The organism is Mesorhizobium sp. M0217 (assembly GCF_040321955.1).
In the GTDB taxonomy this organism is placed as follows: Bacteria; Pseudomonadota; Alphaproteobacteria; order Rhizobiales; family Rhizobiaceae; genus Mesorhizobium.
Genome location: NZ_JAMYSN010000002.1, coordinates 110,800 through 168,039 on the forward strand (window position 1 = coordinate 110,800; position 57,240 = coordinate 168,039).

Below are 57,240 nucleotides of genomic sequence, written 5' to 3' on the forward strand. Positions count from 1 at the left end.
CGCGCCAGATCGATGCGCCATTGGTCGATGCCTATCTGGCTCGCCGCGCACTCGATTATCTCGTCGGCTTCACGCTGTCGCCGGTGCTGTGGCGCAAATTGCCGGGCGCCCGTTCCGCCGGCCGCGTCCAGTCGGTGGCGCTGCGCCTGGTCTGCGACCGCGAATCCGAAATCGAACGTTTCGTCCGCGAGGAATACTGGCAGATCGCTGCCCTCCTCGGCACGCCACGTAACGACAGCTTCGAGGCGCGGCTGACCGCGTTCGAGCGCAAGAAGCTGCAGAAGCTCGACATCGCCAGCAAGGCGCAGGCCGACGATATCAAGGGCATGCTCGAAGGCGCGACCTTCAAGGCTCTGTCGGTGGAAGCCAAGCCGACGCGGCGCAATCCTGGCCCGCCCTTCACCACTTCGACGCTGCAGCAGGCGGCATCGTCGGGCCTCGGCTTTTCGGCGACGCGCACCATGCAAGTGGCGCAGCGCCTCTATGAAGGCATGGAGATCGGCGGCGAGACCACCGGCCTGATCACCTATATGCGAACCGACGGCGTGCAGATGGCGCCGGAGGCGATCGACGCCGCCCGCGACACCATCGCCAAGGAATTCGGCCCAAGATACCTCCCGGAAAAGCCGCGCCAGTACACAGCCAAGGCCAAGAATGCCCAGGAAGCGCACGAGGCGGTCCGCCCGACCGATTTCATGCGCACGCCGGCTTCGGTCAGGCAGTATCTCGATTCCGACCAGCTGCGGCTTTACGAATTGATCTGGAAGCGCGCCATCGCCAGCCAGATGCAGTCGGCCGAGATCGAGCGTACCACGGTCGAAATCGAGGCGGTCAATGGCGCTCGCACCGCGGAGCTTCGCGCCGTCGGTTCCGTCGTTCGCTTCGACGGCTTCATCGCCGCCTACACCGACCAGAAGGACGACGACGCCGAAGACGAGGAAAACCGTCGTCTGCCCGAGATCCGTGCCGGCGAGCAGCTGGCCCGTCAGGCGATCAATGCCACCCAGCACACCACCGAGCCGCCGCCGCGCTACTCCGAGGCGTCGCTGATCAAGAAGCTGGAAGAGCTCGGCATCGGCCGTCCGTCGACCTACACCGCGATCCTGAAGACGTTGGAAGACCGTGACTACGTCACCATCGACAAGCGCCGGCTGGTGCCGCAGGCCAAGGGCCGGCTGCTGTCGGCTTTCCTCGAAAGCTTCTTCGAGCGCTATGTCGAATATGACTTCACGGCCTCACTGGAGGAAAAACTTGACGAGATTTCCGACGGCAAGCTCGCCTGGAAGGACGTGCTGCGCGACTTCTGGAAAGATTTTTCCGGCGCCGTCGCCGACATCAAGGAACTGCGCGTCACCGACGTGCTCGATGCGCTGAACGAGGAACTGGCGCCGCTGGTGTTCCCCGCGCGGGAGGATGGCTCGAATCCCCGCATTTGCCCAAAATGCGGCTCCGGCAATCTGTCGCTGAAACTCGGCAAGTTCGGCGCCTTCGTCGGCTGCTCCAATTATCCGGAATGTTCCTTTACCCGCCAGCTCGGCGATGCCGCCAACCCGAATGGCGAGAATGGCGGCGGCGAGGACGGCACCAAGGTGCTCGGCAACGATCCCTACACGGCAGAGGAAATCACGCTGCGCTCAGGCCGCTTCGGTCCTTATATCCAGCGCGGCGACGGCAAGGAAGCCAAGCGGTCCAGCCTGCCCAAGGGCTGGACGCCCGACTCGATCGACCATGAAAAGGCCTTGGCGCTGCTGTCGCTGCCGCGCGATATCGGCAAGCATCCTGAATCCGGCAAGATGATCTCCGCCGGGCTTGGCCGCTATGGTCCATTCGTTTTGCATGATGGCACCTATGCCAATGTCGACAGCATAGAGGATGTGTTCTCGATCGGCCTCAACCGCGCTGTCACCGTGATCGCCGAGAAGCAGCTGAAGGGCAAGGGCGGCCGCAATGGCGGCACTGCGGCGGCGCTGAAGGAACTCGGCGACCATCCCGATGGCGGCGGCAAGATCGTCGTGCGCGATGGCAAATACGGGCCCTATGTCAACTACGGCAAGGTCAACGCGACACTGCCCAAGGGCAAGGATCCGCAGTCGGTGACCGTCGAGGACGCGGTGGCGCTGATTGCCGAGAAGGAAGCCAAAGGCGGCGGCAAGAAGCCGTTCCGCAAGGCGGCAGCCGCCAGGGCCCCCACAGCCAAGAAAACCACTGCCAAAACAACCACTGGCAAGAAAACCACAGCCAAGAAGTCGGCGACCAAGAAGCCGGCGGCGAAGAAAAAGGGATAGCAGCGTGGCGCGCAGGATCACCGGTAGAAGCCACGGCGATCCGCGCACCGCCGACACGAGGGCCAAAGTCAAGGACGACTACAGGCCCTCGCGTGACGAAATCCTGCGCTACATCGCCGAGAACCCCGACCGCGCGGGAAAACGCGACATCGCAAAGGCGTTTGCCTTGCGCGGCGACGACCGCATCTGGCTGAAGGACATTCTGCGCGACCTGCAGGACGAAGGCATCCTGACCAAGGAGCGCAAGCGGCTGGCCCGTGTCGGCGCCCTGCCCCATGTCGCCGTGCTCGACATTTTCGGTCGCGACGGCGACGGTATTCTGCTGGCGCATCCGGCGGAGGCCGTCGGCACCGGCGAACCGCCGGTGATCTCGATCCGCGTCTCCCGCGGCGGCAATGGCCCGCAGCCTGGCATTGGCGACCGTGTGCTGGCCAAGACCTTCCCGACCGACGAGGCGACCGGGCCTGCCTATACGGGCCGCGTAATGAAGATTTTCGAGAAGCGGACAGATGCCGTGCTGGGCGTCTTCCGGATCCTGAGGGACGGCACCTTCCGCATCGAGCCGGTCGAACGTCGCCAGCCCGAACTGATCGTCGACAAGGAATTCCAGAACGGCGCCAGGAACGGCGACCTTGTCGAGGTCGAGCCCGCGCGGGCCTCCCGGTATGGTTTGCCGCGCGCAAAAGTGCTGGCGGTGCTGGGCTCGCTGACCAGCGAAAAGGCGGTCTCGATGATCGCCATCCACGCGCACGACATTCCGCATATCTTCCCGGCCGACGTCATCGCCGAATCGGAGGCTGTAAAGCCGGCGACGCTTGCTCACCGCGAGGACTGGCGCGACCTGCCGCTGGTGACCATCGACCCGGCCGACGCCAAGGACCATGACGACGCCGTCTTCGCCACGCCCGACCTCGATGAGAAGAACCCCGGCGGCGTGATCGCCACAGTGGCGATCGCCGATGTTGCGGCCTATGTCCGCTATGGCACCGCACTCGATCGCGAGGCGCTGAAACGCGGCAATTCTGTCTATTTCCCCGACCGCGTCGTGCCGATGCTGCCAGAGCGCATCTCCAACGACCTGTGCTCGCTGCGCGAAGGCCAGGACCGTCCCGCGCTTGCCGTGCGCATGATTTTTGCCGCCGATGGCCGCAAGCTGCGTCACACCTTCCACCGCGTCATGATGAAATCGGCGGCAAAGCTCGCCTATCCGCAGGCCCAGGCCGCGATAGACGGCCTTCCTGACGACAAGACCGGCCCGATCCTCGATACGGTGCTGAAGCCGCTGTGGGACGCCTACGCCATCCTCAAGCGCGGCCGCGATGGCCGCCAGCCGCTCGAGCTTGATCTGCCGGAGCGCAAGATCCTGCTCAAGCCGGACGGCACCGTCGACCGCGTCATCGTCCCGGAGCGGCTCGACGCCCACAAGCTGATCGAAGAATTCATGATCCAGGCCAATGTCGCCGCCGCCGAAACGCTGGAAGCGAAGAAGCAGGCGCTGGTCTACCGCGTCCACGATGCGCCGTCGCTGGCCAAGCAGGAATCGCTGCGCGAGTTCCTGCAGACGCTCGGCCTGTCGCTGGCGCGTGGCGCGCAGATGCGGCCCGCCCAGTTCAACGGCATTCTCGAGCGCGTGCGTGGCGCCGACAATGAGGGGCTAGTCAACGAAGTGGTGCTGCGCTCGCAGAGTCAGGCCGAATATTCGCCCAAGAACATCGGCCATTTCGGCCTCAACCTGAAGCGCTACGCGCATTTCACCTCCCCGATCCGTCGCTATGCCGATCTGATCGTGCATCGCGGGCTGATTGCCGCACTTGAGCTCGGCCCCGGCGGGCTGACGCAGGACGAAGAGACGCGGCTGGAAGACGTCGCGGTGCTGATCTCGGGCACCGAGCGCCGCGCCATGGCGGCCGAGCGCGACACCGTCGACCGGCTGATCGCCGCCTACCTCGCCGAGCGCATCGACGACCGCTTCGACGCCCGCATTTCGGGCGTCACCAAATCGGGATTATTTGTCCAATTGCCGCAGTTTGGCGCAGATGGCTTCATCCCGGTGTCAAGTCTGGATGGCGATTACTATATATATGACGAAACCGCGCGATCGCTGTTCGGAGAACGCACCGGCAAGGGCTATCAGCTTGCCGACCGCGTCGAGGTTCGCCTGATCGAGGTGGCGCCTATGGCCGGCGCGATGCGTTTCGAGATGCTGACCGACCCGAAGCCCCTGCCCGGCTCCAAACGGTCGTTTCACAAGGCAAAAGGCCGCGCCCGCGCGTCGCAATCGCGCCCGGGGTCGCGCGGCAGGAGACGATAATGGCAAGCGAAATGGGAATCCAGAAGCAGGTTTTCGGCGGCGAACATCATTCGGGCCGAGTCGCCCGCCCGCTGTGGACGGCGATGAAGCGCGGCGCCCTTGGCCGCTGCCCGCATTGCGGAGAAGGCAGGTTGTTCGCCGGCTTCACCAAAAGCGTCGACAAATGCGCCGCGTGCGGTGAGGAGTTCCACCACCACCGCGCCGACGACCTGCCCGCTTATCTCGTCATCGTCATCGTCGGCCACATCGTTCTCGGCGCCTTCATGGGCGTCGAGGCGACGTCGACGCTCTCCATGTGGCAGCACATCGCCATTTGGGTGCCGTTGACCATCGTGCTGTCGGTCGCTCTGCTGCAACCGGTGAAGGGCGCCGTCATCGGACTGCAATGGGCGCTCTATATGCACGGCTTCGGCGGCGAAAAAGACGGCACCGAGCCGCATCCCGGAACCTAGTTTGCGTCAGGGCAATGTCGCCTGGCGCAACATGCCGACCGTGAAAGGCCACTTTCGTTTGCCAGAAGTTTCCGCTAGGTCCTGCGCATGGAAGGTATGACCAAGGCGGAAGTCAGCAGGATGGACCGTGGCGCAGCCGCCCACAGCGGCCTGCCCATACGCCCGCGCGATGCCGCCACCCTGATCCTGCTCGACCGCGAGGGCGACGAGATTCTGGTGCTGATGGGCCGGCGCCATGCAGGCCACGCCTTCATGCCCGGCAAGTTCGTCTTTCCCGGCGGCCGCACCGATTCGGCCGACAGCCGCATTGCCGTTGCCACCCCATTGCTTCCGGAGGAAGAAGCCAGGCTGACCGCCGGCGTCGGCCGCATCAGCCCGTCGCGGGCCCGTGCCATCGCGCTCTCGGCCATCCGCGAGACTTATGAGGAAGCCGGCCTGCTCATCGGCCGCAAAGGCTCGTTCGCAACCGACAAACGCGACTGGCAGGGCTTTGTCGAGCACGGCGTCCAGCCTTCGCTGGCGCCGCTGCGCTTCATTGCCCGCGCCATCACCCCGCCCAATCGCGTGCGTCGTTTCGACACCCGCTTCTTCAGCGCCTGGCGCAGCGATGTCGCCGTGGAACTGCCGGGTGGCGGCCCGACCAATGAGCTGGAAGAACTGGTCTGGCTGCCGCTCGCCAAGGCCAGAGAGGCCGATATCCCCGACATCACCCGAACGATCTTGCAGGAGCTGGAGACGCGGCTTGCCGGCGATCCGCGCCTGCGACCCGGTGGGTCCGTGCCGTTCTACCGGCTTGTCCGCAACCGCTTCGTTCGCGAAATTCTTTAGAGCAATTCCAGGAAACGTGTGACGCGGTTTTCCGTCCGGAATTACGCAATATCAAACAGACAGAGTATTCAGGCATCACATGACGGTCGATACCCAGCAAGAGGGCGACGAGCGCGTACATTGGCTACCGATGATCGCCGCGATCTCGTCGATCAGCGTCGTCGGCATCGCCATAGGCCTCGGCATGCCGCTGCTCAGCGTTATTCTCGAGAGCCGCGGCCACTCGGCATCGATGATCGGCCTCAACACCGCGGTCGCCGGCCTCGCCTCGATCGCCGGCGCCCCGCTGGCCACGCCGCTGGCGATGCGCTTCGGCGTCGCCTGGACGATGATCGCCATGATCGCCGCCGGCGCGCTCGCCTTTGTCGGCTTCCACTTCGCGCCGGACTTCTGGATGTGGTTCCCACTACGCATCGTGCTGCACATCGCGCTGACGGTGCTGTTCATCCTGTCGGAATTCTGGATCAGCACCTCGGCGCCGCCGCGTCGGCGCGGCCTGGTGCTCGGCATCTACGCCACCGTGCTGTCGCTCGGCTTCGCCGCCGGGCCATGGATCTTCGCCCATATCGGCAGCACCGGCTTCTTGCCGTTTGGCGTCATCATCGTCCTGGTCGCGCTGGCCGCAATCCCGGTGCTGGCCGCACGGAATGAAAGTCCCACAATCGTGGTTGACGGCGAAACCAGCAACTTCCTGCGCTACATCTGGCTGGTGCCGACAGCGACCGCCGCCGTGCTGGTGTTCGGCGCTGTCGAGACCGGCGGCTTTGCGCTGTTCCCCGTCTATGGCAACCGCATCGGCTATTCCGAGGCGGATGCAGCCCTCCTGCTCACCATGATCGGCCTCGGCAACGTGCTGTTGCAGATCCCTATCGGCATGATCAGCGACCGCGTCTCAGACCGCCGCTATCTGCTTTTGGCCTGCGCCACGGTCGGACTTGCCGGCACCATCTTCATGCCGTTCTTCGCCGGCAATTGGCACCTGATGGCGACGCTTCTGTTCGTCTGGGGCGGCGTGGTGGCCGCCATGTACACGATCGGCCTTGCCCATCTGGGCTCGCAGCTCTCCGGCCATGAACTGGCCTCGGCCAACGCCGCCTTCGTGCTCTGCTACGGCGTCGGCATGGTGCTTGGCCCGCAGGCGATCGGCATCGGCATGGATGCCTTCGGGCCCTCCGGCTTCGGCTGGTCGCTCGGCCTGTTCTTTGCCGCCTATATCGCCTTGGTCAGCGCCAGGCTGGTCCGCAAGATCTGGTAGCCTGTCCGTCGCCAGCCTGCGCAATCCTGACGGGATGTCGCCGCTGCTGACAGAACCGTGTCAGGAGACCTCAGCTAAAAGGGTGTCCCAAAAAACCCGAGTTTGAGGATACGGCGATGATCGACAGCGGCTTTGAAACCACATCTCTGCGCATGACGCTTCTGCTGCTTGTCAGCTTCCAGGCACCGGCAGCCGATGTCGACCGCATCATGGACGCCGTGGTCGCGATCGCGCCGCTGGCAATGGGCAAATACGACCGCAACGCCTATCAAACGGCGCACGGCATCGAACGCTACCGACCGCTGGAAGGTGCAGCCGCCGGCGTCGAAACCGAACTGCGCCGCCGCCCCGGCACCGTCGAGGTCTCGTTCGAGTTGCCCGATGACCAGGTGCTCGCCGCCCGCGTCGTCGAGGCGATTTTCCAGGCGCATTCCTACCAGGAGCCGGTGATCCGCATCCAGCCGATCCTCGCCAGCCGCTCCAAGGGCCTGGACGACCGCGCCAATCCGAATCGCTGGTGGAACACCACCGGGGACTGGAAGAAAGCGCTTCCAGTTAAGGAAGAAGCCTAGAAATCCGGCCCCGCTGAGGGGAAGCACCGGCCTTACCTTCTCCGTTGTGAGGTGAGAAGCGGTCCGTAGCGGACGAAAAGCCAATTGCGTGGTTTTTCGAGATTCGAATGCCCTGAGCCTGCGAAGAGTTGGGCGCGGGTGACCAATCCACCCTGCCGAACCAGCGCCGCTTCGCAGCGTCGCGGCATTCGCCGGCCTATAGCCATGCTGTCCGTCTCATCCTCAGCCTCCATCGGGCCGATGATAAAACCGGACAACTCATGTGCTACCTAATCCGGACAACTCATGTGCTTACGACACAGGCAAGGCGTCGGGCTTGACTTTCCGGGCACGTTCTTTATGTGTCGCGCCAAGTTTCCCGCGTCCGGGTGTTTTCCCCCGCTCCAGCGGCCAAAACCCCACGAACATAACGGACTGATACAATGGCCAAAGCCGCAAACATCAAGATCAAGCTTCTGTCGACCGCCGACACCGGTTTCTTCTACGTGACCAGCAAGAACAGCCGTACCAAGACCGACAAGCTGTCGTTCCGCAAATACGACCCGGTCGCCAAGAAGCATGTCGAGTTCAAGGAAACCAAGATCAAGTAATCTGGTTTTCATACGCTCTGTCAAAAGCGCCGCCCCTTCGGGCGGCGTTTTTGATTCAAGGCCCCGAAAGCCAGAACCCTCCGCTGTTTGGCGCGAAGTGCTCATCTCATTTTTTGGCAAAAAAGGGGGCCGGTCGGCGTATGGCAGCGGTACGAGGAGGCCACTATGTGCCAGCGCCGGCCGGCCGACCCCACGGACCCAGGAGATGCGGCGGACCTGAGCATCATGGGGTATTCGGCGAAGCGATGCGGCTGTCTACCCTCGTGCCCGCATCGCCCTTGTTCTTGCACCGCACATTTGCGCAACAATGTTTGAAAATCAATAGTTTCTTAACCAAGCCTGCCGAATCGCTTGGATTAAGGTAAATTCCTAACCCTGTCCGATTGACTGCATAATCGGTGTTCTAGCCTACGCTGCCTTGGCGACGACCCGGTTGCGGCCGCCACTTTTGGCTTCGTAGAGCGCCACGTCGGCACGTTTCATCAAAGCCGCGACCGTGTCCGCGCCCTTCAGAACCGATGACACGCCGACGCTGACCGTGACTTCGATCGCCTTGCCTTCAGGGCCGATGGCAAAGGGCAGCTGGGCGATTTCGGCGCGAATGCGCTCGGCAACCTTCTCCGCCACCGCGCCGTCCGTGTCCGGCATCACAACGACGAATTCCTCGCCGCCGAAGCGGCAGGCAAGGTCGATGCCCCTGACGTTCTTGCGCAGCCGCCTTGCGAACTCGCGCAGCACATCGTCGCCGCCGTCATGGCCATGCGAGTCATTGACGGTCTTGAAGCGGTCGAGATCGGTGATCATCACAGACAGAGGCCGCCGCCGCGCCACGGCGCGGTCGAACAGCGTCTGCAAATGGCTGTCGAGGTAGCGGCGGTTGTGCAGCCCGGTCAATGCGTCGGTCACCGCCATCTCTATGGTCTGGGCGACGCTGGCGCGCAGCTGGTCATTGTAGCGCTTGCGGCGCACCTGCGTGCGCAGCCGCGCCGTCAGCTCCTGCTGGTCGATCGGCCGCATCAGATAGTCGTTGATGCCGAGTTCGAGGCCTCTGATGATGCGGCCCTCCTCGCCTTCGTCGGCAATCAGGATGATCGGCAGGAAGCGGGTGCGGTCGAGCGAACGCAATTGCGAACACAACCGCAGCGGATCGAAATCGGTAAAACCGGTCGAGATCAGCACGCACTCATAGGGCGCCTCGGCGGCCTGGAAGAAGCCGGCATGCGGATCGGTGGCAATGTCGAGCTCGGCGCTGCCGCGCAGCATGTTCTGGATGCGCTCAACCGACGATTTGCGCTCGTCGATCAACAGCACCTTCGGCGTGGCGTCCTCCGACGCGAAGCTGCGGCTCAACAGCGCCTCGATGCCGATGTTGCGGGTGGTCGATGCGCGCAGCCGCAGCTCGTCGGTCAGCGACTTCAGCCTGACCAGGCTCTTCACCCGCGTCATCAGTTGCAGATCGTTGACCGGCTTGGTGAGAAAGTCGTCGGCGCCTGCCTCGAGGCCGCGCACCCGGTCGGCAACATGGCCCAGCGCGGTCACCATGACCACCGGTATATGCGCGGTCGCCGGATCGCTTTTCAGCCGCTTGCAGACCTCGAACCCGTCCATGCCGGGCATCATCACGTCGAGCAGCACGACATCGACCTTGCCGTTTTCGCAGGTCTCGATCGCGTCCGGCCCGTTGGAGGCCGTCAACACCTCGAAATATTCGGCCAGCAGCCGAACCTCGAGAAGTTTGACATTGGCAGGGATGTCGTCGACGACGAGGATCCGCGCGGTCATGTCACAAGGCTCCGGCTGAAGGCATCAGGCATCACCGAGATAGGATTTGATGGTCTCGATGAAACGCGGCACCGAGATCGGCTTGGAGATGTAGGCCTCGCAACCGCCCTGGCGAATGCGTTCCTCGTCGCCCTTCATGGCGAAGGCGGTGACGGCGATGACCGGAATGGAATGGAGGTCGTCGTCCTCCTTCAGCCATTTCGTCACTTCCAGCCCCGACACTTCTGGCAGCTGGATGTCCATCAGGATCAGGTCGGGCCTGTGCTGGCGCGCCAGATCGAGCGCCTCGAGCCCGTTGCGCGTGCGCACCGTTTCATAACCGCTGGCTTCGATGAGGTCGCGAAAGAGCTTCATATTGAGCTCGTTGTCCTCGACGATCATGACCTTCTTAGGCATCGATTTCCCGTCCCGGCCAGGCTTCTGCCCGAAGCCCTGCCGCTATGCGCCCTTGTCGAAGCACACCAAACTCTCGCTCACTCTTAAGGCAATATGATTGACGAAATGGAAACCCGAAGCGGCAAAAGCCATTCGGATTCCACCTCGAAAACCACATTGGATCGGGGCTGTGGCTTGCCGCAGGCGACGCTTGCGATTACTGCGGAAAAGAGACTCATTTCCGCAACGAGAAAGTAGTGATGGCAAACGCAGCGTCAATGCGCGAGGAAGCGGAAACCATTGCCGTGAAGGCACTGGGCTTCGTCGCCGCCGACCCCGAACTCCTGCCGCGCTTCCTGGCCATCACCGGCATCGAGGCGTCCGCCATCCGCCGCGCCGCGGCCGAACCGGGATTCCTTGCCGGCGTGCTGCAGTTCATCCTCGCCCACGAGCCGACCTTGCTGCGCTTTGCCGAGGAAACCGGCACCCCGCCTGCCTCAGTCGGCAAGGCTTTGCGCGCGCTGCCTCTTGGCGGCGACGACCATGAGCATTCGTAATGAGCGACGATCCCGAGACGGCACGCCAGATCGCCGAACTTGCAGCCGACGACCGGCCTCTGCTGATCCTCGACGTCGACGATGTCGTGCTCGAATTCATCCGGCCGTTTCCGCATTTCCTGAAATCGCGCGGCTTCGGCCTGACGCTGGCCTCGTTCCGTCTCACCGGCAACATTGCCGAAACGGCGAGCGGCCGGCTGATCGAACAGCCGGAGGTGACGGCACTTCTCGGAGATTTCTTCGATACGCAGGCCGACTGGCAGAGCGTCACCGATGGTGCCGAACAAGCGCTTGCCAGCCTTGGCGACCGCGCCGAGATCGTCCTTTTGACCGCCATGCCGCACCGGCATCGCGCTGCGCGCCGCGCCCATCTCGATGCGCTCGGGCTGCCCTATCCGCTGTTGACCACCGAGATGGCCAAGGGACCCGCGGTGGCCAAATTGCGTGGTAGCAGAGGCCGGCCGGTAGCCTTTGTCGACGACCAGCCCGCCAACCTCATCTCGGCACGCAACTCGGTTGCCGACGCCCATCTCTTCCACCTGATGGCCGACAATTCGCTGCGCGCCTTCTTGCCGCCGGTGCCGGACGACATCATCTCCGTCGAGGACTGGCACGAGGCCGCGCCGAAGATCGCGAGCGCGCTCGGGCTTTAAGCCCAAGCGCCTCCAAGCTTGGCGATCAAGGCTGCAGCTTCGCCCCTGCTCCGCCATTGTTGCCCTCGCCAGGGATCGCATCCTGATCGGTGTTGTCTTCCACGACCGGATCCGGCCCCTTCAGCATGGCGCCGTTGACCGTCACCGACCCATCGTGCCTGGCGTTGATCACCCATTCGATACGGCCGTCCGGCAGCGTCTTGGCAAATCCCTTGATGGCCAAGGCGCCGGTAAAAGCCTGTGAGGCCTGCGGGTCGGTCTTCGCCGCCTCCTGCAGGCTTGCCACGATCTTGTCGTAGCCGGTCACGTCGATTGTCACGTTGGCATCGGGCTTCTCGCCATCGGGAAACGTCATATCGCCCTCCAGCCCGATTTCGGCACCGCCGCCCTTGACCGTGCTGTGGCCGATGAGGATCTTGGGGCCGTTCGCCAGAAAATCTTTCTTCAGGCCGTCGCCGAAATCCGCCGAAAGCGGCGGGTTGTTGTTGAGATCGAAGGCCTCGATAGCCTTCTTGGCCATTGTGTCGAGATCGATGTTGGCCCCACCGAAATTGAGGTCGATGTCGGTGGGCAACAGCGCGACGCTCCAGGCTGGAACAAGATTTTGCGGTATCGAGAGCCCAGACGCTTTGATCCCGTAGCTGATCGTTCCGTTGCGCGAGACACCGTCCATGCCGAAGGCGATGCCGAGTGTTGCTGCGCCGAAACTGCCGATCGGGCTGCCGACGCTGAAATCCTTGAGACTGTAAGCCCCATCAATCCGCTCCCATATCGGCAGCGCGGTCAGAAGATGCGACTTGAGCTCCGCCTGATTGGCTTTCAGTTTCGCCTCGTCCTCATTGGCCACGGCGAAAGCCAACAGGTCCAGAATAGGCTTCGTGCGCAGCCCCTTGCCTTTCGCGTCGACCGAAAATTCGGGCGACTTGACCGTCAGCGGGATTTTCTGCCCGCTGTTGGGGTTGTCGATCGTGATGACCTCTGCAAAATCGGCAATCGTCTGAACCATGCTAAAATCGACACCGCCATTTGCGCCCTTGGTAGCGCTCATTGTGGCGGTTCCAGCACCAGAACTCATCTCCGTGCGCTGCCTGGCGTCCTGCGACGTCATATTCATGCCTTCAAGTGACGACGTGGCGCTGCTGAAAGCCGCCAACTCGGGATGGTAGACACCAACGAACTTCCCGCCCTTGATAGACATCTTCATGCTTTGCGGCCCCTGAGGGCCGTTGAACTCCATCGACCCTTCCGGCGCCAGATTGCCTGAGACATCCCACGCGCCATCGCTGCGTGGTTTGGTCAACAGCGTATAAGGGGTGAGATCGAGCTTCAGGCCATCCTGTTTTGCCAAGAGTTCCACGACGGGCTTGAAATCGAATGCGAGCTTGTAGGCGTCGCCTTCGACCGAGACCTTCAGAAATCCGATCTCGAACGGCTTCTTGCTGAAATAGCGCGCCAGATTGTCGGTAAGCTGCTTGGCGCCCTCGCTGTCGACCGTCTGCCCAAGCGCCGGCGCACTGCAGGCTAGAAGCAAAGCGAATGGCAAAACGCGCTTCATATCGATCCTCCACTTTATTGCAGTCGTCAAAACCGCTTCTACCACTGGTAGGAAAATACCATCACAGCCGCAAGACAAGACCTATGGATTGCTGCCGCCTACAACAACAGCCGCATCAGCGGCCGTCCGGCCTTGCGTTCGACAAGCCGCTCGAAGCCGGCCTTTTCGAACACACGCGACGAGCCGACGAACAGCCCGATCGAACGCGAATCGCGCGACACGTCGATCGGACACGCCTCGACCAGCCGCGCCTTGTTCTGGCGGGCAAAAGCGATGCCGCCCTCGACCAGGCGGTGGCTGACGCCCCGGCCGCGCGCGCTGGCGCGGATGAAGAAGCAGGAGATGGCCCAGACGCCGGGATCTACGGCGTCGGTTGGATCGACCGGCGCCGAGCCCCGGCCCCGATTGTTCCATTCGGGCACGTCGGCGCGTGGACCGATCTGCATCCAGCCGACCGCCTGGCCGTCCTCGAAGGCCAAAAGCCCCGGCGGCGGCCCGGCCTCGATACGCACCTTGATATGATCCTTGTTGCGCTGCTTGTCGCTGGCCCGCCGGACCGCCGGCGCCATCCGGAAATGCGTGCACCAGCAGCCGTAACAGGCGCCCTGCTTGCCGAAAAGATCCTCGAAATCCGCCCATAGGTCAGGCGCCAGCGGCGCTATGGTGGTGCTCATGAGTTCTCTCCCGGCTAACCGCTTGTGGCGGCTTCCGTCCTGACGTACCATTGCATCTGTTCTCTTTATGTTCGCAGCGATGGCGGCCCCTGTCAACAATCCCGAGCACGGTTTTTGCCGCGACTGCCTGACCTTTCAGCGCAGCGATACCAGGCGCTGTGAGCGTTGCGGCAGCCCTCGACTCACCCGCCATCCCGAGCTCTACCAGCTGCATCTGGCGCATATCGATTGCGACGCCTTCTATGCGGCGATCGAAAAGCGCGACAATCCGGCGCTGAAGGACAAGCCTCTGATCATCGGCGGCGGCAAGCGCGGCGTCGTCTCCACCGCCTGCTACATCGCCCGCATCAAGGGGGTGCGCTCGGCAATGCCGATGTTCAAGGCGCTCGAAGCCTGTCCGGAAGCGGTCGTCATCCCGCCCAATATGGAGAAATACGTCCGCGTCGGCCGCGATGTCCGCGCGCTGATGCAGGCGCTCACGCCGCTGGTCGAACCGCTCTCCATCGATGAGGCGTTTCTCGACCTCGCCGGCACCGAGCGCCTGCACGGCATGCCGCCGGCGGTGGTGCTGGCGCGCTTTGCGCAGACCGTCGAAAAGGAAATCGGCATCACCGTTTCGGCCGGCCTTTCCTACTGCAAGTTCCTGGCCAAGGTTGCCTCCGATTTCCGCAAGCCGCGCGGCTTTTCGGTGATCGGCGAAGCCGAGGCGCTGGGTTTCCTGGCCGAACAGCCAGTGACGCTGATCTGGGGCGTAGGCAAGGCTTTTGCCGCAACGCTCGAACGCGACGGCATCCGCAGCATCGCCCAGTTGCAGCGCATGGAGCGCGCCGATCTTATGCGCCGCTATGGCGTGATGGGCACCCGGCTCTACCATCTCTCGCGCGGCCAGGACGACCGCCGTGTTGATCCCGACCAGGATGCGAAAAGTGTGTCGGCCGAAACCACTTTCGACACCGACATAGCTGAAATGGGCGAACTGGTTCCAGTGCTGAGGGGATTGTCGGAAAAGGTCTCGGCGCGGCTGAAGAAGTCAGGCATTGCCGGGCGCACCGTGGTGCTGAAGCTGAAGACGCAGGATTTCAAGCTGCGCACCCGCAACCGCCAGCTCGGCGACCCGACAAGGCTGGCCGACCGTATTTTCCAGACCGGGCTCGACCTTTTGCGCAAGGAGGCGGACGGGACAAAGTACCGGCTGCTCGGCATCGGTCTCAGCGATCTCTCGGATGACGAGAAGGCCGATCCGCCCGATCTCGTCGACGTCGGCTCGCGCAAGCGCGCCATGGCCGAAAGCGCCATCGATACGCTGCGCGACAAGTTCGGCAAGAAGGCGGTGGAAACCGGCTACACCTTCGGTAAAGGCCGCAACGCCAACCCGCCGGAGCCGATCGAGGAGTGAGACGGCTTAGATACGCTTGAGATCGATGCGGCTCGTCACCACGTTCTTGCCGGTTTTCGGATCGACGTCGGTAACGGTCAACCGCATTCCGTCGCCGCTGGTTTTCTCGACCGTCAACCACGCCTTGCGATCGCCATTGACCTCCGCCGCCCAGCGAATGCAGAGACTGATCGCGTTCCCGGAACGGCTGCCGGCGAGCTGTGCCGGCCCGGTGCGCGACCCGACATAGACGCCAGTATACTTCGCCCCGCGGGCCTTCAGATTGGCGCTGATGGCGCGCGTCACCACGACAAGACCACGGCAATTGCCGTCAAGCGACAATGAACTCGAGGTCGCGTCGGAATTGAAGGTGCAGGACACATTCACCCTCGGTGCGTCGGTGGTGACCTTGACTGTCCCCTTGCCGGAGAAATTCCCTTGCAAGGAGCTGAGAAAATTCGCCTCGTCGGCATCGGCCGTGGCGCTTGCAGTTAGCAGGCAGCCGGCTAGCAGAAACCGCGCGAATGATTTCATCGGAATCTCTCCCCCGTTGATGTTGAAGAAACGATGCGTCCAGCAATTGGCCAATACCGGGAACCAACGCCTGCCGTTGCGTCAGGTTCCACTTCCAGCATGGCTGTTTTGCAACGGGTCTGGCCCAGTCGAATGCGTCGCCTAACGGTTGCGATAGAAGTCCCGGCTTGCGACATAGCGCCTATGGCACCTTCCCCATCGATCCCCAAAGCCGCGTTCTGGATGGCGCTGTCCATCGCCTCGTTTCTGGCGATGTCAGTCGCCGGCCGCGCAACCACCGCCGAGCTCAACGTCTTCCAGGTGCTGGAACTGCGCTCGGTGATCGGCTTCTTCATCCTGTTGCCGCTGGTGATGATGAGCGGCGGATTCGCTGCAATGCGCACGCAGCGCCCGTTGGCCCATATCGCTCGCAATGTCATCCACTATACGGGCCAGGCCGCATGGCTCTATGCGCTGACGCTGATCCCGCTTGCGGTGCTCATATCGGTCGAATTCACCACGCCGATCTGGACCGCGATCCTGGCGGTGGCGTTTCTTGGCGAAAGGCTCTCCCGCCCGAAAATTGCGGCGGTCGTGCTTGGCCTGATCGGCGTGGTGGTCATCGTTCGCCCCGGCGTCGGCTCCATGGATCCGGGTCACCTCGTCGTTCTCGGCGCGGCCGTGTGCTTTGGCGTATCGGTGGTGTTGGTCAAGTCGCTGACCCGCACGGACAGTGTCGTGCGCATCATCTTCTGGATGCTGATCATCCAGTCGGTGGTCGGCCTGATCCCGGCGCTTTATGAATGGCGCAACCCACCGCTCGAACTCTGGCCATGGATCCTGCTGATTGCCTTCACCGGCATGTCGTCGCATTTCTGCATGGCGCGTGCCCTCACCTATGCCGACGCTACGGTGATTTCACCGATGGATTTCCTGCGCGTGCCACTGTCGGCGCTGATCGGCTGGCTGCTCTACAGCGAACAGATCGACATCTTTACAGCCGGCGGCGCCCTGCTGATCCTGATGGGCAACCTGCTCAACCTGCAGCGCAAGGCGCCAAAGCCGGCCGAGGTCGCGGCCTCGTAGCGGTCGGTCAATTCCCCTCATCCGGTATGTTGAGAAGATGCCCGCAGGCCTTGCAGTGCACGGCGTCCGGCTCATGCCGTTGCAGTCCGCACTGCGGACAGGGAAAGAACACCTTGGCGGGTCGAAAAATCGCCGTCGCCAGTCTGACGAACAGCGAGATGCCGATGATCATGGTGGCGATCGCGGTCAGCTTGCCGGCGATCCCCGGCAGCACGATGTCGCCGAAACCGGTCGTCGTCACCGTGGCGACGGTAAAATACAGCGCATCGATATAGTTCTCGAGGCCGGCGCCGGTGCGAAAGAAGAAGGTGTAGACGAAGCCGGTGATGACGAACAGGAACGTCAACAGGTTGATGACCGCGTGGCTCGCCTCGCGCCAGGGCCTTAAGCCACGCATTTCGAAATGCTGCCACAGCGAACCGCTGCGCGACAGCGACCACAGCCGCAGGATGCGCAGGAACGCCAGATTTGCCAGCGCCGTCGGCATCAGCAGCGTCAGAAGGATGAAGACATCGACCCAGGATGTCGGCTGTTTCATCAGCCGCAGCATGTCGTTGGAGGCTAACAGCCGGGCAATCAGGTCGGCGGCGACCAATGCGGCGACGGTATAGTCGAGCCACAGGAATGACGGCTTGTCCTGGAGCACCGGCGTGGCAACGAAGAAGGCGATGATGGCGAGGTCGATGATGACCGCCACCAGTTGAAACCGGAACGCCGCCGGCGTGCGTCCGTGATAGAGCTTGCGCAGCCTGTCACGCAGCCGCGCGATGGCAGAGCTTTGCTGCGATCCGTCCTTCTCGGCTGCTTTCATCACCAAGTGCGTAACGGTCCCAGGCGGGGCCGTCTAGAGCATGATCCCAAAAAGTGGGTGCCGGTTTTTGGAAAAGATCACGTTCCAACAAAGGGTTAGATCATGATGAGATTTCAACCGAATCTCATCATGATCTAATGGCCCCGGTGATCCTCAGCCCTCCACCACCTTGCCGTCCGGCCCGACGAGGCGCCAGGCCGAGGCGGTGTCGTAGACGAACCGCTCCTCCGCAATCCGGTCACCACGCCAGCGCTGCAGGGCCACCTCTTCCAGCCGGCGCACGGTGCCGGCCTTGTCGACACGGTCGAAGGTCCAGCGGATGGCGACATTGTCGCCATCGACCAGGAATGTCTGGACAGGATGGGTGTGCATCTTCTCGATCCGGTCGAGTGCTGCCTGCTCATGCGCCATCAGTGTTTCCTTGCCGCGCCGCGGGACGCCGAGATTTTCCTGCATGGTGGCATCGTCATGGTAGAAGTCGGCGATCGCTTTGACGTGGCTGCCTTCGACCACCTCCTTGAGGAAGGCTTCGACGCGTTCGCGGCTGGGCATGATTGTGCGTTCCTTTGAAGTTTCTGCTCAACGCATGTGGTTCAAAGGAAGGTCAGGTCAACCACGCCCCGCACGCTGGCCCTATCGGCTGCAATGTCAGGCCCAGAGCATCTTTATGCCGTCATGCACTGGCCGACGTCGATGCGATTGCCGTGTATATCAGCGCAGCCTAGACGAGCTCGACTTCGACCACACCCGGCACCGCGCGCATGGCCGACGCGATCTGCGGCGAGATGCGGTAGCGGTTGGGCAATTCGATCTCGATCTCGCCCTGCGCCTCTTCTTTGATGACGATAATGCTTACCTGACTTTCCCCACGCTGGGTAAGCTGCGATTGAATCGCCGACGCAGGCCCGTCATTTCGAACGAAGATGCGCAGCGCCTTCTGGATACGGCTGGCCTCATCCTCCAGCGACTGCACCGTCTGGATGCGCAGATTGACCCCTTCGGGCCTATCCTCGGCCGAAACGGTGATCACCACCGAACGTCCGGGCTCGAGCAGGTCGCGATACTGCGCCAACCCTTCCGAAAACAGCACGGCTTCATATTGGCCAGATGTGTCGGAAAAGGCGATGACGCCCATCTTGTTGCCGGTTCGGGTCTTGCGCTCCTGCTTGGTGGTGACGGTGCCGGCGAGCCGGCCCGCGGCGGCACCGCGTTTGACCGCAGCCGAGAACTCGCCCCAGTTTTGCACCCGCATCTTCTGCAGGGCCGCCTTGTACTCGTCGAGCGGATGCGCCGAAAGATAGAAGCCGACGACCTGGAATTCACGGTGCAGCCGGTCGGCGGCAAGCCACGGATCGGTCTGCGGCAAATTGAGCGCCTGCTGCTGCGCGCCGAGCGACGCGCCGAAAATGTCGTGCTGGCCCGAAATGGCATTCTGCTGCGCCAGCGAAGCCAGCCCCATCATCCGTTCGACGCCGGCCATCATCTGGGCGCGGTCGTGGCCGAAGCAGTCGAGCGCGCCGGCCATGATCAGGCTTTCGAAGACGCGCTTGCCGACGATCTTGGGATCGACCCTTTCACAGAAATCGGCGAGATTCTTGAACGGCTTTTCGCCGCGCATGGCGACGATGTGCTCGACCGCAGCGTCACCGACGCCCTTGAGGGCCGCCAGCGAATAGTAAATGCGGTTCTCGCCGACCTCGAAATTGCGGAAGCTGGTCATCACTGACGGCGCCACCACCTCGATGCCGAGACGCAGCGCATCCTGGCGGAAATCGGCGAGTTTGTCGGTATTGCCCATGTCGAGCGTCATCGACGCCGCCAGGAACTCGACGGGATAATGCGCCTTGAGATAGGCGGTCTGGTAGGACACGACGGCGTAGGCGGCCGCGTGCGATTTGTTGAAGCCGTAGTCGGCGAACTTGGCCAGAAGGTCGAAGATGAAGTCGGCCTGCGGCTTGCCGACGCCGCGTTCGACCGCACCTGTGACGAAGCGCTCGCGCTGCTTGTCCATTTCGGCGCGGATCTTCTTGCCCATGGCGCGGCGCAGCAGGTCGGCTTCGCCGAGCGAATAGCCCGACAGCTCCTGCGCGATCTGCATCACCTGTTCCTGGTAGACGATGACGCCTTGCGTCTCCTTCACCAGATGGTCGATCTTGGGATGGATCGATGCCATCTCCTCTTCGCCATGCTTTCTGGCGTTGTAGGTCGGGATGTTCTCCATCGGGCCGGGACGGTAGAGCGCCACCAGCGCGATGATGTCCTCGATGCAGTCGGGCCGCATGCCGATCAGCGCCTTGCGCATGCCGGCACTTTCCACCTGGAACACACCGACCACTTCGCCGCGCGACAGCATGGCGTAGGTTTCAGGATCGTCGAGCGGGATCGTCGCCAGGTCGATCTCGATGCCGCGCCGGCGGATCAGCTTCACCGCCGTCTCCAGCACCGTCAGCGTCTTCAGGCCGAGGAAGTCGAATTTTACCAGCCCGGCCTGCTCGACATATTTCATGTTGAACTGGGTGACCGGCATGTCGGAGCGCGGATCGCGGTACATCGGCACCAGTTCCGACAAGGGCCGGTCGCCGATCACGATGCCGGCGGCGTGCGTCGAAGCGTGGCGGTAGAGCCCTTCCAGCTTTTGCGCCATATCGAGCAGCGTCTGCACGATCGGCTCCTTCTCGGCCTCCTCGGCAAAGCGCGGCTCGTTGGCGATGGCATCCGCCAGCTTGACCGGATTGGCCGGGTTCTGCGGCACCATCTTGGAGAGCTTGTCGACTTGGCCGTAAGGCATTTGCAGCACGCGGCCGACGTCGCGCAGCACCGCGCGCGCCTGCAGCGTACCGAAGGTGATGATTTGTCCCACCTGGTCGCGGCCATATTTCTGCTGGACGTAGCGGATGACCTCTTCGCGCCGATCCTGGCAGAAGTCGATGTCGAAGTCGGGCATCGACACGCGGTCCGGATTGAGGAAGCGCTCGAACAGCAGCGAGAAGCGCAGCGGATCGATATCGGTGATGGTGGTGGAATAAGCGACCAGCGATCCGGCGCCCGAACCACGGCCCGGCCCGACCGGAATGCCTTGCGCCTTCGCCCATTTGATGAAGTCGGCCACGATCAGGAAGTAACCGGGAAATTTCATCTTCTCGATGATGGAGAGCTCGAAATCGAGCCGCTCGCGGTATTGTTCGACCGTGTAGCCGGCGGTGGGTCCATGCGCCGCCAGCCGGGTCTCCAGCCCCTCATGCGCCTGCCGGCGTAGCTCATCGGCCTCCGCTTTCAGCGCCACCTCATTGTCGGCGACATCGCCGCCGGTAAAGCGTGGCAGGATCGGATTGCGGGTCTTGGGATAATAGGAACAGCGCAGCGCGATCTCGACGGTGTTGTCGATCGCTTCCGGCAGGTCGGCGAACAGCCGCGCCATATCCGCCTGGCTGCGCAGGAAATTGTCCGAAGTCAGCCGGCGACGGTTGTCGGCGGCAACCACCGAACCCTCGGCAATGGCGATCAGAGCATCATGCGCGTCATAGTCGTCGCGGGCGGCGAAGAACGCCTCATTCGTGGCGACCAGCGGCAGATCATGGATATAGGCAAGGTCGACCGATGATTTCTCGATAGCGCGGTCATAACCGGAAACACGGTCCAGCTCGACATAGAGCCGGTCGCCGAACAGCGCCTTGAGTGCCAGCAGCCGCGTCTCGGCAAGATCTCGGCGATCCTCCTTCAGCGCCCGGCCGATCGGGCCGCGCGGCCCGCCGCTGAGGCAGATCAGGCCATCGCTATGGCCTTCCAGCATTGCTGACGTCAGATGCACGGGCTCGCCCGGCGGCGTCTCCAGATAGACCTGGCTGACCAGCCTGACGAGGTTGCTGTAGCCGGCCTCGGTGGCGGCGAGCAGCACCACGGCGTGCATCTCCGGACCATGGCGGCGGCGGTCGCGCTGCGCGTCGCTGGTCTCGCCGGAAAAGGCGAGATCGATCTGGCAACCGATAATCGGCTGGATGCCTTCCTTCACCGCCTTCTGGGCAAATTCCAGCGCGCCGAACAGATTGTTTGTGTCGGTGACTGCGATTGCCGGGCACTCGTCCTTGACTGCATGACCGACAACGGCGGCGACCTGCAAGGCGCCCTCGAGCAGCGAATACGCCGAATGCACGCGCAGATGGATGAACGGCCGCGCCGGCGCCTCCGGGCGCGCAGCAGCGAGCGCTGCTTCGCGCCTCAGGGGATCGCGTGGAAGTTTGTCATCCGCCATGATGTTTCAAATTGCTCGAAGGGCTTTGAGTCGATGGAGATGTATTGTCCCGGACCGGGCGATGCCAGTCCAGCACAAATGACCACCGACCACAGGCTTCTGTACCCAGCCGCACGGCTCAGAGATTGTTCGAAATTCGCTCTGGCGAGTCATAATGATGGTGGTTTCGAGAACCGGAGCGCAGCGGCCATTGCTCCGTGAGCACGGGAAGCGCAGAAACCACCTTCAGATGGCCGCCGGAGTAGAATTTCCAAACAATCTCTAGGCGAACTCCATGATCACCGCATCGACAGCCAGGCTGTCACCCGGCTTGGCGTTGAGCTTCGACACGACAAGATCGCGGTCGGCGCGCAGCACGTTTTCCATCTTCATCGCCTCGACCACGGCCAGCGTCTCGCCGGCCTTGACCTCCTGCCCCTCGGCAACCGCGATCGACACGACCAGGCCCGGCATCGGGCAAAGCAGCATCTTGGACGTGTCCGGCGCCACCTTCTCCGGCATCAGCCTTTCCAGCTCCGCCGTGCGCGGCAGCATGGCGCGCGCCGTCACCGACATGCCTTTCCAGGCAATGCGCAGGCCGTTCGGCGCCGGCCTGATCTGCGCCGTGACCTTGCGGGCACCGACAGTGCCGCGCCAGATGAGGTCGCCCGGCCGCCAGTCGGACGCCACGGTCAGCGCTTTGCCGCCATCGACCGACAGATCGATTTCCATCGGAATGGAGATCATGCCCTCGATGATCGAAGCCTGGAGATAGTCGTCGCCGAGCTTCACCACCCAATCGCGCTTGAGTGCGCCCGAATGCGGCGCCAGCCGCCCGCCCAGCCGGTCAAGCCGATCGCGGCGCAGAAGCTCGACCGCGGTGGCGATCGCCGCCAGCACTGCCTTTTCATCGCCATTGGGCACGATCGGCGCGAAGCCGTCAGGATATTCCTCGGCGATGAAGCCCGTCGATATCCGCCCCTCGCGCCAGCGCGGATGCTGCATCAGCGCCGCCAGGAACGGGATGTTGTGCTCGATGCCGTCGACGACGAAACTGTCCAGCGCTTCCGACATGGCATCGATGGCCTCGATACGCGTGGGCGCCCAGGTGCAGAGTTTTGCCACCATCGGATCATAGAACATCGAAATCTCGGAGCCTTCGGTGACGCCGGTGTCGTTGCGGATGAAGACATCGCCGAACTTGCCCTCCTCCGGCGGCCGGTAGCGCGTCAACCGGCCGATCGAGGGCAGGAAATTGCGATAGGGATCCTCGGCATAGAGCCGGCTTTCCACCGCCCAGCCGTTCAGCTTGACGTCGCTCTGCTGGATCGCCAGCTTCTCGCCGGCGGCGACACGGATCATCTGCTCGACCAGGTCGATGCCGGTAACAAGCTCCGTCACCGGATGCTCGACCTGCAATCGTGTATTCATTTCAAGGAAATAGAAGTTCTTTTCAGCATCGACGATGAACTCGACGGTGCCGGCGCTCTGGTAGTCGACCGCCTTGGCCAGCGCCACGGCCTGCTCGCCCATGGCCTTGCGCGTCCTGGCATCGAGGAATTGCGACGGCGCCTCTTCCGCAACCTTCTGGTTCCGGCGCTGGATCGAGCATTCGCGCTCGCCGAGATAGAGGGCGGTGCCATGCGCGTCGGCCAGCACCTGGATTTCGATATGACGCGGATCGACGACGAACTTTTCGATGAAGACTCGGTCGTCGCCGAACGAGCTTTTCGCCTCCGAGCGCGCCCGGTCGAAGCCGTCGCGCACTTCCGACTGGCTCCAGGCAATGCGCATGCCTTTACCGCCGCCGCCGGCCGAGGCCTTGATCATCACGGGATAACCGATCTCGCCGGCGATCTTTTCGGCATGGTCGGCATTTTCGATGACCCCAAGCCAGCCGGGAACCGTCGACACCTCAGCGGCCTTGGCGAACTTCTTCGATTCGATCTTGTCGCCCATCGCCTTGATAGCCTTGGGTTTCGGACCGATGAAGACAATGCCCTCAGCCTCAAGCGCTTCGCAGAAGGCGGCCCGCTCCGACAGAAAACCGTAGCCGGGATGCACGGCCTGCGCGCCCGTCTCCTTGCAGGCAGCGATGATCTTTTCAGGCAGAAGATAGCTTTGCGCGGCAGGCGATGGCCCGATATGCACGGCTTCGTCGGCCATTTCGACGTGCACGGCGTCGCGATCGGCGTCGGAATAGACCGCTACGGTGGCAATCCCCATCCTGCGCGCCGTCTTGATGACGCGGCAAGCAATCTCGCCGCGATTGGCGATCAGGATTTTCGTGAACATCGAAGGCGTTTCCTCGGTCTTTCGTCCTTCTTATGGGCTTCGGCAGCCGGGCTCAAGCACCGCCGGCAGCGCACCCATCAAGACACTCCCTGCCCGCCAGGCCCGTGCCGAGGGGCGAAGGTTGGGCTCGCCGACGACTGGGCCAAGATTTGCGCCATATTTGGTCGCCAAATCGGGTTGAAACAGTATAAAAACCCTGAAAGCCTGAAGACCAATCGCCTTGGGAGGAATTGCCTAATGAAAACCCGCGCCGCTGTCGCTGTCGCCGCCGGAAAGCCGTTGGAAATCATGGAGGTCGACCTCTACGGACCGCGCGAAGGCGAGGTGCTGGTCGAGATCAAGGCGACCGGCATCTGCCACACCGACGAGTTCACCCTGTCGGGCGCCGATCCCGAAGGCCTGTTTCCGGCAATCCTCGGCCATGAAGGCGCTGGCGTTGTCGTCGATGTCGGCAAGGGCGTCACCTCGGTCAAGAAGGGCGACCACGTCATCCCGCTCTACACGCCGGAATGCCGGCAGTGCCCATCCTGCCTGTCGCGCAAGACCAATTTGTGCACCGCCATCCGCGCCACGCAGGGCCAAGGCTTGATGCCCGATGGCTACTCGCGCTTCTCGATCGGCAAGGACAAGATCTTCCACTATATGGGCTGCTCGACCTTCTCCAATTTCACCGTTTTGCCCGAGATCGCCGTCGCCAAGGTCAACCCGGACGCGCCCTTCGACAAAATCTGCTACATTGGTTGCGGCGTCACCACCGGCATCGGCGCGGTCATCAACACCGCGAAGGTCGAGCAAGGCGCGACTGCTGTCGTCTTTGGTCTCGGTGGCATCGGCCTCAACGTCATCCAGGGCCTGAAGCTCGCCGGCGCTGACATGATCATCGGTGTCGACCTCAACAACGACAAGAAGGCATGGGGCGAGCGCTTCGGCATGACGCATTTCGTCAATCCGAAGGAGATCGACGGCGACATCGTTCCTCACCTCGTCAACTTGACCAAGCGCGGCGCCGACCAGATCGGCGGCGCCGACTACACATTCGACTGCACCGGCAACACCAAGGTGATGCGCCAGGCGCTGGAAGCCTCGCATCGCGGCTGGGGCAAGTCGGTCGTCATCGGCGTGGCCGGCGCCGGCCAGGAGATTTCGACCCGGCCGTTCCAGCTGGTCACCGGCCGCACCTGGATGGGCACCGCCTTTGGCGGCGCACGCGGCCGCACTGACGTGCCGAAAATCGTCGACTGGTACATGGACGGCAAGATCCAGATCGACCCGATGATCACCCATTTGCTGAAGCTTGAGGACATCAACAAGGGTTTTGATCTCATGCATGAGGGCAAGTCGATCAGGAGCGTCGTCGTTTACTAAGTGCGATCAGCAAAAGTGGCGCCCGGTTTTGCGTCCGATCGCACACCAAACGGAGGAAGAACAAGCCGCCGACCGAAGGGCCAGCGACTGAAGTTGCACAGGTTCAACAAGGGAGGAAGACAATGCCTGAGAAACTGCATCCCAAAATCGACAATGGCTTGCCAAAGGAGAGCGCAAGCTTTGCCGGCGGCACGCTGGTCTGCGCCTGCACCAGCAAGCCGGTGAAGGTGACGGTCAAGGGCCAGATCGCCCACAACCATGCCTGCGGCTGCACCAAATGCTGGAAGCCTGACGGCGCGGTGTTCTCGGTCGTGGCCGTAGCCGGCACCGGCGATGTCACAGTCACCGAAAACGGCGACAAGCTGAAAGTGGTCGACCCCTCGGCACTTATCCAGCGTCACGCCTGCACCGGCTGCGGTGTCCATATGCACGGACCGGTCGAGCGCGACCATCCGTTCAAGGGTCTGTCCTTCATCCATCCCGAGCGCTTCCAGGAAGACGGCTGGTCACCGCCGGGCTTCACCGCTTTCGTTTCGTCGATCATCGAATCCGGTGTCGACCCCAAGCGCATGGACGGCATCCGCGGCCAGTTGAAGTCGATGGGCCTCGAGCCCTATGACTGTCTCAACCCCGGCCTGATGGATTACATTGCCACCTGGACGGCGAAGAAGTCGGGCGCGCGGCCGGCCTGACAGTACGAGATTTCTGGCATGGGGCCGGGTAACATGCCGGCCCCATGTCCGTTTTGGAGAGATAATGCCGGCACCCGCCATCTACGTCGACGCCGATGCCTGCCCGGTGAAAGCCGAGGTCGAGAAGGTCGCCGAGCGCCATGGCGTGGTCGTCACCTACGTCTCCAATGGCGGGCTGCGTCCGTCGCGCGATCCGATGATTCGCAACGTCGTCGTCTCTAAAAGCGCCGATGCCGCTGACGATTGGATCGTCGAGAACGCAAAACCCAACGACATCGTGATCACCGCCGACATCCCGCTTGCCGCTCGCACCGTGGCGCTCGGCGCGCATGTGCTTGGGCCAACCGGCCGGCCGTTCACGCCGGAGACCATCGGCATGGCGGTTGCAATGCGCGATTTGAAGCAGCATCTGCGCGAAACCGGCGAGAGCAAGGGCTACAATGCCAGCTTTGCGCCACAGGATCGCTCGCGTTTCCTGGGTGAGCTCGACCGTATCTTGCGGCGGGCTCTGAAATCCGTCACACCCGACCAGACGTGAAGCATCATCCGAGGTCGGGCTATGGCCGACACATCGCCGAATAACCCCTTGCAGCGGCACAAGCAGTTCTTTGTGTCGCTAGCCGTCGGTCTGGTCGTATTTGCCGCGGTATTGCCTTTGATTGGATCGCTCCCCGTCTCCACGCGGCTTGCTTATTCGATCTCGATTGCCGCCGATTCCTTCTTCGTCGTCTTCATCGCGCTCGTCATCGCCAAGATGCCGCTGCTGTCCGGCCGCTATCTCAGCAAGAACGCGCGCGAACTGGACCTCCCAGTGCTGGGCATCTTTGCCATCACGCTCGGCATCGTCGCCATGGCCATTGTCCTGCTGTTCCTTTTGATCAATCACAAGGATCGCGACCCCATCGAACTCGGCTTCGCCATGCTGTCGATCCCGCTTGGCTGGTTCACCATCCATGCCATGGCCGCCCTCCACTATGCGCATGTCTACTGGATGGACGGCGACGCGATCGATGCCGAAACCAAGAAGAAGATACCGGTCGGCGGCCTCGATTTTCCCGGCAGCAAACGGCCGGACGGTTGGGACTTTCTCTATTTCGCGACGGTGATCGGCATGACCGCGCAGACCGCCGACACCGCGATCACGACCTCGCATATGCGCCGCGTGGTGCTTGTCCATTCGATCCTGTCGTTCTTCTTCAACGCCGTCATCGTCGCCGCCGTCGTCAATCTCGCGGTGAGCCTCGGCAATTGAGTATCCGTGCCCGCGATAAACCCGTGCCCGTAATAAAAACGTGACCGCATGAAACATCGCTTTCGATAGCGACGTATTGGGAGGACAAGGACGAGCGCGGCCATCCCAGGATCGCGCAGCCGGAGGCGAGGAAAAGATGGAAACCATTACCATGAGTCAGCCCGGCGCAGGCGTCGATGCCGCCTCAACGAAGGATGCGACGCTGATCTACCGGCAATCGCGCTGGACCCGCCTGACGCACTGGCTGTGGGCGATCTCGCTGTTCTTCTTGCTTTTGTCCGGCCTGCAGATCTTCAATGCCCGGCCGCAGCTCTACATCGGCAAGCAATCCGGCTTCGAGTACAACAACACCGTCTTTGCCATCGGCGCCGAAAACACCGCCACCGGCCCGCGCGGCTATACCGAAATCTTCGGCCATCGCTTCGACACCACAGGCGTGCTCGGCTGGTCGGGCCCGGCCCGGCAGCAAACGTCGCGTGCCTTCCCGTCCTGGGCGACAATCCCGTCCTATTACGATCTCGGCACCGCCCGCGTTGTGCATTTCTTCTTCGCCTGGATACTGACAACCACCTTGGTCGTCTGGCTGGTCGCCAGCCTGGTCAACGGCCATCTGCGCCGCGATCTGGCGCCGCGCCTTGACGATCTCAAGCGGCTGCCGCAGGACATCATCGAGCACGCCAAGCTCAGGTTCCACCACACACGCGAATACAACACGCTGCAGAAAATGGCCTATGGCGGCGTACTGTTCGTGCTGTTGCCACTCATGATCATCACCGGCCTTGCCATGTCGCCGAGCATGAACTCGGTGCTGCCCTGGCTCAACGAACTGCTCGGCGGAAGGCAGACGGCGCGCACCATCCATTTCACGGTGATGGTGCTGCTGGTCGGCTTTTTCATCGTCCATATGATGATGATCCTCGCCGCCGGCCCGATCAACGAACTGCGCTCGATCATCACCGGCTGGTACCGCACCGATCCGCCAAGGCATGGCGACACCGAGAGGAGTGCGTGAGATGGCCAAATTCCAGATCAGCCGCCGAAAGTTCCTGACGGGCGCCGGCCTCGGCGTTTCCGGCATCATGTTGTCGGGCTGCGATGCCTTCGACAGCCAGCTCGGCATGGGCGACGGCCTGCGCAGTTTCCTCGAAAACGCCAATGGCCTGACCTACCGCGCGCAACGCTGGCTTGCCGGCCGCGATGCTCTGGCGCCGGAATTCACCGAGGCCGACATCCGCCAGCCGCAGCGGCCGAACGGCGTCACCGCGCCCGACGATGACACCTACAAGGGCCTGCTCGCCAACAATTTCGCCGACTGGCGGCTGGAGGTAACGGGCCTGGTCGAAAAGCCGCTGTCGCTCAGCCGCGAGCAGTTGGAGAACATGCCGAGCCGCACGCAGATCACCCGCCACGACTGTGTCGAAGGCTGGAGCTGCATCGCCAAATGGACCGGCACCCCGCTGTCGCTGGTGCTCGACCAGGCTGTGGTCAAGCCGCAGGCCCGCTATGTCATGTTCCACTGCCTCGATACGATCGATCGCAGCCTCTCCGGGGAAATCAAATATTACGGCACCATCGACCTGATCGATGCCCGCCACCCGCAGACGATCCTCGCCTACGGCCTCAACGGCAAGCCGCTGCCGGTCGAAAACGGCGCGCCGCTGCGCGTGCGCGTCGAACGACAGCTCGGCTACAAGATGCCGAAGTATCTCTACAAGATCGAGCTCGTCGACAGTTTTGCCAATATTGGCGGCGGCCGCGGCGGCTATTGGGAAGACAATGGCTATGACTGGTATGGCGGGATTTGATGGCCTCGCATTCTGACCGAGCACGATCTGACTCCGACCGAACCGAGCTTGCCTGAGGAAGCCGGTTTCGAGCGCGTGGCCGAACTTGGCGATTGGCCTGAAGACACTCCAATATCGTCCTCTGCAAAACGGTCGCAGAAAACGGCGCGGCTTAAGCAACCTTGTCGAGCAGTGGCTTGAGCGCCGGATGTATCTCCGGCGAGGCGAGTTTGATCAGCGTCAGCAGCGCGCGTTCATTGTCACGCAGCGGGCGGTCGGTGCCGATGCGATCGGCCAGCCATTTCGCCTCGCTGGCGTCGATCGTCTCGGCGCGGCGCGCGAGTGCCTCGGCGGCACGGTTCTTCGACTCCCATTCGGCCTCGATATCGCCGGGCGAACGATAGGCTTCCATGATGCCGGCCAGTCCGCCCGACACAATGCGGCTGAAGAAGCCACCAATTTCGGGCTCGACCTGGTCCAAGAAACTGTCACGACGCAGCGCCACATCGCGCGTCGGCGCTTCGTAGCCGGCCGAACACATGACGAAATTGGCGAGCGCCTTGACGAACAGGTCGTTCCAGGACGGGTCGTTGTGGGTCGCTGCGGTCTGCTCGTTGATCTGGAACAGCACCTCGGCCTCAACCCGTGTGATGGCGATGTTACCGTCGCCGCCATAGGCATGGAGAATGCGGCGCAACAGATCGACCTCTGCCTTGGCGACCAGCCCGGGAACCAGCGCGCCGCCGAGCATCAGTGGTCCCTTGCCGTCGACCACCGCGTTGGCGACCTGCTCGAGCGCATAGGCGGAGAGCCGGCCGGGCGATGATTTCGCCTTTTCCAGCACATGCACCAGCAGCTCCAGTTCGGTCACACTGTCGACCATTCCGTCGCGCGAGATGGTCTGGATCAGCCAACCGGCATTGTCTTCAGAGATATAGCCTGCCGGCTTTTCCTGGTGGACGATGTAGTCGGTAACGGCCTCGACGAAGAATTCAGGCCATTGCGGACATTTGTCCGTCGCTGTCGCATCGAGCGCGAACAGTGCTTCAGCCTCGCCGCGCGTCACCACGCCGTCGGCGAACACTTCGCGACGCAGCATGACGATATCTTCCGCCGTGATGCGGTCCTTCGAGGCCAGCCCCGCCACCGGCGCGCTCCCGATCCGTTCGCCCATCTGTCAATCCCCATCCGCCGTGCCCAACGCAATTGCCGGCCAAACCGTCAGCCCAGAATATCGCCATTGTCTTGAAAAACCGGCAAACGGCGTGGTTAGCGAAGACTGTAAAGACGACGCGCTTTACGTGTCGCTGGCAGGTGACAAGGTGTCGCCGACAAGCTATGGATGGCGCGTCGAGGGCTTAAGTTTTGAGTCCTACCTGTTTGCGGGAGAGAGCAGCGCGAGCTGCCGCCGAAGGGGAAATCGCCCGAAATCTCTCAGGCAAAAGAACCGTAGACGGGAAAGACACTCTGGAAAGTCGGGGCTTGCCCCCGCGCCGAAGGTGTAAGCGTCGCCGACAGAGTTCCGGTTGCGCGAGTCTCTCAGGCTTCAGACAGAGGGGCACGGACTGGTCGCCAGCAGCGGCCGATTGCGTGCGACTCTGGAGATGACATGACGGGCGACGACACCAAACACCTTCCTCTCGAAGATCTGCACACCGCCGCCGGCGCACGCTTTGGCGCCTTTGCGGGCTGGTCGATGCCGCTGACCTATCCGGCCGGCGTGATGAAGGAGCACCTTCACACCCGCGAACATGCCGGCCTGTTCGACATTTCGCATATGAAGCTGTTCGCTGTCAGCGGACCGGGCGCTGCGGCACTGCTCAACCGCGCCAGTCCGCTCGATGCCGGCGCGCTTGAGATTTCACAGTCCAAATATAGTTTCTTCCTCAACGAGGCCGCCGGGATCATCGACGATCTGATCGTCACCCGGCTCGGCGCCGAGCGCTTCATGGTGGTCGCCAACGCCGGGAATGCGGTCGAGGACGAGAAGCATTTGCGTGCGCTGGCCGCGGACTTCGACGTCAAAGTCGATGCGCTCGACCGCGTCTTCCTGGCGATCCAGGGGCCGGAAGCCTGGGCTGCCTTGTCCCGCGCCGGCATCGAGACCGGCTCACTCTTGTTCATGCATGGCATCGAGCCGAAGCAAAACTGGTTCATGAGCCGCTCCGGCTACACCGGCGAGGACGGCTTCGAGATCGGCCTGCCGGAGGCGGATGCGCGCGCTCTGGTCACGAAACTGCTCGAGGACGAGCGTGTGTTGTGGATCGGCCTTGCTGCCCGCGACTCGCTGCGGTTGGAGGCCGGCCTGTGCCTGCACGGCCAGGACATCACGCCGGAGATCGATCCGGCCAGTGCCGGCCTGATGTGGGCGATCCCCAAAGATCTCCGCGCCGGCGGGTCCTTCATCGGCGCCGATGCGCTGCGGTCCATCCTGGAGCGCGGGCCGTCGCAAAAGCGCGTCGGCCTGAAGCCGGACGGCCGCCAGCCGGTGCGCGCCGGCGCTGCTTTGTTCGATGCCGACGGCGATCCGGCCGGCTACGTGACATCAGGCGGCTTCGGCCCGTCGGCCGGCCATCCCGTCGCCATGGGCTATGTGTCAACGGCCTTGGCCAAGCCGGGCACGAAACTGTTCGCCGACGTTCGCGGGACGAAAATCCCGGTCGATATCAGTTCCTTGCCCTTCACTCCTCATCGCTACCGCAAAGGATAATTCCGATGGCAAAAACCTATTTCACACAAGATCACGAATGGCTGAGCGTCGAGGGAGGCATCGCCACCGTCGGGATAACCGACTATGCGCAGGAACAGCTTGGCGATCTCGTCTTCGTCGAACTGCCTCAAATCGGCACCAAACTCAGTAAGGGCGACACCGCCGTGGTCGTCGAATCCGTCAAGGCGGCATCCGATGTTTATGCGCCGGTTGATGGCGAGATCACCGACGCCAACGGCGCGCTGTCCTCGGACCCGTCGCTGGTCAACTCCGCTGCGACCGGCGACGGCTGGCTGTGGAAGATGAAGCTCGCCGACGAAGGCCAACTCGCAGGCCTCATGAATGAGGCCGCCTACAAAGCCCATATCGGTTGACATCAGGACCTATTGCCATGAGCGCAGCACTTACCCCCTTCTCGGCCCGCCACATCGGTCCTGATGTAAACGACGTCAGAGCCATGCTTGCCGTGATCGGCGTTCCCTCCGTCGAGACGCTGATCAGCCAGGCCGTGCCGCAGTCGATCCGCCTCGATCTGCCGCTAGCCCTTCCCGCGCCGGCGAGCGAAGCCGAAGCGCTGGCCGAATTGTCGGCGATCATGGCAAAAAACAGGGTGCTGAAGAGCTTCATCGGCGCCGGCTATCACGGCGTCCATGTGCCGCCGGTCATCCAGCGCAACCTGTTCGAGAACCCGGCCTGGTACACCGCCTATACGCCCTACCAGGCCGAGATCAGCCAGGGCCGCCTGGAAATGCTGTTCAACTTCCAGACCTTGGTCACCGAATTGACCGGCCTGCCGGTGGCTTCGGCCTCCCTGCTCGACGAAGCGACGGCGGTGGCCGAAGCGGTCGGCATCGCGCTGCGCCATCACCGCGACAAGCGCACCAAGGTGGCGCTGGCCGGCACGCCGCATCCGCAGACGCTGGACGTCGTGCGCACCCGCGCCGAGCCGCTCGGCATCGAGATCGATGGCGAGACCATCGACGACAACACCGCCGCCCTGCTGGTCTCCTGGCCGGACACGTTTGGCGTCTATGGCGACCACAAGGCGGCGATCGAGAAAGCTCGCGCCACCGGCGCCGTGGTCGTCTTCATCGCCGATCCGCTTGCGCTCACGCTGACCGAAGCGCCGGCCAGGCTTGGCGCCGACATCGCCGTCGGCCCGATGCAGCGCTTTGGCGTGCCGATGGGCTTTGGCGGCCCGCACGCCGCCTATTGCGCCGTCTCCGACAAGCTGACCCGGCTGATGCCCGGCCGCCTCGTCGGCCAGTCGATCGACAGCAAGGGCCGTCCCGGCTATCGCCTCGCCCTGCAGACGCGCGAACAGCATATCCGCCGCGACAAGGCGACCTCCAACATCTGCACCGCGCAGGCGCTGCTTGCCAACATGGCGACCGCATACGCGATCTGGCACGGGCCTACTGGTTTGCAGGCGATCGCAGCCCGAATTCATGAGCTCGCCAACGGCCTCGCAGCAGGCCTGAAAACCGCTGGTGTTTCCGTGCTCGGCTCAAGCCGTTTCGACACGGTGACGGCCGAAGTGAAGGGCAAGGCAGCTTCGATCGCCGCTGCCGCTGAAAAAGGTGGCCGGCTGCTGCGCGTCATCGATGCCGACCGCATCAGCATCGCCTTCGACGAAACCTCGACCGAGGCGGATCTCGAGGCTATCGCCGCCCTGTTCGGCGCCAAGTCCGGCGCTACTGAGGCCGGCGCGATGCCCGGCAAGCCGCGCGGCAAGGAGTTTCTGACCCAGCCGGTTTTCCGCGAAAACCACTCCGAGACCGACATGATGCGCCTGCTGCGCAGGCTAGCCGACAAGGATTTGGCGCTCGACCGCACCATGATCCCGTTGGGCTCCTGCACCATGAAGCTCAACGCGGCGGCCGAAATGATGCCGGTCAGCTGGCCTGTTGTCGCCAACCTCCATCCCTTCGCGCCGGCCAGCCATTCGGCCGGCTATCGCGCCATGGTCGGCGAGCTGGAAGGCTGGCTGGCGGAGATCACCGGCTTCGACGCCGTCAGCCTGCAGCCCAATGCCGGCAGCCAAGGCGAATATGCCGGCCTGCTCGCCATCCGCGCCTATCACCGTTCGCGTGGCGAAGGCCATCGCACCATCTGCCTGATCCCCCAGTCCGCGCATGGCACCAATCCCGCGAGTGCGGCGATGGCCGGCATGAGCGTCGTCGTCGTGCGTTGCCTGGAGGACGGCAATATCGACATGGACGATATGCGGGCCAAGGCCAACGAGCATTCGAAGAATCTCGCAGCCCTGATGTTCACCTATCCCTCGACGCACGGCGTCTATGAAGAGGGCGCGCGCCACCTGTGCGGTCTCATTCACGAGCATGGCGGCCAGGTCTATTTCGACGGCGCCAACCTTAACGCCCTGGTTGCTTTGGCGCGGCCCGCCGATATCGGCGCCGATATCTGCCACATGAACCTGCACAAGACCTTCTGCATCCCGCATGGCGGCGGCGGTCCGGGCGTCGGTCCGATCGGCGTCAGGGCGCATCTGAAACCCTATCTGCCGGGTCATGTCACCGAAGGTTCGGCGCATGCCGTGTCCGCTGCCCCGTTCGGCAGCGCTTCCATCCTGCCGATCACCTGGATGTACATCCGCATGATGGGCGCCGCCGGCCTGAAGCAGGCGACGGAGACGGCGATCATCTCGGCCAATTATGTGGCGACGCGGCTCGCGCCGCACTTCCCGCTTCTCTACAAGGGCAGGCACGATCGCATCGCGCATGAATGCATCCTCGACACGCGCGTGCTCAAGGAGAGCGCTGGCATCAGCGTCGACGATATCGCCAAGCGGCTGATCGATTACGGTTTTCACGCGCCGACCATGTCGTTCCCTGTCGCCGGCACGCTGATGGTCGAGCCGACCGAATCCGAGCCCAAGCGCGAACTCGACCGGTTCTGCGAGGCGATGATCGCCATTGCCGGCGAGGCAGCGAAAGTGGCGAAGGGTGAATGGCCGCTCGAGGACAACCCGCTGGTCAATGCCCCGCACACGGCGGCCGAAACCCTTGCCGGCCAGTGGACCCACCCCTATTCGCGGCTGGAAGCGGCCTACCCCGCCGGCGATGTCGATACAGCGGCCAAATACTGGCCGCCGGTCTCGCGCATCGACAATGTCGCCGGCGACCGCAACCTCGTCTGCTCCTGCCCGCCGCTGTCGGAATATCTCGGCGCCGCCGAATAACACTCTGGCCTGTCAGGCTGAGCGCAGGGCCGGTCCGTCGGCTTTGCCGTTGAGGACAAGCACGCGATTTCGCCCGGCGTTCTTGGCCGCGTAGAGCGCCCGGTCGGCCTCGGCCAGCACTTCATCCAGGCTGCTGCCGTCTTCCTTGCCAAAGCCAATGCCGCCGCTGACGCTGCTGCGCAACGGCCCGCGCGGCGTCGGCACCACTTCCGTGCCGAAGGCGACGCCGATCCTGCTGGCGAAATCGTAGGCCTTGTCTTCGGTCATCCGAGACATGACCAACGCGAACTCCTCGCCGCCCAGCCGGAAGGCGTCGACGCCAACCCTGTCATACTTCTTGATGACTGCGGCGAAACGGCAGAGCACCCGATCGCCGACGGGATGGCCATAGACATCGTTGGTTCGCTTGAAGTGGTCGAGGTCGAACATGGCGACCGACATGAACGGGCCGAAGACGCGCTCGCGATAGAGCGAGTTCAAAGCCCGCCGGTTCATCAGACCGGTCAACGGGTCGGTCAGGGTCTCGGCCTTCAGTTCGATCTGTGCCTGCAGATGATGCAGCGACAGCGTCAGCGCGCCGAGAGCCGTCATGCAGGCGACCGCCACGACCGAATTCAACCGCTCGGCCCAATTGTCGGGTGCGACGCCGAGCACCCACTGGCCCTTGACCAGAAGCACGGCGCCGCAGAGCCCGAAGGATACGCCGCAGACGCCGCTTAGCGCCGAAACGACCAGCAGAATGCCGCGATCCTGACCGCCCTTGATCCAGAACATCACCCCGATCGAGGCGAGCAGCACTGCTACCGTCGTATAGGTGAGGATGAAGCCGACACCATCGAAACCGAGATAGGTCACGCCGGCGCAGACAGCGATCGCGAGCATGGCCGGCAGGACAGCGCGGCTGTAATTGCGCACACCAAGATATTGCATGGCCGAAAGTGAAAGCGCCAGGAAACCGAGGCTTAGCAGCGCCAACGCTGCCTGACAAAGCAACGGACTGGGCTCCCTCGTGTAGCGCCAGAAGACGATGACGTGGGCGACAAGGACGAGAATGCCGCACGCAACCGTCAGCACGAAGCGTGCACGCGGCGCCGTGAACCAGATCACGAACATGGTGACGCTCAGGCATGTGCCCGACAGCGCAGCCGCCAGCAATAGCGAACTGAAATCCAGCATGGATGAGCGGCAACCTTTGGGATCTTCGATTTGTGGCGCATCATAGGCATGCAACCGGCCGGAGATACCGTTTTCGGCCGGTTTTCAAAGCAACCTGCCGACAGGGTTTACAAAGCGTCGACTGCCGTCCCGCGAAGCTCGGCACGCGAGTGTCCCTAGTCTCAGGCCTTGTTGAGCAGCGCCAGATTGGCGTTGATCACGCTCGGGTCGGCCATTCCGGCCCTTGCTTCCATGAGCAGCGCCCTCGCCTTCTTCTTGTTGCCGCGCAGCAGCTGCGAATAGCCCATATTGTTGACAATCTGCGGCTTGCGCCCGGCAACCTTCAAAAGCTGGTCGTAGGCGCGGTCGGCGAAGTCGAAGCGGCCGAGTTCGTCATAGGAGGCGGCAAGCCCCATCCATCCCTCGGCACTGTCGGCCTTCAGTTCCACGGCCTTGCGGAAATGCTGTTCGGCAAGGCCGTAATTGGCCTCGCGGAACTGCGCCTTGCCTTGCGCAAGGTCGGAGGTGCTGACGTCTTTTGCCACCGGTTGGATCGATGTGGTCTTGGTTTTGTCGACGTTGTCGGTCGTGCAGCCGCCGACCATCAAGACCGCCGCTAGCGCGGCCATTGCCGTGAAACTTCTGTGACGCATGCCCCTGGCCCCAATCGCCCGATTTACCGGGTCGTTCTCTGAGGAAGCAGACTACAACAGGGCGATTAAACTTCAGTGCGGAAACGCGCCTAAAATTTGGTTTCGGGCACAGAAGCCATTAACCAACCGAAGCCTATTCCGGCTCCAGCGCCTTGAGCCCCGCCGGAAACTGATAGCGCCTGCCGTCGTAGCGCAGCCGGTAGGTTCGTTTCATGGACCTGCCGGGATGGGACTGGCACTCGCCATTCTTGTCGACAGACGGATTGTCGGTGTCCAACCGCTCGAACACTGTGATGTCGTGATAGCCGTGATGTCTCGCCGGGCTCATCGCCAGGCTGACCCGGCTGGATTGAAAGGATCCTGCGCAATTGGTGTCGCCTTCGCCGCCAAAGCCGGCCACGATGATGCCGTCGAGCACCAGGCGCAGAGCACCGCCGTCAAGGGCATAGAGCCGCAGGTCGGTTTCACTGAAAGGATTCGGCTGCGAATGGTTTGCCATGTCGATGCGCAGGCCGAAGGCGCCGACATCGGGCGCCAATCTGTAGCGCCCGGTATCGAAGTCGATCCCGCGGATGCCGACGGCATCATCGGTCATCAGCCCGGGTTGGAGCAGGCGCTGGCGCACCTGCCGGGTCTTCCTGTCGACGACCAGAAGCTCGACATCGCCGACATGCCCGTCGTCGCTGGATTGGGAGCTGTCGATCAGCGGCACGGCGACCAACAACAGGTCGTCATGGGCGGGCCAGATCTTGCAGACCACGCCGAATGGCGTATCGCCATCCCAAAGCGTCTGGGCGATGCTGGTATGAGGTTCGAGCGTGAAGGAGGCGCCATCGGCACTCTTTTGGGCCTTGGGATATGCCTGCTGCACCAGAGCGGCAGCGTCGCCGCAATCGTCGGCCGCGGCCGAGGCCGGCGACAGACTGGCCGCGGCGAGGCCGAGGAAGGCGGTGCACAAGACTATTCGCATGGACGGCTCACTCATTTTGCTTTTTGCGGATTTTGCCGAAGGAGAGCGGCCAAACCGGCCGGATATGACATCCAGGCGAAGCGTAGTTGAAGTGAGTAACCGCAGAAAGCCGCCGGGCGGCCACTTGGTATCTACTGCCTTGGTATCTACTGCCTTGGTATCTACTGAACCGCCGTCATTTTGACGATGATCGGGATGACGGCGATCATCAGCACCACCGGCAGGATGCACACCACCACCGGCACCGACATCTTGGCCGGCAAGGCATGTGCCTTCTCCTCGGCCAACGACATGCGCTTGTGGCGCATTTCGTCGGAGAACACGCGCAGCGCCCCGGCGAGGCTGGTGCCGAGTTCCTTCGACTGCTGCAAGAGCGTGGCGAAGGAGCGCACCTCGTCCAGGCTGAGGCGGTCGGCGAGCGCCTTCAATGCATCGTCGAGGCTGCGGCCGGCCCTGAGTTCCAGCGACACCAGCTGCAGGTTCTGGCTCAGCGACGGATAGGTCTTGGCCAGTTCCTTCGAGACGCGCTCGATGCCGGCCTCCATGCTCATGCCGGCATCGGAGCAGACGATCATCAAATCCATGAAGTCGGGAAAGCCGTTGCGGTATTCGCGCATCTTTTCCCGCACCTTCTGGCTGAGCACCAGGCCGGGCACGAAATAGCCGGCGGCTCCCGACAGGATGATGAAGGTCCAGCGGCTGGTCGCGGTGGAATCGACGCTGCCCATCCAATGGTTGACCAGGAACGCGCCGATCGCTGCGCCCACCAGGCAGGCGAAGCGGATCAGGAAGAATGTGCCGACCGCGCGCGGCTCCATATAGCCCGCCTGGATCAGCTTCATACGCAGCCGGGCGACATTTTCCGGATCGCTCTTGGCGTAGAATTCCTGCGCCCGCTTCACCGCCTTCTCGCGCACGACGCTCTGGTTCTTCTTCGGCGCCACCTCGGCCTGTTGGGGAGTCTTGCTGTCGTCGATCTTGAGCCGGCGCTTGAGATCGTTGCGGTCGCCTTTGGCCACCACCAGCGGCCATGCCACCGCGCTGCCGCCCAATGCCAGCAGCATCGCGGCTACCGGCATCAGCGACGTCGGCGCCAGCGAGGCAAGAAACTGGATCACCTGCTCCATCTCAGAACCGGAAGTTCGACATCTTGAACATGATGATGTTGCCCAGCATCAGCCATGTCACCGAACCGCCCAGCAGATACCAGGTCTTCGGCACATCCCAGACGCTTTGATAAAATTGCGGCATCATCACCATGATGGCGGCGAACAGCAGCGCCGGCACCGCCGTCAGGATATAGGCCGACATACGACCCTCGGTCGAAATGGCGCGCACCTTGCGGCGCAGCTTGCCGCGTTCGCGGATCGTCGTCGACAGCCCGTCGAGGATCTCGCGCAGATTGCCGCCCGAACTCGTCTGGATGGAAACCGCGGTGACGAACAGCGGCAGATCCTCCTGGCCGACGCGATCAAACAGTGAATTCAACGCCGAAACCAGGTCGGAACCATAAGTCACCTCGTCGGAGATAACGCCGAATTCGGTGCCGATCGGATCGGGCATCTCGCGCGACACCATGGAGATCGCCACCGGAACCGGATGCCCGGCCTTCAAGCCGCGCGTGATCAATTCCAGCGCCTCCGGCAACTGCACGCCGAAACGCTTCACCCGCCGGGCACGCTTGGAACGCAGCACAATTACCGGCAGCAGCGCTGTCAGCACCACAAACAGCAAAATGGCGAGCAACAGCGGCAGGCCGTACCAGAGCGCGACGAGCATCATCGCCAGCGCCACGCCCGTCGTCATCGTCAGGAATTTCGGCAAGGGCATCACCATGCCAGACTGCGTGCGCAGCGCGCGAAAACGGTCGGGCGAGAAGAATGACGTGCCGGAATCGAGGCCGCGTTCCTTGCGCAGCTGGATCAGCACCTGTTCCTGGCTGATCTTGTTTTCCTGCAGCTTCATGCGCCGGTTGATAGCCAGGCGCTTGTCGCTGCGGCCGGCATAGAGCAGATAGCAGCCTTCGGCGATCATGATGCCGGTCAGCGCTGCCGCGGCATAAACGACATAGATCGGGCTGAAATTCTCGAACACCCGGCTACTCCTGCGGCCGGCCGGGTTCGAAATATTTGCCGGGGAATTCAATGCCCATATTGCGCAGGTCCTCGAGGAAACGCGGGCGAATGCCGGTCGCCTCGTAGTGACCGAGGATCTTGCCGTCGGCCTCCATGCCAGTGCGCACGAAGCGGAATATCTCCTGCATCTGGATGACGTCCCCTTCCATGCCGGTCACCTCGGCGACGCTGGTCACCTTGCGCTTGCCGTCCGACAGTCGCGTCAGCTGGACGATAAGGTCGAGCGCGCTGGCGATCTGACTGCGGATCGACTGCACCGTCATCGGCATGCCGGTCATGCCCAGCATCTGCTCGAGGCGTGAAATGGCGTCGCGCGGCGTGTTGGCGTGGATGGTCGCCATCGAGCCTTCATGTCCGGTGTTCATCGCCTGCAGCATGTCGAAGGCCTCCTCGCCGCGGCACTCGCCGAGGATGACGCGGTCGGGGCGCATGCGCAGCGCGTTCTTGACCAGGTCGCGCTGCTTCAGCTCGCCATGACCTTCGATGTTGGCGGGGCGCGTTTCCATGCGCGCGACATGCGGCTGCTGCAGCTGCAGTTCGGCCGCGTCCTCGATGGTGATCAGCCGTTCGTCTTCCGGAATGAAGGCCGACAATGCGTTGAGCATCGTCGTCTTGCCGGTGCCGGTACCGCCCGAGATGATGGTCGTTTTGCGGGCGTGGACTGCAGCCGCCAGCACCTCGGCCATGTTCTGGGTGATGGCGCCGAACTCGACCAGCTTGTGCAGGCCGAGCTTGTTCTTTGAAAACTTGCGGATCGACACCAGCGGCCCGTCGACGGCGACCGGGCGAATGGCGGCGTTGAAGCGCGAGCCGTCGAGCATGCGGGCATCGACCATCGGTTGCGATTCGTCGACCCGGCGGCCGACGGCGGCGACGATCTTGTTGACGATGCGCAACAGGTGCGCCTCGTCCTTGAACGGGATATGGACCTGCTGCAGCTTGCCCCGCTTTTCGACGAAGCAGTTCTGGTGGCCGTTGATCAGGATATCGTTGATGTCGGGATCCTTGAGCAGCGGTTCCAGCGGCCCGAGGCCGACCATCTCATCGACGATGTCGTCGACCAGTGCTTCAAGTTCGACGGTGTTGATCGCCATACGCTCCTGGCGGGTCTTTTCCGACACGAACTCCTGCACCTGCCGGCGCATCTCATCCTTGGGCAGGCGCTCCAGCGCGACCAGGTTGATTTCCTCGAGCAGCAGCCGGTGGATGCGCACGCGGGCATCGAGCACCTTGTTGGCGCTTTTTCCCGGTGTTGTCTCCGGCTTCGGCGGCAAGGCCTTGCGGTTCGTCGGGATGACCACGGCGTGATGCGCGACCGGCGCCGCCTCGGCCGGCTTCAGCGCGCGGACGTCACGGTTCTGCAGGGTCGAGAAGCGGCTGGTCATCCGGCTTTCCTCTTCAGGAGGCCCCTGCCGATGCCGAACAGCGAGCGCGATTTCTCCGGCGTCACCACGGCTTCTTCCGGCAGGATGATCCTCTTCAGATCGTTGACGACGTTGGCGTTCGGGTCGATCTCATGCAGCGGCACGCCGCGGTCGACCGCTTCACGCACAAGCCGGTAATTGTTGGAGATGCCGCCGACGAAATGCTCGCCCAGGATTTCCTGGACATCCGCCTGCTTGATGCCGTTGTCGAACATCTTCTGCTCGAAACGATTGACGATGACGTTCGGCTTCACTTCCTTGCCGGCCGTCTCGTAGACCGCCTGGATCAGCCGCTGCGTGTGGCGCAGGCATGGCACCGTCATTTCGGCGACGATGTAGAGCTTGTTGGAGCCGAGCAGCACCGTCTCCGTCCACGGAAACCAGGTGCGCGGCATGTCGATGACGACGTTATCGAAATAGGCCGAGACGAGATCGAGCATGCGCACCACGACATCGGTCTTGAACGAGCGCATTTCCGACGGATGCGTTGGCGCCGCCAGCACGCAGAGCCCGCTCGCATGCTTGGACAGCATCACATCCAGCAGCTGACGGTCGAGGCGCTCGGGCTGGTTCTCGATTTCGGTGATGTCGAAGCGCGGCTCGAGGTCGAGATATTCGGCGCAGGCGCCTTGCTGGAAATTGAGGTCGACCACGCAGGTCGACGCGCCGCGCGTCACCGAATGATGCAGCTGGAAGGCGGTCTGCAGCGCCAGCGTCGTGGTGCCGACGCCGCCGGCGGCCGGCATGAAGGTATAGATCTGCGACTCGGTGTTTTCCTCGCGCCCCGGCCCTTGCAGCGCGCGCACGACCGACCGCACCAGATCGGCGGTGGTGATCGGCTTGACCAGGAAATCGGCGACCTGGAGCTGCACCAGGATACGCACTGCGGCTGCGTTGAATTCCTGGGTGACGACGACCACCGGAACGCGGCCTTCAAGCCGGCGCATGATGCGCTGCAGCGACTCGATCTCTTCCAGCTTTGCCGCATCCATGTCGACGATGAGCGCGCCGAAATCGGCTTCCTGGACCTCGCCGCGCAGTTCGGTAATGTTCTTCTCGACGGTCGAAAGCTGGATCACCTCCGAGGCCGCGAACGCGGTGCGCGTATCCTGCGCAAAGGTCCGGTCGCTGGACACCAGCAGGATCTTCTTGGTCTTGATGCCGCTTGCCATTTTGTCAGCCTGTCAGGTCATTCCCGGTCAAATCACCGGGGCAAATCAATCGGTTGTCGCTGTCGGTTGCACGGCCTTGGCAGCAGCAGCCTGGTCGGCGGCGTTGACTGCCGCCTCACTGCGCTGCGCCGGCACCAGCAGCCTGGTGTTCTGGACGCCGTATTTCCAGGGATCGACCATCTGCATGGCCGTATTGGCGGCCTGTGCGTTGCCGGCGGCAATCGTCGGTCCCTCGGAGCGGACATAGTCGTCGCTGGTGCAGCCGCCGGCGAGGCCGGCGATCAGCAGGGCGATGCATGATTCCACGCGCATGGCTTCAATCCTTCGGCAGGTCGAGGAAATGCCCGACGGTGGTGACCGCGGCCGGCTGTGGCGTACTGCCGCTGGCCATTGCCACTGCACGATTGGCTTCGGACGATTTCACTTCCTCGGTGTTGTTGAGGAAATAGTCGACATTGCTGGCCGGCTGCGTGCCGTCGGTCGGCTCGAGCAGCTTCTTCGACGGATCGACCGGCTTGACCAGATAGGGGGTGACGATGATCACCAGATCGGTCTCGCGCCGCTGATAGGATTTGGAGGAGAACAGCGAGCCGAGCACCGGCAGCTTGCCGAGGCCGGGTAGACGCGATGTGGTAATGTCGTTCTGTGACTGCAGCAGGCCGGCGATCATGAAGCTCTGGCCATTCTTCAGGTCGACGGATGTTTTGGCGCGGCGCACGATAAAGCCCGGGACCGAGATATTGCCGATATTGTAGGAGGCCGAAGCGTCGATCGAGGACACTTCCGGCGCGATGTCGAGGCTCACCAGCCCGTCCTTGAGAACCGTCGGCGTGAAGTCGAGGCTGACGCCGTATTTCTTGTAGCTGACGGAAATCTTGCCATTGTCCTCGGAGACCGGGATCGGGAACTCGCCGCCGGCGAGGAAGCTTGCCGTCTGGCCCGAGCGGGCGATCAGGTTCGGCTCGGCCAGCCGCCTGGCGAGACCACGTTCCTCCAGCGCCTTGATGGCGACGTCGATCGACAGGCCGTTGGACAGCAGCCGGCCGATGATCTCGCCATTGCCGGCTCCCGGCACCGTGCCAGGATCGAGGGTGACGTCGCGCCCGCCAATGCCGTAAGCGAAATTGGCGCTGTATTTGGCGCCGAGATCCTGTCCGGCCTGGCGATTGATCTCGACGAAGCGGACGTTGAGCTGAACCTGCTGCGAGGACGAGATGTTGACCGAATTGATCACTTCTTCATTGCCGGAGAAGCGGCTGGCGATCTTGCTTGCCTTCTCGGCGGCGACCGCGTCATCGGCCTCGCCCGACAGCACGACGCGGCCATTGGCCGAGCCGACCTTGATCTTGGCGTCCGGCACGCTGGCGCGAATGGTGCTGGCCAGCTGGTCGGTGTCCAGCGTCACCTCGATGTCGACGGTGCCGACCAACTGCTTGTTCTCGTCGAACAGCGCGATGCCGGTGGTGCCGAGATTGTTGCCCAGCACATAGAAGGATTTGTCGGTCAGCGGATTGACGTTGGCGATCTCCGGATCGCCGATGACGATCTGGTAGAAGGCGGCATTGGTCATGACCGTCTTCGGCTTGCCCTTGGCTACCTTGATCGACGCATTCGTTGTGGACGAGACATGGACGATATCGTTGTCGGCCTTGGCTGGCGCACTGAGGCCGAGCATTGCGGCCGCGGCCAGGCAAGCCCCCACCGCAAGCGCCCGCATTGGGCGCAGCCCTTTCGTAGTTCGAAATGCATGAAGTCCCGACATCTGTCCCGTCCCTCGCCCGGTCCCCACCGGCAGTTATTGCTGGTCCCGCGCAGGAACCTGGTATTCTTCGACCTGCGTGCCGCGCGTCACGATGATCGTCTTGAATTTCGGCTTCTCAGGCTCCTTGGTCGCGGCAGTGAACAGCGCGCCGGCAGCGGCCTGGACGCCGGAGGCGACCGATCCGCCGAAGGACGAGATGGTGGTGACGCCGTCCTTGGCGGCCCCTCCGTCTGCGGCCGAGCGGAGCGACAGCGACAAGGTGCCGACGGTGCGGGCAAGCGCCACTTTCTGCGCGCCTTCGGTCGTCACCTCGATGGTGACGGAATTGGCGATCTGCGGTGCGGTCTGGCGCTCGTCGGCGCCCTGCCCCACGGTCAGCACCTTGGCGTCGGAGACGACAATCTCGGAGGTAACGGTCGATCCGGCAGCGCCCTGTGCGTTCTTGGCCACTTCCTGGATTTCGCCCGCATCGCGTGTCAGCACCACGTCGACCCGGTCGCCCGGCATGACGAAGCCGCCGACACCGGCGATCTCGTCGGTGCGGATTGTCACCGCCCGCATGCCGGGCGTCATCATGTTTGATAGCGTCGCGCGGCCGTTCGGCCCCGACAATTTGCTGATCAGCACCGGCTCGTTGACCTCGATCGGCGACAATACCACGCGGCTGCCTTCGGCGAGCAATGCATTGACTGTGGTGAACGCGCCCTGCGGCACCGAATCCTCGGACCATGGGATTTCGCTGAGCTGCGCCCGGTCAAGCTCCATGCCGTAACGCAGCGGCGCGTTGGCCACCACTATGGTCTTGAAGACGACCTTGGGGACGGCGGGCGCCGGGATCGACGCCGTTTTCTCTTCGGCATCGGCCTTGGCCTGGCTTTTCACCCAGAAATCCGCGGCAAAGATTGAAATCGCGCCGAAGACGGCAGCGATGCCAATCATCGTTATGGCCTTGCCCCTCACAACCAACCCCTGACATTCGTGGTCTTTTGTTTTGTTGAGGCGACGCTAGGCCGCTTTGTTAAAGATTCAGGAATCGCGGCCGCTCTCGCTGGACCTATTTCCGCCGGCTTGGTTATCGAAAGGTTTTAGGATAAGAAGGGTTTAATCCCCGAACGTAACAGGAACTTCCGTCGCTTGGCGCCGAAAAGCGTGGCAGTATCGACGGGTGATTCGCGGCACCGGATTCTATGGCAGGCATGGACGACAACAACGATCTTTTCGGCAATCTGGAAAAGCAGCCCCAATCGGCTCGGACACCGGCGCGGCCGGCCGACCCGCTGCTGCAGGCCACGAAACGTTCCGTTGCGACCAAGGACGGCAGCGAGGGCTATAGTGCCGCCGACATCGAGGTGCTGGAGGGGCTAGAGCCGGTGCGGCGCCGTCCCGGCATGTATATTGGCGGCACCGACGACAAGGCGATGCACCATCTGTTTGCCGAGGTCATCGATAATTCGATGGACGAGGCGGTCGCCGGCCATGCCACCTTCATCGATGTCGAGCTGTCGGCCGACGGGTTTCTGACCGTCACCGACAATGGCCGCGGCATTCCGGTCGATCCGCATCCGAAATTCAAGAAACCGGCGCTCGAAGTCATCATGACGACGCTGCATTCGGGCGGCAAGTTCGATAGCAAGGTCTATGAGACCTCCGGCGGTCTGCACGGTGTCGGCGTCTCGGTCGTCAATGCGCTGTCGGACCATCTCGAAGTCGAGGTCGCGCGCGGTCGCCAGCTTTACCGCCAAAGGTTCTCGCGCGGCGTTCCGGTGAGCGGGCTGGAGCAGCTCGGCGAAGTGCACAACCGGCGCGGCACCAAAATCCGCTTCCATCCCGACGAGCAGATTTTCGGCAAGGGCGCCGCCTTCGAGCCGGCGCGGCTCTATCGCATGACCCGCTCGAAAGCCTATCTGTTCGGCGGCGTCGAGATCCGCTGGAGCTGCGACCCATCGCTGATCAAGGAAAAGGACCAGACGCCGGCCAAGGCGGAGTTCCATTTCCCCGGCGGCTTGAAGGACTATCTCAAGGCATCGCTCGGCGATGATTTCCAGGTGACCCGCGAAATCTTCGCCGGCAAGAGCGAGAAGCAGGGCGGCCACGGTTCGCTGGAATGGGCGGTGACCTGGTTCGGCGGTGACGGCTTCGTCAACTCCTACTGCAACACCATCCCGACCGGCGAAGGCGGCACGCATGAGGCCGGCTTTCGCAATGTGCTGACGCGCGGGCTTCGGGCCTATGCCGACCTGGTCGGCAACAAGCGCGCCTCGATCGTCACCTCCGAAGACGTGATGATCTCGGCGGCAGGCATGCTGTCGGTGTTTATTCGCGAGCCGGAATTCGTCGGCCAGACCAAGGACAGGCTGGCAACGATCGAAGCCATTCGCATTGTCGAGACCGCCATCCGCGATCCCTTCGACCACTGGCTGGCCGACAATCCGCAGGAAGCCTCCAAGCTGCTGGAATGGGTGATTGCGCGCGCCGACGAGCGGGTGCGCCGGCGCCAGGAAAAGGAAGTGTCGCGCAAGAGCGCGGTGCGCAAGCTGCGCCTTCCCGGCAAGCTCGCCGACTGCACGCAGAATGCCGCCGCGGGCGCCGAACTGTTCATCGTCGAAGGCGACTCGGCCGGCGGCTCGGCCAAGCAGGCGCGCGACCGCGCCAGCCAGGCGGTGCTGCCGCTGCGCGGAAAAATCCTCAACGTCGCCAGCGCCGGCAACGACAAGCTAGCCGCCAACCAGCAGATTTCGGACCTGATTCAGGCGCTCGGCTGCGGCACGCGCTCGAAATACCGCGACGAGGATTTGCGCTACGACCGCGTGATCATCATGACCGACGCCGACGTCGACGGCGCTCACATAGCCTCGCTGCTGATCACCTTCTTCTACCAGGAAATGCCGAATCTGGTGAATGGCGGCCATCTCTATCTGGCGGTGCCGCCGCTCTATTCGATCCGGCAAGGCGGCAAGGTTGCCTATGCCAGGGACGATGCGCACAAGGACGAGCTGTTGCGCACCGAATTCACCGGCCGCGCCAAGGTCGAGATCGGCCGCTTCAAGGGCCTGGGCGAGATGATGGCCGCGCAGCTCAAGGAAACCACCATGGACCCGAGGAAGCGCACGCTGCTCAGGGTCGATGTCATCGACGCCGTGGCCGCGACCAAGGATGCTGTCGACGCGCTGATGGGCACCAAGCCGGAAGCCCGCTTCCGCTTCATCCAGGAACGCGCCGAATTCGCCGCGACGGAAGTGCTGGATATCTGAGCGCTGGCCAACTCTTCGTTTTGACGCAGTTCCGGGCGGAAAACCGTTTCACACTTTTCCTGGAACTGCTCTAGCCTGCGCTTCCGATACGGAGACCAGCTTATGATCTGGGCGCGGCTGAAGAGCTACTTCGAAACCAGTTTGGCGGGCCTGACGCAGCCGACGCGCTCGGATTGGATTTTCGCCCTGCGCACGGTTTCGGCCGGTCTGATCGCGCTTCTCGCTGCTTACGCGCTAAAACTCGACCACCCGCAATGGGCGATGATGACGGTCTTCATCGTCGCCCAGCCGGTCGCCGGCATGGTGCTGGCGAAAGGTTTTTACCGGCTGCTCGGCACGCTGGCCGGTGGACTTGCGGCGATCGGCATCACCTCGGTTTTCGGCACCAATCCCTGGCTGCTGGTCACGGCGCTGTCCGTCTGGATTGGGCTGTGCACGCTGGTTTCGTCGCTGCTGCGCAATCCGGAAGCCTATGGCGCCGCACTTGCCGGCTATACCGCGATGATCATTGGGCTGCCGGCTTTCGGCCAGCCGCATGTGATCGTCGATCTCGCTGTCGCGCGCTGCGCCGAGATCGTGCTCGGCATCGTCTGCGCCGGCCTGACCAGCCGGCTGATCCTGCCCAAGCTGGCCGCTGACGCCATCATCTCCAGGCTGAAGCGCAGCATCCTCGACCTTGCAACCTATGCGGGCGGCGCTTTTTCCGGCGGCGACCCGGCGAGACTGGCCGGCCTGCACGGCAAGCTGATCACGGACGCCCAGATGCTGGCCGAGATGCGCACCTATGCCCGGCTCGAAGCCCCGAGCTTCGCCACCCGCGCCCATCCGGTCCGCCTCACCATCGGTCAGCTTCTGTCGGCGCTGTCGGCGGCACGCGCGCTGCATTCTCACGCCGCGCCGAAAAACGCAGCGCTCATTCCGGTGCGCTCGGAACTGCAGTCGCTGGTCAGCGAACTGGCAGCCACGCCCGAGGCGCTGGAGGACACGTCGCCCTGGGTGACGCGGCTCGACGCGATTGCCGGCAAGGCCCGGCAAATGCCCGATGCCTCGACCGATCAGGACGACAGGGTCGGCACCATCACGCGCCTCACCATCGCCGCCGATTTCGCCGAAGCCTTCAAGCAGGTGCTGCGCGGCCTCGACGCCCTGCGCGCACCGGTGACGGGCCCCAGCCGGATGAACAGGCAGCAGCCTGCGCTGGTGGTGCACCGCGATTATCCCGGGGCTTCGCGCAATGCCATACGCGCGGCGCTGGCCACGCTGGCGGTCGCCGCCTTCTGGCTGACGACGAAATGGTCCGACGCGGCCGGCACTGTCATCCTCGTTGCCGTCGTCTCCAGTCTTTTCGCCGCGCGGCCTGACCCGGTGCGGGTGTCCTGGGGCTTCTTCAAGGGAACGCTGCTGGCTTTGCCCTTTGCCTTCCTTGTCGGCCAGGTCGCGCTGCCTGCTTTGCCCGGCTTCGGCTGGTTCACGCTGTTTGTCGTGCCGATCCTGGTACCGACGGCGCTGGGCATGGCCAATCCGCGCACCGTCGGCGTGGCGACGGCCTTTGCCATCAATTTCCTCGCCTTCCTCAGCCCGCATCAGGCGATGACCTATGCCCCAGGCCCGTTTTTCGCCGGCTCGGCGTCGGTGCTGGTCGGCATCCTGCTGGCGATCGGCGTCTTCATCGTGGTGCTGCCGGTGGATCCATGGCGCGCGGCCAACCGCATCGTGCGGGCCATGCGCGAGGATCTGGCGCGGCTGTGCCTGCATGAGCGGGTGCCGCGGCGTTCGGCCTTCGAAAGCCTGGCCTATGACCGCATCAACCAGCTGATGCCGCTCTTGCAAAATGCCGGCAGGAAAGGCGATGCGATTCTGGGCGGCGGGGTCGCCGCCGTTACCGTCGGCCTTGAAATCCTGCGTCTGCGCGCCGCGCAGCAGAGCCCGTCCACTCCTACCGACACCGCGCTCTCGATCGCCAATTTCCTGCGCGGCCTCGCGCGTGAACTGCTCTTTCGCGCAACCGGCGATCCACAGACAGCAACTGTCACTGTGGCCCGGCAATATGCAGCCAGCCTTTCAGAGCGCAGCGGCGGTGCGGATATGCTGCAGATCGCAGCCTGGCTGCGCATCATCGCCGCCGCGATCGAGGATTTCCCGGATTTCTTCACCAGGGGCCGTGGCTAGGGCGTCAGGCCGCGGCTATCGCCAGCGCATGCCCGCGCGCGTTTTCCCGCAGCGCGTCGAGATGGATCGACTTGACCAGGCCGGCGAGATCGCCCTCGGTGGCCGGACCGCCGAGGTCCTTCAGCATCAGCCAGCTGACCTCCTGCACGCCGGCGAGGCGCTTGCCGTTGGCGACTTCGCGCCAGATTTTGAGCGCGCGCAGGATGATGCCATGGGTGGAAGCGGCAAGGCCGGCGCCGCGGAACAGCGCCTGCAACGCAACGTCCTGGCCGCCTGCGAGCAAGGCCCGCACCCGCTGCTCCGACTGCTGGCTGAGCGCAACCAGGGCCGAGCCGAAAAAGTCGACCTTGCCGTGGGCAATGGCACGGATGATGAAACTTGCGGTCAGGTCGCCGCGCAGGCGCAGATGTTCGATAAGTGCCGCATGTTCCTCAGTGCGCGTGCCTTCGACCAGCCGCACCGAAGCCTTGACGCAAGCATCGCGCGTGACCCGCTCGGCTCTGGCCGCCCCCATCAGCGCCATCACCAGCGGCGAAGCCTTCAGCGTTTCGCCGAGCTTGACCAGCAGCATGTGCCGGCAGTCGGCCGGCAGCCGCACATCCGTGACCATTGCCTCGCGCAAATGAGCGATATGGCCATGCCGCTCGGCGATGCGGCGGAAGGAGAGCGAGGCTATGTCGGCGCCGTCATTGGCGAGCAGCGCCGCACACGCTTCCGGTTCGCCGATCTCGGCGATCGCCGCGGCAACCGCCATCGAAACGACCGGCCGGTCGGCGATCAGTTTTTGCGTCGCCTTGTGCCCGGCCGCGACGCGGTCGATCAGGTCGGCGTCCGTCAGCAGCGGGGAGCGCGCCAGCACCAGGGCTGCCACTTCCGGCTGATCGGAGGCAAGCGCGCTGATGATCTGCAGCGGCGCGTGATGGCTCATCGACAGCGCTTCGGCCATAGCCAGCCGCACCTTCGACGAGGCGTCGTCGAGCAGCAGCGTCAGCGCCGCTTCGGCCGCGCAACGGTCTTCGAAAGGCAGGTCGGAATTGACGTAGGCGCGGGCCAGCGCGCTCGCCGCCGCGGCGCGCTCCGAAACTCTCGCGGTGTAGATCCATTTGAGAAAATGCGAGACAACCATACTGCCTGCTACGCCCCTTGCCGGAAAGCTTCCGGCCCCAGGAATGACCCTAGGCAGAAATGGTTTACGAACGGTTCACCATGTTTATTAACTGGCTTGCGGGTGGCATGGGCAGCGCCTATCAACCGTCAGGCAGCGGAGGAGAAAAACGATGCCCGGGCTTTATCTCGAAGAGTTCGTCGTCGGACATGTCTTTCGGCACACGCTGCGCAAGACCGTCACCGAAAGCGATAACATGCTGTTCTCGGTGATGACGCTGAACCCGCAGCCGCTGCACATCGACTTCGACTTCGCCGCCAAGAGCGAATGGGGCAGACCGCTGGTCAATTCGCTGTTCACGCTCGGCCTGATGATCGGCATTTCCGTCAATGACATCACCGTCGGCACCACAATTGCCAATCTCGGCATGAGGGAGACAGTGTTTCCGCACCCGGTCTTCCATGGCGACACCATCCGTGTCGAAACGACTGTGATCTCGGTCAGGGAATCGAAATCCAAGCCGGACCGCGGCATCGTCGAGTTCGAGCATCGCGCCTACAATCAGAACGATGTGCTCGTCGCCAAATGCACGCGCCAGGCGATGATGATGAAAAAGGCGGCCTGATGCGCTCGCTGCTGTTTGTGCCCGGCGATTCCGAAAAGAAGCTGGACAAAGGCTTTGGCGCCGGCGCCGACGTGGTCATCGTCGACCTTGAGGATTCCGTGGCGCCACAAAACAAGGCGTCGGCACGCGACATCGCGGCACGCTTTATCGGCGGCAACCGGCAGCAGACAAGCTCCGCCATCTATATCCGCGTCAACGATCTCTCGACCGGGTTGACCGACGACGATCTGGCCGCCCTGGTTCCGGTCAAACCCGACGGCATCATGCTGCCGAAGTCGAACAGCGGCCAGGATGTCCAGCAGCTATCCGTAAAGCTCCGCGTACATGAGGCCGAAAACGGATTGCCGGATGGCGCGATCAAGATCCTGCCGATCATTACCGAGACCGCTGCTGGGTTGCTGGCCGCCGCGACCTATGCCGGGGCAAGCGCCAGGCTTGCCGGCCTCACCTGGGGTGCCGAAGATCTGTCGGCGGCGATCGGCGCGCAGGCTGCGCGCGACGACAACGGCCGCTACACCGATGTCTTCCGCCTTGCCCGCACCATGACCATCCTTGCCGCCGGCGCAGCTGAAGTCGCGGCGATCGACACGGTTTTCCCCGCCTTTCGCGACATGGCCGCCTTCGAAGCCGAATGCACGGAGGCCGAGCGTGACGGCTTTACCGGCAAGATGGCGATCCATCCGGCGCAAGTGCCGGTCATCAACGCCGCCTTCACGCCATCGGCGGAGGCAGTGCAACGCTCGCAGGCCATCGTCGCGGCCTTCGAGGCGGCCGGAAATCCCGGCGTGGTCGGCATTGACGGCAAGATGTATGACCGGCCGCATCTCAGGCTCGCCGAACGGCTTCTGGCTCGCGCCAAGGCAGTCGGGGTTTAGTCCCGCGCCAGCACGATGACCCGGTCCTCAGGCAGGTAGGCCAGCGCTTGCGACTTCAACGGGTTGACGGTGACGCCGCCCAGAGCCCGCTCATCACTCTGCGCAGCGCGAACGCGCCTGTGTCCGATGGCGATCTCGCCGCGCAGGCGCGCCGATTCCGCGATCGTCCAGAACGTCACCGGCTGGTCGATGGCGACATAGTCGCCGACCGGACGCATGTAGATTTCGGAGCCCTCCTCGTCGAGCAGGTCATCGAAGATCGCGGCGAGATTCTGGTTCTCCGATGCCTGCGCCAGCATCAGGCTGACCAGCCGGTTGCTGACGACGAAGTCATCGGCCTTGGTCACCGCCGCCAACTCGCGGTTGCGCACGTCGATCATTTCGCTGACAATCGAGATATGCGTGCCGGCATTGTCTGCGATTTTGCGCAAATGCAGCAGCGTCACCAGCGTGCGCGTATCGGCGGGCTGCGCTGCCATGGTCTCGCTGTAGCCGAGGACGAGCACGTGGTCGTAGGAAGGCACGTCCAGGCTTGCCAGTGCTGTGCTGCTCGACGTGTCGGTGATCCGGCAGGAAACCGACAGATTGTCGCCGACGACCGGCAGCCCGGCAACTTCCTGTTCGAGGCCTGGCGTATCGGCGGCGATGGTCAGGATCGAACCAGGCGCGACATAGCGCGACAGTTCATAGGTTATGATCGGACCGCGCCGGTTCCAGCCAAGGATCAGCGTGCGCTCCGGCTTCGCCTCAATGGGCTGATGGCGAAGAATCGCCGCGGTATCGATCTTGGCCGCCGCGCTTCCCAGCTTGATGGCGGCATCGTCCTCGGCAATGATGATGGCGCGCATGTCCTTGCCGATCACCAGCTCCGACGGTGGGTTGAGATTGACGCGCCCGGTTTGGTCGCAGAGCCCGATCAGCGCGCAATGCTCATACGCCATCACTGCCTCGCCGAAGGTCTTGCCGGTGAGATCAGGCTGCTCGGTCGTGTAGATTTCGCAGCCGTCGAAATCGAGCAGCTCCGAATAGACGCCGCTGAGACCCGACTGCCGGCTCGAATGCACGACGATGCGCGAGATCAGCTGGTCGGCCAGGACAAGCTGTACCTCGGCCCCGCCGACGACGCGGGCGACCTCGGCGTTCTTTCCGTCGCGGATCTCGGCGGCGATGTTATAGGGCGCCGTGCGCCGGTTCGGGTCGTTGGCCAGCGCCAGCACCGTCTTGATCACCTGCGAATCCGGGTCGTCGCCGTCCGGCGACAGCACGATGATCGAGCGCGAGGTCTGCGGGTTGATGATGGCCAGATCGTAGAGGTCGGTCGGGTCGCCGCTGCGGCAGATGATGCGTGTATTGCCCAGTCTGCCGACTTTGGCGGCGATCTCGTCCTCCATCGCCACCTTGTCCATATTGGCCATGACGACAATGCGCGGATGGCGGCGGCTGGCATTGGCAATGACGAGTTCGGAGATGACGTCGAAGATCGACGGCGACCAGTTGAGGATGATGGTGTGGTCGCTCTCCAGCACCCGCGAACGGCCCTTGCGCAATTCATCGAGCTTGCTGTCGACGCCGGCGCTGAGCACGCCGATGAGGGCCGACACGACGAAGATGCCGGCGAGCGTGACAAACAGCATGACGAGACGAAAGGCCCAGCCGGTGTCGCCGCCCATCGTGCCGGAATCGAGCGTGCGCATCAGCGATTCCCAGAATGCTTCGAAGAAGTTCAGCGGTTCGCCGCCCTCCGGCGCGATGCGGGTCACCGCAAGGAAAGCCGCGGCGGCGATGATGATCAGCAGCGAAGTGACGGCGAGCCAGCCGATCAGCGCGATCGGCCCGGCCGCCATGCTCTTGTCAAACCCATAGCGCAGCCGGGTTCGCAGCGAGTCTCGTTTCTTCATGTCGCCGGCGACCCCCAATATCCTATGATCGATGCGCCAACCCCACGCATCGCCAAGCCGCTGTCTTAGCCTGTGTTTAAATAAAGGGGAATCGCTTTCGGGTGTCAGCCGTTCCACGGCCCAGTATAATCGGCATAGAGCTTTGCCGGATCGGGCCGCGGCCGTTCCGGCGCCGGGCCCTGGTAGGAGCCGACATGGATGAAGCCGACGACGCGCTCCTGCGGCGCCAGCCCCAGGATCGCCCTGCCCTCCGCGACGTCGGAATACCAGTTGCTGATCATGTTGGTGCCATAGCCCAGCGCGTTGGCCGCGATCATCAGGTTCAGCGCCGCCATGCCGCCGGACAGGAACATTTCCCATTGCGGGATTTTTGGATTGTCCTTCGGAACCGACACCACGCCGATCACCAGCGGCGCGCGGGAAAACCGCGCAAGCTCCTGGTTGCGGCGGTTTTCCGGCAGCGGCCCTTCGCGCTGTTCGGCGAGCGCCGCCAGCTTCCTGCCGATCTCGACGCGCGCCTCGCCGCGATAAAGGATGAAGCGCCACGGCTCCAGTCGGCCGTGATCGGGCACACGGCTTGCAGCCGCGATCATGGTCGCGATATCGCCATCGCTGGGCGCCGGTTCCTTCAATTCAGGAATCGGTGCGGAGTTTCGGGTCAGCAGGAAGTCGATGATCGGCGACGCCATGGGGGCCAGGTCTCCTAAAGCACTCGATTTTGAGCTGAAGCGCGCCATTGCGGATCGGGGCGGCTCGGGCATTGGCGCGGGCGCGCCGGACGAAAGAACCTGTTGCCAAGGTGGTCGGACTCTTAAGCCTTGAAATTGCCACCGCCTTGGGCTTCAACGCAAGGCATGTTTGAGGGGACATCGCGCCTTTTCCTGATTTGGCTCGCCGTAGCGCTGTTTGCGCCGGCGTCAATGGCCATGGCGCAGAATGCCGACGGCATCGGCAATCTGAAACTTCCCGATATTTCGAGCTATGCGACGCCCAAGGGCGAGACGCCGCTGGCGCTCAGTGGCGGCGGCGCCATAACGCTGTCGGCGCAGTTGACCGACAAGGGCGCCGACATCACGCGCGGCATCGTCTGGCGCGTCTTCAAGCCCGAGGCCGCCGGCGACGGCAAGCTGCCGATGGTGGCTTCCGCGCATGGCGGCAGCGCTGTGTTCCAGCTCGAGCCCGGCAGCTATCTGGTCCACGCCTCCTACGGACGCGCCGGCGCCACCAAGCGCATCACCGTCGGCAAGGACGCCAGGCGCGAAAGCCTGGTGCTCGATGCCGGCGGCCTCAAGCTCGACGCGGTGCTGTCGGGCGGCGTGCGTATTCCGCCGAAAAAACTGCGCTTCTCCATTTATGAGGGCACCGCCGAGGCCAATGGCGACCGCGCTTTGATCATTCCCGATGTCGAGCCGAACAGCGTCGTGCGGCTCAACGCCGGCGTTTATCATGTCGTCTCCACCTATGGCGCGGTCAATGCCGTTATTCGCTCCGACATCCGTGTCGAAGCCGGCAAGCTGACCGAAGCCACCGTCGAGCATCGCGCGGCGGAGGAGACCATGAAGCTGGTGCGCGAGACCGGCGGCGAGGCCATCGCCGATACATCCTGGTCGCTGCTCAACGAATCCGGCGATCCGATCAAGGAGGCCGTCGGCGCCTTCGCCTCGATGGTGCTGGCCGAAGGCCAATACACCATCATCGCCAAGAACCGCGACCGCATCTACCAGAAGGATTTCACCGTGGTCGCTGGGCAGAACCAGGAGATCGAGGTGCTGGCCACCGAAGCCTCGGCCATCGATCCCGAGGAAGGCGCCGACTGACCGGCGCGCCCATTGGCCTCGGTTTGGCTCTCAGTTGAAGTGGTAGTTCAGGGCTACGTCAGGCGGCCTTGCGCAGGCGGCGCTGCAGGAAGTGGACCCGGCCGCGCGGCGCGTCGGGCGCCAGATCGAAGACGCCGCGATGAAGGCGATCAAGCAAGGTCTTGCGGTCGCGCAGCGGCTCCAGCTCATCCCAGCGCAGTACGTTGCCGACGCGAACGTCGATCGCTTTGCCGGACAGCCGCGCGAATTCGCGGATGAGCATTGAAAGGCGCAACGTCAGCGACGCCTTGCCGACGAATTTCGCCAGCCTTCCTTCGCGCTCCCCCATGTTCATCGGGCCGCTGACCAGATGGAACAGCCGGCCGTTCTGCCCGGAAAAATGCATCGGCACCACCGACGCCTTGGCGTCCTGCACGAGGCGCGCCGGAAACATCTTCCACGGCAGGTCGCGCGCCCGGCCAAAGCCTTTCGGCGCGGTGGCGACGCCGCCGGCCGGAAATACGACGATGGTGACGCCCTCTTTCAACAGCCGCACTGCCTCGTGGCGCACCGCCATGTTGTTCTTCACCGCGTCCTTGGTCTCGGAAAAGTCGATCGGCAGCGAGTACGGTTCCATCTCGCGGATCTTCAGCAGATCCTTGTGGATCATGACGCGGAACGGACGCCCGAGCTGCTCGACGAGCGACAGCACGGCAATGCCGTCGCCAATGCCGAACGGGTGGTTGGCGACGATCACCAGCGGCGTGTCGGGCAGCCCCGCCGGCGGCCACTGATCGGTGCTGCGCACCTTGACGTCGATCAGCTGCAGCATGCGGCTGAACACCCGCTCGCCGGTCGGCGCCACCTGGCGGCGCCAGAAATCATAGAGCGCGGCATACCGGTCGCGCCCCGACAGACCTTCAATGGAATGGATGAACCAGCGCGTCAGCGCCGGCTGGCTCGCATTGGCGTAGGAGAGTTCGGGAAACGGTCTTTCCCGTATCTTCAGCTTGAGCATGGGGGCTCGTTACAAGGTTGGCGTGACAGG

The 57,240-nt window shown here is 63.3% G+C and carries 49 protein-coding genes and 1 riboswitch (1 of these 50 only partly in view); of the genes, 25 read left to right on the forward strand and 24 right to left on the reverse strand.

What is annotated here, in order from left to right; all coding sequences use genetic code 11:
• The 7 genes from topA to rpmG form a co-directional block, all read left to right on the forward strand.
• A protein-coding gene (gene topA, locus NKJ18_RS05135) for a type I DNA topoisomerase (protein ID WP_023725728.1) crosses the window boundary here: on the forward strand, nt 1-2,285 show its 3' portion. Its footprint begins 379 nt before the window's first position; only the last 2,285 of its 2,664 coding nucleotides appear in the window; the start codon falls outside the window, past its left edge; it ends in the stop codon at nt 2,283-2,285.
• Between the two features lie 4 nt (nt 2,286-2,289).
• Nucleotides 2,290-4,596 (forward strand): ribonuclease R, encoded by a 2,307-nt coding sequence (gene rnr / locus NKJ18_RS05140; RefSeq protein ID WP_352757914.1) that lies wholly within the window; start codon nt 2,290-2,292, stop codon nt 4,594-4,596.
• Nucleotides 4,596-5,048: a DUF983 domain-containing protein gene (locus tag NKJ18_RS05145; RefSeq protein ID WP_027050375.1), complete on the forward strand. Its 453-nt coding sequence runs from the start codon at nt 4,596-4,598 to the stop codon at nt 5,046-5,048. Before rnr ends, NKJ18_RS05145 begins: the two co-directional genes overlap by 1 nt.
• Before the next feature lie 87 nt (nt 5,049-5,135).
• On the forward strand, nt 5,136-5,876 hold the full coding sequence (locus NKJ18_RS05150) for an NUDIX hydrolase (RefSeq protein ID WP_023714243.1): 741 nt from the start codon (nt 5,136-5,138) through the stop codon (nt 5,874-5,876).
• A 79-nt stretch (nt 5,877-5,955) separates the two neighbouring features.
• Nucleotides 5,956-7,131, forward strand: coding sequence for an MFS transporter (locus NKJ18_RS05155; RefSeq protein ID WP_023815377.1), 1,176 nt, complete (start codon nt 5,956-5,958; stop codon nt 7,129-7,131).
• Nucleotides 7,132-7,247: 116 nt separating this feature from the next.
• On the forward strand, nt 7,248-7,703 hold the full coding sequence (locus NKJ18_RS05160; RefSeq protein WP_023688312.1) for a YqfO family protein: 456 nt from the start codon (nt 7,248-7,250) through the stop codon (nt 7,701-7,703).
• 422 nt (nt 7,704-8,125) lie between these two features.
• Entirely contained in the window at nt 8,126-8,293 is a 168-nt protein-coding gene (rpmG, locus tag NKJ18_RS05165) for a 50S ribosomal protein L33 (protein ID WP_006201775.1), read from the forward strand.
• Between the two features lie 408 nt (nt 8,294-8,701).
• Here rpmG and NKJ18_RS05170 read toward each other — a convergent pair whose 3' ends face one another.
• Nucleotides 8,702-10,075 carry a PleD family two-component system response regulator gene (locus NKJ18_RS05170; RefSeq protein ID WP_023681572.1) on the reverse strand — a complete coding sequence of 458 codons (1,374 nt, stop codon included), beginning with the start codon at nt 10,073-10,075 and terminating at the stop codon, nt 8,702-8,704.
• A gap of 24 nt (nt 10,076-10,099) precedes the next feature.
• Nucleotides 10,100-10,471 carry a response regulator gene (locus NKJ18_RS05175; RefSeq protein WP_023667574.1) on the reverse strand — a complete coding sequence of 124 codons (372 nt, stop codon included), beginning with the start codon at nt 10,469-10,471 and terminating at the stop codon, nt 10,100-10,102.
• Between the two features lie 239 nt (nt 10,472-10,710).
• Between NKJ18_RS05175 and NKJ18_RS05180 the strand changes: the two genes are divergently transcribed.
• Together NKJ18_RS05180 and NKJ18_RS05185 are read left to right on the forward strand one after the other, a co-directional pair.
• Nucleotides 10,711-11,007 carry a DUF3572 domain-containing protein gene (locus NKJ18_RS05180; RefSeq protein WP_352757915.1) on the forward strand — a complete coding sequence of 99 codons (297 nt, stop codon included), beginning with the start codon at nt 10,711-10,713 and terminating at the stop codon, nt 11,005-11,007.
• Nucleotides 11,007-11,660, forward strand: a complete 654-nt coding sequence (locus NKJ18_RS05185; RefSeq protein ID WP_023667576.1) for a hypothetical protein — start codon at nt 11,007-11,009, stop codon at nt 11,658-11,660. Before NKJ18_RS05180 ends, NKJ18_RS05185 begins: the two co-directional genes overlap by 1 nt.
• 25 nt (nt 11,661-11,685) lie before the next feature.
• On the opposite strand, the gene NKJ18_RS05190 is transcribed toward NKJ18_RS05185, so the two are convergent.
• Nucleotides 11,686-13,215 (reverse strand): hypothetical protein, encoded by a 1,530-nt coding sequence (locus tag NKJ18_RS05190; RefSeq protein ID WP_352757916.1) that lies wholly within the window; start codon nt 13,213-13,215, stop codon nt 11,686-11,688.
• 98 nt (nt 13,216-13,313) lie between these two features.
• On the reverse strand, nt 13,314-13,889 hold the full coding sequence (locus tag NKJ18_RS05195; RefSeq protein WP_352757917.1) for a GNAT family N-acetyltransferase: 576 nt from the start codon (nt 13,887-13,889) through the stop codon (nt 13,314-13,316).
• Nucleotides 13,890-13,956: 67 nt separating this feature from the next.
• On the opposite strand from NKJ18_RS05195, the gene NKJ18_RS05200 reads away from it, so the two are divergent.
• Nucleotides 13,957-15,285: a DNA polymerase IV gene (locus NKJ18_RS05200; RefSeq protein ID WP_352757918.1), complete on the forward strand. Its 1,329-nt coding sequence runs from the start codon at nt 13,957-13,959 to the stop codon at nt 15,283-15,285.
• 6 nt (nt 15,286-15,291) lie between these two features.
• Here the strand turns inward: NKJ18_RS05200 and NKJ18_RS05205 are convergent, their stop codons facing one another.
• Nucleotides 15,292-15,798, reverse strand: coding sequence for a hypothetical protein (locus NKJ18_RS05205; protein WP_352757919.1), 507 nt, complete (start codon nt 15,796-15,798; stop codon nt 15,292-15,294).
• A gap of 183 nt (nt 15,799-15,981) precedes the next feature.
• On the opposite strand from NKJ18_RS05205, the gene NKJ18_RS05210 reads away from it, so the two are divergent.
• A complete protein-coding gene (locus NKJ18_RS05210; protein ID WP_023681579.1) occupies nt 15,982-16,863 on the forward strand; it encodes a DMT family transporter in 882 nt (293 codons plus the stop codon).
• Between the two features lie 7 nt (nt 16,864-16,870).
• On the opposite strand, the gene NKJ18_RS05215 is transcribed toward NKJ18_RS05210, so the two are convergent.
• From NKJ18_RS05215 to NKJ18_RS05230, 4 genes are all read right to left on the reverse strand, one after another.
• Nucleotides 16,871-17,674, reverse strand: a complete 804-nt coding sequence (locus NKJ18_RS05215; RefSeq protein ID WP_023681580.1) for a potassium channel family protein — start codon at nt 17,672-17,674, stop codon at nt 16,871-16,873.
• A 153-nt stretch (nt 17,675-17,827) separates the two neighbouring features.
• Complete coding sequence (locus NKJ18_RS05220) at nt 17,828-18,226, reverse strand: nuclear transport factor 2 family protein (RefSeq protein WP_023667583.1); 399 nt, start codon at nt 18,224-18,226, stop codon at nt 17,828-17,830.
• 169 nt (nt 18,227-18,395) lie between these two features.
• Complete coding sequence (gene dnaE / locus NKJ18_RS05225; protein WP_352757920.1) at nt 18,396-21,923, reverse strand: DNA polymerase III subunit alpha; 3,528 nt, start codon at nt 21,921-21,923, stop codon at nt 18,396-18,398.
• 261 nt (nt 21,924-22,184) lie between these two features.
• Nucleotides 22,185-24,197 carry an acetyl-CoA carboxylase biotin carboxylase subunit gene (locus tag NKJ18_RS05230; protein WP_352757921.1) on the reverse strand — a complete coding sequence of 671 codons (2,013 nt, stop codon included), beginning with the start codon at nt 24,195-24,197 and terminating at the stop codon, nt 22,185-22,187.
• Nucleotides 24,198-24,434: 237 nt separating this feature from the next.
• Between NKJ18_RS05230 and NKJ18_RS05235 the strand changes: the two genes are divergently transcribed.
• From NKJ18_RS05235 to NKJ18_RS05260, 6 genes are all read left to right on the forward strand, one after another.
• Nucleotides 24,435-25,562: an S-(hydroxymethyl)glutathione dehydrogenase/class III alcohol dehydrogenase gene (locus NKJ18_RS05235; RefSeq protein ID WP_352757922.1), complete on the forward strand. Its 1,128-nt coding sequence runs from the start codon at nt 24,435-24,437 to the stop codon at nt 25,560-25,562.
• 122 nt (nt 25,563-25,684) lie between these two features.
• Nucleotides 25,685-26,254 carry an S-(hydroxymethyl)glutathione synthase gene (gene gfa / locus NKJ18_RS05240; RefSeq protein ID WP_023710637.1) on the forward strand — a complete coding sequence of 190 codons (570 nt, stop codon included), beginning with the start codon at nt 25,685-25,687 and terminating at the stop codon, nt 26,252-26,254.
• A gap of 64 nt (nt 26,255-26,318) precedes the next feature.
• Complete coding sequence (locus NKJ18_RS05245) at nt 26,319-26,792, forward strand: YaiI/YqxD family protein (RefSeq protein WP_023695438.1); 474 nt, start codon at nt 26,319-26,321, stop codon at nt 26,790-26,792.
• A gap of 21 nt (nt 26,793-26,813) precedes the next feature.
• On the forward strand, nt 26,814-27,506 hold the full coding sequence (locus tag NKJ18_RS05250; protein WP_023688301.1) for a DUF1345 domain-containing protein: 693 nt from the start codon (nt 26,814-26,816) through the stop codon (nt 27,504-27,506).
• Nucleotides 27,507-27,642: 136 nt separating this feature from the next.
• Nucleotides 27,643-28,518: a cytochrome b/b6 domain-containing protein gene (locus NKJ18_RS05255; RefSeq protein ID WP_023691148.1), complete on the forward strand. Its 876-nt coding sequence runs from the start codon at nt 27,643-27,645 to the stop codon at nt 28,516-28,518.
• A gap of 1 nt (nt 28,519) precedes the next feature.
• Nucleotides 28,520-29,311 (forward strand): molybdopterin-binding protein, encoded by a 792-nt coding sequence (locus NKJ18_RS05260; protein WP_023681588.1) that lies wholly within the window; start codon nt 28,520-28,522, stop codon nt 29,309-29,311.
• A gap of 151 nt (nt 29,312-29,462) precedes the next feature.
• On the opposite strand, the gene NKJ18_RS05265 is transcribed toward NKJ18_RS05260, so the two are convergent.
• Entirely contained in the window at nt 29,463-30,464 is a 1,002-nt protein-coding gene (locus tag NKJ18_RS05265; protein ID WP_352757923.1) for a hypothetical protein, read from the reverse strand.
• Nucleotides 30,465-30,663: 199 nt separating this feature from the next.
• A riboswitch (glycine riboswitch) is annotated at nt 30,664-30,750 on the forward strand.
• 149 nt (nt 30,751-30,899) lie between these two features.
• On the opposite strand from NKJ18_RS05265, the gene gcvT reads away from it, so the two are divergent.
• Genes gcvT through gcvP form a run of 3 tightly spaced genes read left to right on the forward strand, consistent with a single transcriptional unit; the run spans nt 30,900 to nt 35,202 of the window.
• Complete coding sequence (gcvT, locus tag NKJ18_RS05270) at nt 30,900-32,000, forward strand: glycine cleavage system aminomethyltransferase GcvT (protein ID WP_023691145.1); 1,101 nt, start codon at nt 30,900-30,902, stop codon at nt 31,998-32,000.
• 5 nt (nt 32,001-32,005) lie between these two features.
• Complete coding sequence (gene gcvH, locus NKJ18_RS05275) at nt 32,006-32,374, forward strand: glycine cleavage system protein GcvH (protein ID WP_023681591.1); 369 nt, start codon at nt 32,006-32,008, stop codon at nt 32,372-32,374.
• 17 nt (nt 32,375-32,391) lie between these two features.
• Nucleotides 32,392-35,202, forward strand: coding sequence for an aminomethyl-transferring glycine dehydrogenase (gene gcvP / locus NKJ18_RS05280; protein WP_352757924.1), 2,811 nt, complete (start codon nt 32,392-32,394; stop codon nt 35,200-35,202).
• A 12-nt stretch (nt 35,203-35,214) separates the two neighbouring features.
• Here gcvP and NKJ18_RS05285 read toward each other — a convergent pair whose 3' ends face one another.
• The 10 genes from NKJ18_RS05285 to cpaB form a co-directional block, all read right to left on the reverse strand.
• Entirely contained in the window at nt 35,215-36,378 is a 1,164-nt protein-coding gene (locus tag NKJ18_RS05285) for a GGDEF domain-containing protein (protein WP_023825657.1), read from the reverse strand.
• 161 nt (nt 36,379-36,539) lie between these two features.
• Nucleotides 36,540-37,010, reverse strand: coding sequence for a hypothetical protein (locus tag NKJ18_RS05290; protein ID WP_023825658.1), 471 nt, complete (start codon nt 37,008-37,010; stop codon nt 36,540-36,542).
• Between the two features lie 133 nt (nt 37,011-37,143).
• Nucleotides 37,144-38,211: a PA3715 family protein gene (locus NKJ18_RS05295; protein ID WP_245261299.1), complete on the reverse strand. Its 1,068-nt coding sequence runs from the start codon at nt 38,209-38,211 to the stop codon at nt 37,144-37,146.
• Complete coding sequence (locus tag NKJ18_RS05300; protein ID WP_023688293.1) at nt 38,142-39,107, reverse strand: type II secretion system F family protein; 966 nt, start codon at nt 39,105-39,107, stop codon at nt 38,142-38,144. The genes NKJ18_RS05295 and NKJ18_RS05300 overlap by 70 nt, the downstream gene beginning before the upstream one ends.
• Before the next feature lies 1 nt (nt 39,108).
• Nucleotides 39,109-40,074, reverse strand: a complete 966-nt coding sequence (locus tag NKJ18_RS05305; protein ID WP_023688292.1) for a type II secretion system F family protein — start codon at nt 40,072-40,074, stop codon at nt 39,109-39,111.
• A 4-nt stretch (nt 40,075-40,078) separates the two neighbouring features.
• Nucleotides 40,079-41,500, reverse strand: a complete 1,422-nt coding sequence (locus tag NKJ18_RS05310) for a TadA family conjugal transfer-associated ATPase (RefSeq protein WP_023667600.1) — start codon at nt 41,498-41,500, stop codon at nt 40,079-40,081.
• Nucleotides 41,497-42,711: a CpaE/TadZ family protein gene (locus tag NKJ18_RS05315; RefSeq protein ID WP_023667601.1), complete on the reverse strand. Its 1,215-nt coding sequence runs from the start codon at nt 42,709-42,711 to the stop codon at nt 41,497-41,499. The genes NKJ18_RS05310 and NKJ18_RS05315 overlap by 4 nt, the downstream gene beginning before the upstream one ends.
• Before the next feature lie 45 nt (nt 42,712-42,756).
• On the reverse strand, nt 42,757-43,023 hold the full coding sequence (locus NKJ18_RS05320) for a hypothetical protein (RefSeq protein WP_023667602.1): 267 nt from the start codon (nt 43,021-43,023) through the stop codon (nt 42,757-42,759).
• A 4-nt stretch (nt 43,024-43,027) separates the two neighbouring features.
• Complete coding sequence (locus NKJ18_RS05325; protein WP_031262407.1) at nt 43,028-44,428, reverse strand: type II and III secretion system protein family protein; 1,401 nt, start codon at nt 44,426-44,428, stop codon at nt 43,028-43,030.
• 78 nt (nt 44,429-44,506) lie between these two features.
• Nucleotides 44,507-45,412: a Flp pilus assembly protein CpaB gene (gene cpaB / locus NKJ18_RS05330; RefSeq protein WP_023701208.1), complete on the reverse strand. Its 906-nt coding sequence runs from the start codon at nt 45,410-45,412 to the stop codon at nt 44,507-44,509.
• Nucleotides 45,413-45,669: 257 nt separating this feature from the next.
• On the opposite strand from cpaB, the gene parE reads away from it, so the two are divergent.
• Together parE and NKJ18_RS05340 are read left to right on the forward strand one after the other, a co-directional pair.
• Entirely contained in the window at nt 45,670-47,724 is a 2,055-nt protein-coding gene (gene parE, locus NKJ18_RS05335; RefSeq protein WP_023667605.1) for a DNA topoisomerase IV subunit B, read from the forward strand.
• Nucleotides 47,725-47,826: 102 nt separating this feature from the next.
• Nucleotides 47,827-49,893, forward strand: coding sequence for an FUSC family protein (locus tag NKJ18_RS05340; RefSeq protein ID WP_352757925.1), 2,067 nt, complete (start codon nt 47,827-47,829; stop codon nt 49,891-49,893).
• Between the two features lie 4 nt (nt 49,894-49,897).
• Here the strand turns inward: NKJ18_RS05340 and NKJ18_RS05345 are convergent, their stop codons facing one another.
• On the reverse strand, nt 49,898-51,019 hold the full coding sequence (locus NKJ18_RS05345; RefSeq protein WP_352757926.1) for a DUF2336 domain-containing protein: 1,122 nt from the start codon (nt 51,017-51,019) through the stop codon (nt 49,898-49,900).
• A 91-nt stretch (nt 51,020-51,110) separates the two neighbouring features.
• Between NKJ18_RS05345 and NKJ18_RS05350 the strand changes: the two genes are divergently transcribed.
• Both NKJ18_RS05350 and NKJ18_RS05355 read left to right on the forward strand, forming a co-directional pair.
• Nucleotides 51,111-51,623, forward strand: a complete 513-nt coding sequence (locus tag NKJ18_RS05350) for a MaoC family dehydratase (protein ID WP_460221791.1) — start codon at nt 51,111-51,113, stop codon at nt 51,621-51,623.
• A complete protein-coding gene (locus NKJ18_RS05355) occupies nt 51,623-52,498 on the forward strand; it encodes an HpcH/HpaI aldolase/citrate lyase family protein (protein ID WP_023753331.1) in 876 nt (291 codons plus the stop codon). Before NKJ18_RS05350 ends, NKJ18_RS05355 begins: the two co-directional genes overlap by 1 nt.
• Here NKJ18_RS05355 and NKJ18_RS05360 read toward each other — a convergent pair.
• Together NKJ18_RS05360 and NKJ18_RS05365 are read right to left on the reverse strand one after the other, a co-directional pair.
• Nucleotides 52,495-54,396: a CASTOR/POLLUX-related putative ion channel gene (locus tag NKJ18_RS05360; protein WP_352757927.1), complete on the reverse strand. Its 1,902-nt coding sequence runs from the start codon at nt 54,394-54,396 to the stop codon at nt 52,495-52,497. The two genes, NKJ18_RS05355 and NKJ18_RS05360, sit on opposite strands and share 4 nt — an antisense overlap.
• 104 nt (nt 54,397-54,500) lie before the next feature.
• Nucleotides 54,501-55,085 (reverse strand): nitroreductase family protein, encoded by a 585-nt coding sequence (locus tag NKJ18_RS05365; RefSeq protein ID WP_023735303.1) that lies wholly within the window; start codon nt 55,083-55,085, stop codon nt 54,501-54,503.
• A gap of 165 nt (nt 55,086-55,250) precedes the next feature.
• Here NKJ18_RS05365 and NKJ18_RS05370 point away from each other — a divergent pair, with 165 nt between their 5' ends.
• Complete coding sequence (locus NKJ18_RS05370; protein WP_023735302.1) at nt 55,251-56,213, forward strand: RgsD C-terminal domain-containing protein; 963 nt, start codon at nt 55,251-55,253, stop codon at nt 56,211-56,213.
• Between the two features lie 58 nt (nt 56,214-56,271).
• Here the strand turns inward: NKJ18_RS05370 and NKJ18_RS05375 are convergent, their stop codons facing one another.
• Nucleotides 56,272-57,210 carry a lysophospholipid acyltransferase family protein gene (locus tag NKJ18_RS05375; RefSeq protein ID WP_352757928.1) on the reverse strand — a complete coding sequence of 313 codons (939 nt, stop codon included), beginning with the start codon at nt 57,208-57,210 and terminating at the stop codon, nt 56,272-56,274.
• Between the last annotated feature and the right edge of the window lie 30 nt (nt 57,211-57,240).

Bases quoted from the DNA above. Each gene is read 5' to 3' on its own strand.
- NKJ18_RS05145 (WP_027050375.1), top strand. From the start codon at position 4,596: ATGGCAAGCGAAATGGGAATCCAGAAGCAGGTTTTCGGCGGCGAACAT.
- NKJ18_RS05150 (WP_023714243.1), top strand. From the start codon at position 5,136: ATGGAAGGTATGACCAAGGCGGAAGTCAGCAGGATGGACCGTGGCGCA.
- NKJ18_RS05155 (WP_023815377.1), top strand. From the start codon at position 5,956: ATGACGGTCGATACCCAGCAAGAGGGCGACGAGCGCGTACATTGGCTA.
- NKJ18_RS05160 (WP_023688312.1), top strand. From the start codon at position 7,248: ATGATCGACAGCGGCTTTGAAACCACATCTCTGCGCATGACGCTTCTG.
- rpmG (WP_006201775.1), top strand. From the start codon at position 8,126: ATGGCCAAAGCCGCAAACATCAAGATCAAGCTTCTGTCGACCGCCGAC.
- NKJ18_RS05170 (WP_023681572.1), bottom strand. From the start codon at position 10,075: ATGACCGCGCGGATCCTCGTCGTCGACGACATCCCTGCCAATGTCAAA.
- NKJ18_RS05175 (WP_023667574.1), bottom strand. From the start codon at position 10,471: ATGCCTAAGAAGGTCATGATCGTCGAGGACAACGAGCTCAATATGAAG.
- NKJ18_RS05180 (WP_352757915.1), top strand. From the start codon at position 10,711: ATGGCAAACGCAGCGTCAATGCGCGAGGAAGCGGAAACCATTGCCGTG.
- NKJ18_RS05185 (WP_023667576.1), top strand. From the start codon at position 11,007: ATGAGCGACGATCCCGAGACGGCACGCCAGATCGCCGAACTTGCAGCC.
- NKJ18_RS05190 (WP_352757916.1), bottom strand. From the start codon at position 13,215: ATGAAGCGCGTTTTGCCATTCGCTTTGCTTCTAGCCTGCAGTGCGCCG.
- NKJ18_RS05195 (WP_352757917.1), bottom strand. From the start codon at position 13,889: ATGAGCACCACCATAGCGCCGCTGGCGCCTGACCTATGGGCGGATTTC.
- NKJ18_RS05200 (WP_352757918.1), top strand. From the start codon at position 13,957: ATGTTCGCAGCGATGGCGGCCCCTGTCAACAATCCCGAGCACGGTTTT.
- NKJ18_RS05205 (WP_352757919.1), bottom strand. From the start codon at position 15,798: ATGAAATCATTCGCGCGGTTTCTGCTAGCCGGCTGCCTGCTAACTGCA.
- NKJ18_RS05210 (WP_023681579.1), top strand. From the start codon at position 15,982: ATGGCACCTTCCCCATCGATCCCCAAAGCCGCGTTCTGGATGGCGCTG.
- NKJ18_RS05215 (WP_023681580.1), bottom strand. From the start codon at position 17,674: ATGAAAGCAGCCGAGAAGGACGGATCGCAGCAAAGCTCTGCCATCGCG.
- NKJ18_RS05220 (WP_023667583.1), bottom strand. From the start codon at position 18,226: ATGCCCAGCCGCGAACGCGTCGAAGCCTTCCTCAAGGAGGTGGTCGAA.
- dnaE (WP_352757920.1), bottom strand. From the start codon at position 21,923: ATGGCGGATGACAAACTTCCACGCGATCCCCTGAGGCGCGAAGCAGCG.
- NKJ18_RS05230 (WP_352757921.1), bottom strand. From the start codon at position 24,197: ATGTTCACGAAAATCCTGATCGCCAATCGCGGCGAGATTGCTTGCCGC.
- NKJ18_RS05235 (WP_352757922.1), top strand. From the start codon at position 24,435: ATGAAAACCCGCGCCGCTGTCGCTGTCGCCGCCGGAAAGCCGTTGGAA.
- gfa (WP_023710637.1), top strand. From the start codon at position 25,685: ATGCCTGAGAAACTGCATCCCAAAATCGACAATGGCTTGCCAAAGGAG.
- NKJ18_RS05245 (WP_023695438.1), top strand. From the start codon at position 26,319: ATGCCGGCACCCGCCATCTACGTCGACGCCGATGCCTGCCCGGTGAAA.
- NKJ18_RS05250 (WP_023688301.1), top strand. From the start codon at position 26,814: ATGGCCGACACATCGCCGAATAACCCCTTGCAGCGGCACAAGCAGTTC.
- NKJ18_RS05255 (WP_023691148.1), top strand. From the start codon at position 27,643: ATGGAAACCATTACCATGAGTCAGCCCGGCGCAGGCGTCGATGCCGCC.
- NKJ18_RS05260 (WP_023681588.1), top strand. From the start codon at position 28,520: ATGGCCAAATTCCAGATCAGCCGCCGAAAGTTCCTGACGGGCGCCGGC.
- NKJ18_RS05265 (WP_352757923.1), bottom strand. From the start codon at position 30,464: ATGGGCGAACGGATCGGGAGCGCGCCGGTGGCGGGGCTGGCCTCGAAG.
- gcvT (WP_023691145.1), top strand. From the start codon at position 30,900: ATGACGGGCGACGACACCAAACACCTTCCTCTCGAAGATCTGCACACC.
- gcvH (WP_023681591.1), top strand. From the start codon at position 32,006: ATGGCAAAAACCTATTTCACACAAGATCACGAATGGCTGAGCGTCGAG.
- gcvP (WP_352757924.1), top strand. From the start codon at position 32,392: ATGAGCGCAGCACTTACCCCCTTCTCGGCCCGCCACATCGGTCCTGAT.
- NKJ18_RS05285 (WP_023825657.1), bottom strand. From the start codon at position 36,378: ATGCTGGATTTCAGTTCGCTATTGCTGGCGGCTGCGCTGTCGGGCACA.
- NKJ18_RS05290 (WP_023825658.1), bottom strand. From the start codon at position 37,010: ATGCGTCACAGAAGTTTCACGGCAATGGCCGCGCTAGCGGCGGTCTTG.
- NKJ18_RS05300 (WP_023688293.1), bottom strand. From the start codon at position 39,107: ATGGAGCAGGTGATCCAGTTTCTTGCCTCGCTGGCGCCGACGTCGCTG.
- NKJ18_RS05310 (WP_023667600.1), bottom strand. From the start codon at position 41,500: ATGACCAGCCGCTTCTCGACCCTGCAGAACCGTGACGTCCGCGCGCTG.
- NKJ18_RS05315 (WP_023667601.1), bottom strand. From the start codon at position 42,711: ATGGCAAGCGGCATCAAGACCAAGAAGATCCTGCTGGTGTCCAGCGAC.
- NKJ18_RS05320 (WP_023667602.1), bottom strand. From the start codon at position 43,023: ATGCGCGTGGAATCATGCATCGCCCTGCTGATCGCCGGCCTCGCCGGC.
- NKJ18_RS05325 (WP_031262407.1), bottom strand. From the start codon at position 44,428: ATGCGGGCGCTTGCGGTGGGGGCTTGCCTGGCCGCGGCCGCAATGCTC.
- cpaB (WP_023701208.1), bottom strand. From the start codon at position 45,412: ATGATTGGCATCGCTGCCGTCTTCGGCGCGATTTCAATCTTTGCCGCG.
- parE (WP_023667605.1), top strand. From the start codon at position 45,670: ATGGACGACAACAACGATCTTTTCGGCAATCTGGAAAAGCAGCCCCAA.
- NKJ18_RS05340 (WP_352757925.1), top strand. From the start codon at position 47,827: ATGATCTGGGCGCGGCTGAAGAGCTACTTCGAAACCAGTTTGGCGGGC.
- NKJ18_RS05345 (WP_352757926.1), bottom strand. From the start codon at position 51,019: ATGGTTGTCTCGCATTTTCTCAAATGGATCTACACCGCGAGAGTTTCG.
- NKJ18_RS05355 (WP_023753331.1), top strand. From the start codon at position 51,623: ATGCGCTCGCTGCTGTTTGTGCCCGGCGATTCCGAAAAGAAGCTGGAC.
- NKJ18_RS05360 (WP_352757927.1), bottom strand. From the start codon at position 54,396: ATGAAGAAACGAGACTCGCTGCGAACCCGGCTGCGCTATGGGTTTGAC.
- NKJ18_RS05365 (WP_023735303.1), bottom strand. From the start codon at position 55,085: ATGGCGTCGCCGATCATCGACTTCCTGCTGACCCGAAACTCCGCACCG.
- NKJ18_RS05370 (WP_023735302.1), top strand. From the start codon at position 55,251: ATGTTTGAGGGGACATCGCGCCTTTTCCTGATTTGGCTCGCCGTAGCG.
- NKJ18_RS05375 (WP_352757928.1), bottom strand. From the start codon at position 57,210: ATGCTCAAGCTGAAGATACGGGAAAGACCGTTTCCCGAACTCTCCTAC.